The sequence below is a fragment of the Sulfitobacter sp. F26204 genome (assembly GCF_026410305.1).
Taxonomy (GTDB): Bacteria; Pseudomonadota; Alphaproteobacteria; order Rhodobacterales; family Rhodobacteraceae; genus Sulfitobacter.
In genome coordinates, this window is the sequence record NZ_JAPMLQ010000002.1 from 955,688 (window position 1) to 1,000,591 (window position 44,904).

Sequence of the window (44,904 nt, forward strand, 5' to 3'; positions counted from 1 at the left end):
TGCTTTGAGCGCGCAAACAGGTGAGCCAGATCATGGCAATCTTGTCAAGCGAACAGGCCGAAATCCGGGTTTTGCACCTTGGGTCTGATTTTGCCCATTGTGTTTCGTGCCTCAAAACCCTTATCTAGTCGGATGAAGGTTCTGTCGCACTATGGTGCCACACCCCTTTGATTAGAGTTTCGCTGCCTGTGATTGCCCCCAAATGAGCACACAGTCAGACCGATACGGCCAGCAACGGCCAGAGAACCGCCGACATTGAACGGGCAGATGCTTGATTCGACGTCGGTAAATAATGGATGTGACGTGCTGAACGGCGTGGATGCATCGGAGAAGAAACGCGATGACGCGCGCAGACGTTACGAGTAGGAACAGACAGGCCTTTTCAGGCCTGCTTCCCCGTGCGCCGTCACCCATCGCCCTGACAAGTCACACCGCAACGTCGCTCGCTCCTCCGGGGGTCGGTCTGGCGCATGTGCTGTGCATAGTGGAAACATGCCTAAGAAAATGCTTATCGATGCCACCCACGCGGAAGAAACCCGCGTTGTGGTGGTGGACGGAAACAAGGTTGAAGAATTCGACTTTGAGTCCGAAAACAAACGCCAGCTTGCTGGCAACATCTATCTAGCCAAAGTAACACGTGTAGAACCATCCCTGCAGGCCGCTTTTGTAGACTACGGTGGCAATCGCCACGGGTTCCTTGCCTTCTCGGAAATCCATCCCGACTATTATCAGATACCTGTTGCTGACCGGCAGGCGCTGCTGGAAGAGGAACGCGCCTATGCAGAAGCACAGGCGGCCAAGGATGAAGACGACTCCAAACCCAAGCGCCGCTCGCGCTCGCGCAGCCGTGCCAAGCCCAAGGCCGAAGATGCCGTTGGAACAGACGTCAAGACATCCACCGAGATCGAAGGAATGGAAACCGTTGATCTGACCGATGACGACGAAGTCGAAGTCAGTGATGATGAGGCCTCCTCGCCGATGGAGCGTGTGCCTGAGACACCGGTCGAAACGCCTGAAGTGAGCGAAGACGATGATGAATCGACGGCGGAAGATGCCGACGATGAATCATCCGAGGCAGAAGACGATGACACCCAGTCAGACGAAGACGGCGACGCAGAATCCAAGGGTGCCAATGCGACGTCCAAGGATGAGAACATCGAATCTGTTGCTGATGAAGATGACAGTGAAGACATTCGTCCTGTACGCAAACCACGTCCGCGACGCTACAAAATTCAGGAAGTCATCAAGGTACGCCAGATCCTGTTGGTGCAGGTCGTCAAGGAAGAACGCGGAAACAAAGGCGCGGCGCTGACCACCTATCTGTCGCTTGCGGGCCGTTATTGCGTACTCATGCCCAACACTGCGCGTGGTGGTGGCATCAGCCGCAAGATCACCAATGCTGTAGACCGTAAAAAATTGAAAGAAATCGCCAGTGAAATCACCGTGCCCTTGGGTGCTGGACTGATTGTGCGCACTGCGGGGGCCAAACGCACCCGTGCCGAGATCAAGCGCGATTATGAATATTTGCAACGGCTGTGGGAACAAATCCGCGAATTGACGCTGAAAAGCATCGCCCCCGCCAAGATCTACGAGGAAGGCGACCTGATCAAACGCTCGATCCGCGACCTCTATAACCGCGACATCGACGAAGTCTTTGTCGAAGGGGAGCGCGGGTATCGCATCGCCAAGGATTTCATGAAAATGATCATGCCATCCCACGCGAAAAACGTGAAACGTTACGAAGAAAACCTGCCGCTGTTTGCGCGATACCAGGTGGAAAGCTACCTGTCCGGCATGTTCAATCCGACGGTGCAGCTTCCTTCGGGCGGCTATATCGTTATTGGTGTGACCGAGGCACTCGTGGCTATTGACGTGAACTCTGGGCGGGCCACCAAGGAAGGCTCCATCGAGCAGACGGCGACCAAGACCAACCTTGAAGCCGCCGCCGAAGTGGCGCGCCAGTTGCGTTTGCGTGACCTTGCAGGCCTGATTGTCATCGATTTCATCGACATGGACGAACGGCGCAATAATGCTGCTGTCGAAAAGCTGATGAAAGACAAACTCAAGACGGACCGCGCCCGCATCCAGGTGGGGCGGATCTCGGGCTTTGGTCTGATGGAGATGTCGCGTCAGCGTCTGCGCCCAGGCATGATCGAGGCGACGACACAGCCTTGCGTGGCGTGTCACGGCACCGGGTTGATCCGATCGGACGATAACCTCGCCTTGTCGATTATCCGTCAAATCGAAGAAGAAGGCACACGTCGCCGCACCCGCGAGGTGCTGATCAAGGCACCAGTCGGAATTGCCAACTTCTTGATGAACTCGAAACGTGAACATGTCGCGCAGATTGAGGCACGCTATGGTATGGCAGTGCGGATCGAAGGGGACCCGCATCTGGTCAGCCCGGATTTCTCGATGGAGAAATTCAAGACAGCCACGCGTAATGTACCTGTGGCAGGCGCGCATATTGTATCGGTTGATACTTCATTGATGGATCAGATCGACGAAGACGAGGCCGTCGCCGCCGAAGCGGCCGAAACAGAAGACACGGATGAAGATTCTCGCGGGAGGGGTCAGCGCGACAATGGTGGCCGCGAAAACGGCAATGGTGAGCAACAGTTCGATGCCGACGGCAAACCCAAACGCAAGCGCCGTCGCCGTCGCAGCCGCGGGGGACGCGGCAAGAACGGTGGCGATAGTGGCAATGGTGAGTACAACTCAGAGTCCGATAACGGCGCAGAGGATGACAATGGCGATGCCGCCGATCAGCAGCAGTCCTCGCAGAAATCTGCGCAATCTTCTGAGGCGTCAAAGGATCTAGCAGACGATAAGGCTGACAGCAAACCCAAGAAGCCGACCTCGCGCAGCCGCACACGTACGCCCAAAGCGGAAGTTGAAGCCGAAACTGCAGCAGATGCAGATGCGACGGCCTCAGAAGCCGTGAGCCCAAAGGCCAAGGCAAAGGACAAGGACAAGCCGAAGTCCAAGTCCACGCGCAAGCCGGCTGCCAAGAAAACCAAACCGGTTGAAGAGCACGCGGACGAGGATAAATCAGACGAACAGGCTGCGGAAGAGTCCAAGGAGAACAAACCAAAGAAGACCACACGCAGCCGCGCAAAGCCAAAGCCAAAGCCGAAAGCCAAGTCTAAGCCCGAGGAGGCACCGGAACAAGCCGCGCCAGCGCCGGCATCCGAACCTACGCCTGCGCCGGAGCCGACCCAAGTGCCAGAGCCGGCGATGGCGACACCCGAACCTGCGGCGGAACCGGCACAGGAAGTTGCCAAAAAGCCCAAGAAAAAAGGATGGTGGTCATTGGGCCGCTAATCTGCACCAAAGCATCAAAAGGAAAGGGCAGGTCCAACAACCCGCCCTTTTCGCATTTCAGAGGCCTTTGCGTACCAGATAGACCTGGACTGCACCTTCATCCGAGGTTTCAATCAGTATATTGCCCGTTTCCGCGCAGAAATGCGGCACATCGACAATCGCTGCGGGATCATCCGCACGCATGATGACGTGTTCACCGGGCTGAAGGTTCTTTAGTCGCTTACGCAGTTTCAGTACCGGCAGGGGGCACAGCAGGCCTGTTGCATCAAGGTCATGAGTTGTCATATGCGCCAAATATGCGAGATGTTACGATAGGTCCACAGTCTTGTGACCAAAGGCAGCGTGACGCTGGTGCGCTTCCTCGCTATGGGTGGGATATGTTTGGAATTGAACTCATTGACGCGGGGATATTGCCCGCAATGCTTGTGGCGCTTGTGGCAGGGATCATCAGCTTTCTCAGTCCCTGCGTGCTGCCGATTGTGCCGCCTTATCTGGCCTATATGAGCGGCGTGACCCTTAGTGACATGTCAACGCAAGATGACGCACGGCGCAAGGCCGTCCTGGCAGCGCTTTGTTTTGTATTGGGATTGAGCACTGTCTTTCTGATCCTTGGCTTCACGGCGTCGATCTTTGGGGCGTTTTTCCTTCAGAACCAGGTGCTTTTCGCGCAGATCTCGGGCGTCGTGATCATTGTGTTTGGACTTCATTTTCTTGGTGTGTTCCGAATTCCTTTTCTGGACCAGGAAGCGCGACTGGATGCAGGTGACAAGGGCGGTTCCAGTTTCGGGGCCTATGTCCTGGGGCTTGCCTTTGCCTTTGGCTGGACGCCTTGCATCGGGCCGCAACTGGGCGCGATCCTGTCTCTGGCCGCTTCCGAAGCCTCGGTAACCAAGGGTACCTTGCTGCTGGGGGTATATGCCGCCGGACTCGGCATTCCGTTCTTGTTGGCCGCCATGTTCATTACCCGCGCGATGGGCGTGATGAACCGGCTCAAACGGCACATGAGAACGATCGAACGTGTGATGGGAGGGCTGTTGGTTCTGGTTGGTGTGATGATGGTGACGGGCGCGTTCACGTCGCTTGCCTTCTGGCTGCTTGAAACATTCCCATCCCTGGGACTTCTGGGATAATTCATCGCAACTGACGGCCTTACTCTTGCCCAAAATCCGGGTTATATTTCTTGGAAATGAGGGTGCTATGGGCAGTTCAGAAAATGACAAGGTGACGTCGCGGCGGGTGTTTTACATTCCCGGCTATGACCCGATTCATCCGCGTCGCTATCGCGAGTTGTATCGCAAGGAAAGTGCAGCACAAGCAGCGGTTTCCGGATATGAAATTGCCCTGAAGGCCAAACCCAAAGGTGAGAATTACGGCTGGTCAGTCCAGGCCAGGATCGACGGAACCGATGTGCATGCGGATGTCGAGGTGTTGGTCTGGTCCGATATCGTACGCGACAGCATGGCTACGTCGATCCCTGCAACATATCTTCAATTGCTGCGCACCGCATGGGTCTATATCGCCTCGGGTGCACTGTGGCGTTTGATGAAGCTGCGCAAAGGGCCGGTGATTGCAGCACTTTATCCCGTGGGGATGTTGGTGTTGCAACTGTTATTGGCCTGTCTGGCTGCGGCGCTGATGATTGAGGTTGGCACAGCCTTGTTGACGCCCAGACTGGGCATCGCTGCCGTGCTGGTTTCGATGCTTGCAGCGGCTGTTGTTTTTGTCGCCCTGTTGCGCTGGTTCAAAAAACAGGATGGCAAGTTCTACGCCTATTATCTGATGCATGACTATTCCTATTCGGCTTCTTCACTGGGCGAAAACCCGCCCGAGCTTGAGGCGCGCATTGCGACATTTGTGGATACGATCGCAGAGGCGCTTCAAAGTGATGCGGATGAGGTTCTGGTGGTCGGCCATTCATCGGGTGCACATCTGGGGGTGTCGATCATGGCGGATCTGATCCGTCAGGGCAAGGTTCCTGGGGGCGGGCCTGCCTTGTCCTTTCTCACCTTGGGGCAGGTGGTGCCCATGGTCTCCTTCCTGTCACAAGCACATCGTTTGCGGGCTGATCTGCATGATCTTGCCTCACGTGATGAACTGACCTGGGTAGATGTGACTGCCCCTGGTGACGGCTGTTCCTTTGCTCTGTGTGATCCTGTTTCGGTGTCCGGTGTCGCGCCAGAAAACAAGCGATGGCCGCTTGTGTTTTCCGCAGCCTTTACCCAGACACTCAGCCCTGCGCGGTGGAGGGAACTACGCTGGCGCTTTTTCCGTTTGCATTTTCAATACCTCTGCGCTTTTGACCGGCCCAAGGACTATGATTATTTCCAGATCACGGCAGGGCCTGAAACCCTGGCAGCCCGCTATGCCGACCGTCCTCCCAGCAAGTCGCGGATCGATCGTGCAGTCAGCAAATACAGGTCGATGGCTGCATGACGATCCCACCCAAGCCGCCCAGTCGATCGGATAAGGTATCACTGTGGCGTTATGCCAAGCTGTTTCGCACCGACATTCTGTCGGCCCAGCCTGCGCGGCTCTATCGCGCATGGATGGCGGAATTCAAGACACCGTTTTTCCGCAGCTATCTGGTAAATCAGCCCGAACTGGTCAAAACCGTGCTAAAGGACCGTCCGGAGGATTTTCCAAAATCGGAGCGGGTCAGTGAAGGTCTACGCCCGCTGCTGGGAAATTCTGTTTTCATCACCAATGGCGAATTATGGAAACGGCAGCGGCGTATCATCGATCCGGCATTCGAGGGTGGCCGCCTGCGCGAGACCTTTCCTGCCATGTGGGACGCTGCCGAAGCTGCGGTCAAACGGTTGGACGCCCAGGTTGGTGAAACGATCGAGATCGAGGCTGAAACCAGTCATGCCGCCGCCGACGTGATTTTTCGAACGTTGTTCTCCATCCCGATCGAACATCATTTGGCACAGGCGGTTTTCAGTGAATTCCGGAATTACCAACGCTCGCAACCATTGCTGAACATTGCGGCCTTGGTCCCGCTGCCGCGCTGGATGCCGCGGTTCTTTAACAAGGGAACCAAGGAAAGTGCGAAAAAAATACGCAGGTTGATCGCTGAACTGACGCGCGAACGCTTTGTCCAGATTGCGGCTGGGACAGCACCGGACGATCTGGCGACCAAGATCATGACAACAGCGGATCCTGTTACAGGTGATCAGTTTGACGAGATAGAAATGGCCGACCACGTCGCCATATTTTTCCTCGCAGGTCACGAAACCAGCGCCTCTGCCCTGGCCTGGGCTTTGTATCTCATGGCGACGCATCCTGAATGGCAGGAAAAATTGGCAACCGAAGCTCGGGTGCTCGGCACCTGCGATTTCGGTGTCATGTCAAAACTGCGCCTCAGCCGTGACGTGTTTCGCGAGGCACTGCGGCTCTATCCACCGGTCCCGATGTTGGTTCGTGAGGCCGCATGCCCAGAGAATTTTCGTGACCGTAATGTCAAAAAGGGATCGCAAGTGGTGATAAGTCCGTGGCATCTGCACCGTCAGGAGCGGCTGTGGGACAATCCTGACGGATTTGACCCAACACGCTGGCAGACAGAAAACGGACGGAAATGCGGACGCGAGGCCTATATCCCATTTTCTGCCGGCGCACGGGTCTGTACCGGGGCAGGGTTTGCGATGGTCGAGGGTCCGTTACTTTTGTCGCGCATCTTGAGAGATTTTCGTATAGAGGCACTGCCGGATCGTGTTCCGGTTCCTGTTGCCCATCTTACGGTCCGGTCTGACCAGGGTATCTGGTTGAAGCTGGAACGGCGGTAGGTTCTACCATCTTGGCATTGTTTGACTTAGAAGCAGGGAAACGGAATCAGATATGACGGAGAAAATCCAATGAACGCAGCACAGATGACGCAAATGAAAAGCGGCAAAGGCTTTATCGCGGCATTGGATCAATCCGGCGGGTCGACGCCCAAGGCGCTGAGCCTTTATGGTGTCATGCCAGAGGATTACGAGGGCGAAGCGGCCATGTTTCAGGCAATGCATGACATGCGCGCGCGGATCATTCTTGCGGATGCTTTCACTTCGGACAAAGTGATCGGTGCAATCCTGTTCGAACGCACCATGGATGGCCAGATCAAAGGCAAGCCGGTTGCACAATTGTTGTGGGAAGATCGTGGTGTCGTGCCTTTTCTCAAGATTGACAAAGGCTTGGAAGACGAAGCGCAGGGTGTCCAATTGTTGAAACCGATGCCGGATCTTGATGATCTTTTGACGCGTGCAGGGCGGGCCGGTATTTTCGGCACCAAGGAACGCTCGGTCATTCATACAGCCGATGAAGCGGGAATAGAGGCGGTCGTAGCGCAACAGCTGGAGGTCGCAAGACAGGTTTGTGCGGCAGGCCTTGTGCCGATTATCGAACCGGAAGTGAACATCAATTCCAAGTCAAAGGCGCAGGCAGAAGGAATGTTGGCCGCCGCCTTGATGCGCCATGTCGAGACACTGGCACCCGACCAGATTGTCATGTTGAAACTGACCCTGCCAGAACAGCCCGGTCTCTATGATGCGCTTGCGGATCATGCCAATGTCTTGCGCGTTGTGGCCTTGTCTGGCGGTTATTCGACTGACGATGCCTGTGCGCGGCTTGCCCAGAACACCAAGATGATTGCAAGCTTTTCACGGGCTTTGACTGAAGGGCTGAACGTCAAAATGACGGATGAAGGGTTCAACGCGGCGTTGGGCGCGAACATCGGCAAGATCTACGATGCTTCGGTTGCATGAGGTATCGGAAACTTTCAAAGTTTCCGACCGTTTTCTTTGAAAGAAAACGATTACAAAAATGACCGAACAGGTTCCTGATTGCAAAAGATCACGATCTGGCCGGCGTTCTCGATTGCATGAAATCCGCGTCGGCGCAGTTCGTCTTTGAATTCATCGATTCCAACGTAGCGTTCGACGTCGCGCCGCTTTCTGCGAACGACGCCACCCGTTGCAGCCGCGCGTGAACTGAACAAATCAACGATCCATTCGTGTGTGGTGAGTGGTGAAGCAGAGCCGGACATCCAAGAATGCTAACCCTCTTTCGGTAAACGATCTCTTAACGCGCGCAGCACATAAAGCCGGATCGCCGAAGCCAGCCCCATCTCCATCCCGCGGTCTGCATCAATTTCGGCGACCAAAGCATTGATTGGCATGGATTTTGCCTCGGCCAAGGCGCGAAACTCTGCCCAGAATTCATCCTCCAGCGACACGGATGTGCGGTGCCCCTTCAAGGTCACGGAATGTTTGACAGGCCGTCCGCTCATGTGTCGCGGCGATGGGCGTCCAGATTGCGGGCGATCTTTTCGGCACGCGCCTTCAACGCTTCTTTTTGCGCCTTTGTTTGGCCAAAACGCACGGCATTCTCATCTGCGCGGGCTTTGCGCGAGGCGCGGTTTCGTTCTTTCTTGACTTTGTTGAGGTTGATGGGGGCGCTCATTGCGTCATCCTATTTCGGACCAATCATATCTTCGGGCCGCACCACGCGGTCAAAGGTTTCTGCATCGACAAATCCCAGCGCAATCGCTTCTTCTTTCAAGGTTGTGCCGTTCTTATGTGCAGTTTTAGCGACTTTTGTTGCGTTGTCATAACCGATGGTCGGTGCAAGTGCTGTCACCAACATCAGGCTTTCTTTCATCAGCTTTTCAATGCGTGGTTTATTGGCCAATGTGCCGACCACCATATTGTCCGTGAAACTGCCAGCCGCATCGCCAAGCAATTGCATGGATTGGATCACATTATAGCTCATCATCGGGTTATAGACGTTCAACTCGAAATGTCCCTGCGACCCGGCAAAGCCCACAGCCGCGTCATTGCCCATCACATGGGCACAAACCATGGTCAGTGCTTCGGCCTGGGTCGGATTCACCTTGCCCGGCATGATCGAGGAACCGGGCTCGTTTTCCGGCAAGATCAATTCACCCAGTCCAGAGCGTGGACCAGAGCCCAAGAGGCGCATGTCATTGGCGATCTTGAACATTGAGGCGGCGACGGTCTTTAGCGCTCCGGAAAACATGACCATGGCATCATGAGCGGCCAAGGCTTCGAATTTGTTGGGGGCCGTGACAAAGGGCAGGTCGGTGATCGACGCAATCTCTGCGGCAACCTTTTCGGCAAAGCCCTTGCGGGTGTTCAATCCGGTGCCCACGGCTGTTCCGCCCTGCGCAAGTTCATAGATGTCGGGCAAACAGGCCTCGACCCGCGCAATGCCTTTGGCCATCTGATGTGCATAACCGCCGAATTCCTGCCCCAGTGTCAAAGGCGTCGCATCCTGCGTATGGGTGCGACCGATCTTGATGATGTCCTTGAATTCTTCCGATTTTGCGGCCAGTGCCTCATGCAATTTGCGCAGACCCGGCAACAGGGTATCGCGGGCAACCATGCCGATGGCCACATGCATTGCCGTCGGGAAGGTATCGTTGGATGATTGTCCCATATTGCAGTGATCATTGGGGTGAACTGGGGATTTTGATCCCATCACCCCGCCCAGAATTTCGATGGCACGGTTGGAAATCACTTCGTTGGAGTTCATGTTCGACTGTGTGCCGGATCCAGTTTGCCAAACCACCAGCGGAAAGTTGTCGTCAAACTTGCCTTCGATCACTTCCTGCGCGGCTTCCTGAATCGCGGCAGCCAGTTCCGGGTCCAAATCACCAAAGCCAAGGTTGACCGTGGCACATGCCTTTTTGATCACACCCAACGCTCGTATGATCGCAACTGGCTGGCGTTCCCAACCAATGGGAAAGTTGATGATTGAACGTTGGGTTTGGGCACCCCAATATTTGTCGGAAGGGACTTCCAATGGGCCAAAGCTGTCTGTTTCTGTACGTGTATTGGCCATGGTCCGGCTCCTGCTTTGTCTTGCTGTCAAAAGGGGTGTAGCGGTGCACGCAGCGCAGCGCAATTGGACGTTGCCGTAAATGGGCCTATTCCCGGCATCGACCGGAATATTTCCGTGCGATAGGATCGGTTTATTTGTGGCTCATCCTATTTGCGGAAGGAATCCAGCGAAACGATCTCGGCATCGTTGCCTTTGGGGTTATCATCCTCAGGTTCTGTTTTCTGTGCTGCAACCGGTTTTCTGTCCGCCGGGGCGGATTCAGTGTCGTCTGAGTCCTGTTGCTCAAACCGCAGGCCAAATTCTACGGAAGGGTCAACAAAGGTACGGATGGCATCATAGGGAATATACAGCGGTTCGGGTGCATCGCCAAAGTTGAGCGTGATGGAAAAGCCTTCTTCGGTTACTTCCAACCCGTCGTACCAATGTTGCATCACCACAGTCATCTCACCGGGATAGCGGTCAGAGAGCCAATCGGCGAGTTCTGCATCGGGATGGGCGGTGTCGAAGGTAATGAAGAAATGATGGTTGCCCGGCAATCCATTGTCGGCAACATCCTGCAACACTTTACGGATCAATCCCCGCATCGCGTCATGCATCAGGTTACCGTAATCAATTTCGCGGCTCATCGGATCCCTCAGGTTCATCCAGTCTGTATTTCCACCATACCCCTTTTGCAGCCAAGGGAAAGGGGGACCGGAGTCAAAGGATGTCAATCAGCAAAGAGGTTCCGGCGCAATGGACCGTGGTATCAGGAAAATCGTCGTGCAATCGATCTAGGTAAATGGCAGGTGGATTGAATCTGTTCCTTTTGGGTATCAATAGGGCAATGTACCAGGCCAGCGTTGCCAGAGCGCACAGGGGATAAAGCGCCGACCACGAAAGAGGAATGCGATCACTTCATCCGCCTTGGCGGGAATGGTCTTCGGCGTGCAGGGTATGGGTGCAAAGGCCGCAAGCCGTTCAAGTAGGGGCGGGAATGTAAAAGGCCTGGAATAAATGGCGTGAAGATAGCCCAAACCGCCAACCATCCTGTCGCTTTGGGTGGCGAAAAATCGGTCTTAGTGACGCCAGCCAGCAAGAGGACAAATTTCGTTTCAAATATCAACCGTTCCGCCGTGGTTTAGGTAGATCCCCTAACTGCAGTCGGCATTCAGACCTGGACCTTTCAAGGGGCAGACGGTCAAGCGACCAATTTGGCGGTGACAGTCTTTACCGGAACTGGCCTTGCTTCGGAAGGGAAACGAGGTACGCGAAGGGTGAACACACTGCCTTTGCCAAGTTCGCTGCTAACCGTGATTTCGCCGCCGTGTGCTAGGGCAATATCGCGCGATATTGCCAGACCGAGACCGGTGCCGTTGTGCATGCGTTCAGCGGTAGAATCGACCTGATGAAAGGCTTCGAATACTGTTTTCAGTTGAGCGTCAGGTATGCCGATTCCGGTGTCCGTCACACGGAACAGAATGCAATCATCCGTCTGGCTGGCATCCAGACTGATCGATCCTTCGTCAGTGAATTTGGCCGCATTGCCAATGAGGTTGATCAGAACCTGTTTGATCCGCTGGCTGTCTACCACCAGGTCATAAATGCCTCGTTCAACCTTCAGCGAAAGGCCCTTGTCTTCAACCATCAGGCGCACTTGCTCAACAGCGGCGTCGACGATCGCGGGGACAGTCGTGTGCTGCATCTCCATGGCAAGGGTGCCGGATTCGATCTTGGCGAAATCCAATATTTCACTGATCAAGGTGAACAGATGATTGCCAGACCGTTCAACCGACTCCAGCATCTTTGCCATTTGGTCCTTCAAGCTGTCCAACTTTGGCAGGATTTCCGCCGAGGCTTCCGGGTGGTTCTCGATTTCTTGCACCAGTTTCTTGTAAAATGGCATGCTGGCCATGTTCTTGGCCAGACGTGTATGCCCCAGGATCACAGTCAGCGGTGTACGCAGTTCGTGGCTCAACACACCCATGAAATCTGTCTTGGCCTTGTTGGCTCTTTCCGCTTCAAGCTGCGCTTTTCTCAGATCGGTGATGTCGGTCCGAAGCCCGACGAGGCTGCCGTCTTCCATGGTGCGGTCATAGGCGCGTATCATTCTGCCGTCTGCAAGGATCTGTTCCTTGTCTGTGACACCTACACCGACCTGTTCACCATCAAAGCGTTTCAACCACTCTTTGTACCACTCCTGTTCACGGCCAATCGCATCTGGGATCAGACCTTCGCGAATGTTCTCTTTGACAATGTCTTCATAGCGGGCACCGATATGCACCATGCCTGAACCGCCCGCCAGTTTCTTGTATTTTTGGTTAAATGCCACGATCCGGCGGTCTGGGCCGAACATGACAAAGCCGCTGTCGAGGGCCTCGATCCCGACGGCAAGCTGGCGTTCGGCCTGATGGCGAATTTCAAAGATACGTTGGGTCAGCAAAAAGAAGGCCAGAATAGCGAGGGTCAAGGAAAAGAACTTTAACTTGCGTACAACGTGACCGGGCGCATTATCAGGCCAGCCACCAACAGGCAAAGCGGCGAGAATCCAGGTGCCAAAAGGCAATTTTAGATGCAGCGATATCGGGTCCTGTTCCAGGATGCTGCGATCACCCAGAAATACATTGCCGACCTGTTCCAATTCCGTAATGGCTTCATAGGCCAGAATGTCAAAACGTTTGTTGATCTGGGGAACGCCGATATTGGCTATGTATTCATCATAGTCGAGCACGAAGGAAAGCGTGCCCCAAAACTTCTTTTGGGAGTTTTTGCCCTGCAAGAATATGGGTTTGCGCAGCACGAGTTCCTGACTGCCGTCCTTTAGCAGGATCGGGCCGACCATCTGGCCTTCACCGCTCCAGATGGCTTTGTCAGTTGTCGCGTCATGATTATAGAATTCTCTATAGTCGCGCCCGATGATCTGTTCGTTGCCTGTCTTGGGAAAGACCATTGAGACAACCTCATCAGGAGCGGCCGTGATCCGTTTCATGCCGTCAGTGGCCAACAGGATGTCGAGCGCTTTGATATTGAATTCGGGCTGACTCATTTGCGGGTCTTGACCGATCAATGTCGCAAAGTCGTTCAGATCGAATGCGAGTTTGACAAGACTTTCTTGAATATGTTCGCGGACTTCTACCATCTCAACGGTTGTGGTGAGTTTGATGTCTCTGAGATGGGTCTGATAGGTCAGCGATTCAATCTTGCTGGTCAGCAGGATCATCAGCGAAACGATCAACGTACAAACGGCAAAGCGCAGCAGCAATGGTTTGGGACTCGTCCAGTCGTTTCCCCAACCGCCAAGATGTTCTTGGGCAAGCGATCTTGTCGCGCTTTTTTCCATGATTCATACTCACTTGCTCATTGCTGAGAACAGAAATGGCATGTGATTGAGTGCATTTTACGGCAAAACTTGGATAATGCGCTACCACAGCGTGTGCTTTACTTGATGGGAACAACTCGGAGGGCCGGAAACTACCCTCGTATTACGTTTTCACGTTAATTTTTAATCATTTATGTTGGAAGTAAGGGGGGAAAGTGCAGGTTTCTGTTGCCAGGTACCTGCGAACCCCGCCTTAGGTCGCTAAACGTAAGGACTTAAGTTTTCAATAGTTCCGGTTGCTTACGCAGCCATCGCCATTGGAGCACGATTGTCATTTGCAATTGTACATTTTGGGCCGATACGGTGGCACCCAGCCGAAACAAAGCTAACCTCTTTAGGCGTTCGTCGATCCTATTTCGACCCCATGATCCCCAAATGAAGGATGTTTGGTGGAGTCGCCGGGTACCGCCCCCGGGTCCGATCCGATTATTACAGGCGCGTTTATGTCCATAGTCCCGAAGGACAGGAGTAATGTAGGGCCTGTGGATGCTTCTTGCAATGGACTGCGCGCAGATTGTCGAAAAATCCTCACTGCGCCGCCTTGTTGCTTGCAGTCGGTTGTTCCAGAGCACTGGGACCGATCGGATTTGTCATGGGGCTGGTCATTCTTTGATGATGGATTTTCCGGTGGGGTCAAGAGTCTGGCCTGGATGGGCTTTGTGACCCTTTTAAGGTGGTCGAAAACCTGGTGCAGATCTGGCAATATGTGACAATACCGATGGGCCTTGCCTTGATCTTCGGCCTGTTGGCCGTGGCTGGCAGGTCATTGATTGCAGGAGGAGAACAAATGCCACCCAACATAACACCCTGCGCGGACCGTTTGCCTGGTTCGCAGCGCATTGACGCATGCATTTCCAATCCCGGATGGCACGGCTGCACCCAGATGGATTCGCGCATAATGGGGGAGTTGGTATTGAATTGCCCCGGTGCTGAGTTCCGTCGTTGCCTCGCCAGCGCTGGCGCGTATGCCCGGACTGTAAGTCACAATTACCCCTCAATGGCGGAGGTGCGTGATGCAGATTTTCATGAAACCGAGACCCTGAGCGGGCTCAAGGTTCAGGGTGAAGGCAAAAATTCAACGGGTAAAACGCAGGGTATTTCCGACATTCACCCACATTCCAGATATTGGATGGGAACGGAAATCATCGCGGCCCGGGGGGTGAAAAGGAGAGGGCGAAACAACGGGCGCGTCTGGGGTTCTGGCGGCATGTCAGTCGAGATTGGTCTGATCGACGGGCAGGGGACGCGGCCATGATCAGCAAGGAATTTGTTTTAACAATGGCGCAGTATAACGCCTGGCAGAACAAGCAGATCATGGAGATTACCAAAGGTATGGATACCGCGGAGTTATATGTCGATCACAAGGCATTTTTCCGAACGATCATGGGTACGTTGAATCACTTGCTATTGGGGGATTCCCTGTGGATGAGCCGCATGTGCGATGATGTGGCCAGGCCTGCGCCCTGCGACGATGGTGGTGTCACGTTGACAGATACACTGGGAGAATGGCAGGCTCAGCGGTTTCGTCTGGATGGGCGTATGCGCATCTGGGCGCAAACATTGTCAAACATCGACCTTGCCGGTGAATTGTCATGGTGGTCCGGGGCTCTGGAGAGAGATCTTACCCAGCCCAAGGCACTTTGCATCTTGCATATGTTCAACCACCAGACCCATCATCGCGGGCAAGTCCATGCCATGCTGACGGCCGCAGGGCAGGTGGCCCCTGTTACCGACATCGTATTCATGCCAAAGGAGGACTGAGAGCGCGGCAGCGGTGAATGTCTTGCCCAGGCGTAGCCCCGGTTGGATGTGCGCAAGGCCAAGGCATGGATATGAGTCCCAGTCGGCTGATCTCCGCGTCGGGCAGAAAGGCAGAAAGACGGTGCAGTTGTTTGCGAAAATTCGTCGAGGTGACGCAGTTTTGCAGGTGCTGCGCAAACCGGGGCGCTGCCCCGGACCCCGCGGTATTTAAAGCCAAAAAGAGAAGGGGCGTTGGCCTTGCCTCATGTGAAAAGGAAAACGAAGATGTTTAATGCGCTATTGGTGACCAAAGATGATGACGGCAAGACCTCGGCTGCGGTGACGCAGATGAATCTGGACCAACTGCCTGGGGGCGATGTGACTGTTGCGGTTGAGTATTCAACAGTGAACTACAAGGATGGTCTGTGTATCGGTCCCGGTGGCGGATTGGTACGCAATTACCCGCATATACCTGGTATTGATTTTGCGGGTACTGTCGAAGCCTCTGACGACCCCCGTTACAAGGCAGGTGATAAGGTTGTGCTGACCGGTTGGCGCGTCGGCGAGGCGCATTGGGGTGGCTACGCCCAGAAGGCACGGGTCAAGGCCGATTGGCTGGTGCCGCTGCCGAGCGGTCTGGATACGCGACAGGCAATGGCCGTGGGGACCGCAGGGTTTACGGCGATGCTGTCGGTGATGGCCCTGGAGGATCACGGCATCAAGGGCGGGCCGATACTGGTGACCGGGGCTGCTGGTGGGGTCGGGTCAGTGGCGACGGCGATCCTGGCCAATCTTGGCCATGAGGTCGCCGGTGTGACAGGGCGACCGGAAACCGCGGATTATCTGACCTCTCTCGGGGCGACGCAGATCGTGGCACGCGAGGAGATCAACGAAACTGTCAAACGACCTCTGGAAGGCGAGACATGGGGTGGATGCGTTGATGCGGTGGGCGGTGAGATGCTTGCGCGGGTGCTGGGGCAAATGCAATATGGTGCTTCGGTTGCCGCGGTCGGTCTGGCCGGGGGGGCGGGATTGCCTGCCACGGTCATTCCGTTCCTGCTGCGCGGTGTGAACCTGTTGGGTATCGATTCCGTGATGCAGCCCTATGACAACCGTCTGCGCGCCTGGGAGCGGATCGCCCGCGACCTCCCGATGGACAAGCTCGAAGCCATGATACAGCCTGCAAAGCTGGATGACCTACCGCAGTTGGGCCGCGACATTTTGAATGGGCAGGTCAAAGGCCGCGTTGTCGTTGATGTCAACGCATGACGGTGCGGGCGATAGCGGTGCCGCAAGATGCGCTGTTGCAGAAATATGCAAAAGGCGATGAGGCCTATACCGACTGCTTTGCGGTGACATCTCGGGTGGAGGCGGATCTACCCGCCTTCATCGAAGCCTTTTATACAACGTGGTTGTTCCGCCTTGAGCGGTTTGTTTTGATGCTGGCATTGCGCCGACGCATCCGCGACCGCGATGTTGTGGCACTGGCGACAGGGGAGGCTGAACGCTTTGCGGTCTGGACCGTAGAAGCCGGTGATGCGGCGCAAATCCTGTTGCGCGAAAGTTCCGGTGCGACGCGATCCTATCTCGCGGTGCGCCTGGATGAGGCGGGGCGGACGCGACTGTTGTTCGGCTCTGCCGTGGTCACGCGACAGGGGGCAGAGATGTCCAGTCTGGTCCGGATATTGATGCCGCTGCATCTGCTTTATTCGCGGGCTCTTTTGTCTTTGGCCGAGCGCAGGCTGCGGCGCGGTTGAGTTTGATCGCGACGCTGGATAGAACAGGCGGGAGTTTTCAGGAGCATATCATGTCCGACCCCTATGACGACCAGAATATCTTTGCCAAGATCCTGCGTGCTGAGATCCCCAGCTTCAAGGTATATGAGGACGACGAAACCTATTGTTTCATGGACATCATGCCACGCACGCGGGGGCATTGTCTGGTGATCCCGAAAACGCCCTGCCGGAATTTGCTGGACGCAACACCGCAACAGCTCGCGGACTGTATGGCAACGGTGAACAGAGTGGCGAAAGCGGCCAAGACCGCTTTCAACGCGGATGGCATCACGCTGTGGCAATTCAGCGAGGCTGCGGGGGGGCAGGAAGTGTTCCATTTGCATTTCCATATCCATCCGCGTCATGCAGGCGTGCCGATCCGCCCGCCGGGTGTGATGGGGGATATGGACGAGATAAAAAACCACGCCGAAGCCATTATCGCCGCGCTTGAATGAACAACCTGATCGGGGTGACGGCCTGCGCATCCTGTGAAAATGCCGGGTTGGGATCGGTTTTGCTGCTGCGCGAACCGTTGCTGGAAATGTCGTTGTCGTGTCGGTCTTCGCCTCCAAAATGCCGAGGAAGACCTTTGCTTCTGGGTGCAGACGTGTTCTTTTGTTACGAAACGGGGCAAAAATTCTCGGCTTTTATAACGCAAGAGGGACATTCAAATGACAGATGCCACGACCGATCAAGGGATCCCGGCACCCGAAGGTGCCGCGGATGTGATTGATACCAACTATGAGATTGGCCAAGACAACGTAGATGGTTCGATCGGTAGTTTCGGATTTGATATTCATAACCCGGTTTTCGCGATTTCAGCGGTGGCGATTGTCGCTTTTGTGTTCTACACGCTGGCGCTGCCCGAACAGGCGGCGGCTGCATTTTCCTCCATGTTCTCCTTTACCACCAAGAATTTTGACTGGTTCCTGATCGGCGCTGCCGATCTGGTGGTGATTTTCACCTTGTTGCTGATCATATCGCCCTTTGGTCGTGTTCGATTGGGCGGGGTCGATGCCAAGCCGGATTATTCTTACACGGGCTGGTTTGCGATGTTGTTTGCTGCCGGAATGGGCATCGGACTGATGTTTTACGGCGTGTCCGAACCGCTGACACATTTTTCGACCTCTTTTGGGGAAACCAGCATTGGCGACAACGGATTGCGCTCTGATTGGGCACCGTTGGGGGCGGCCACAGGGGATGAACCTGGCTCTGTCCGTCTTGGTATGGCGGCAACCATCTATCATTGGGGGCTGCACCCTTGGGCGATCTATGCGACCGTTGCTTTGGCGCTGGCCCTGTTTACCTTTAACAAGGGACTGCCCCTGACGATCCGGTCGGCATTCTATCCCTTGCTGGGCGAACGCATCTGGGGATGGCCAGGGCACGCGATTGATATCATTGCAGTCTTTGCCACGCTCTTTGGTCTGGCAACCTCGCTTGGATTTGGGGCGACGCAGGCCAATGCAGGCCTGAACGAGCTGTTCGGCGTTCCGATCGGCAAGACCACAGAAGTTGTCCTGATCACCGTGATCACCCTGATCGCCCTGGTGTCGGTGGTGCGCGGTCTTGATGGCGGTGTCAAAATCCTGTCCGAACTCAACATGGGGCTTGCCGGGCTATTGGCGCTTTTCACCCTGATCGTCGGGCCAACGGCGTTTCTGTTTGCCTTTTTCTGGGACAGCCTGAAAGCCTATGTTGAGTATCTGCCAGCGCTTTCCAATCCCTTCGGACGTGAGGATGTCAATTATTCACAAGGTTGGACGGCCTTCTATTGGGCCTGGTGGATCAGCTGGTCACCCTTCGTGGGCATGTTTATTGCCCGCGTCAGCCGTGGCAGAACAGTGCGTGAATTCATCATTTGTGTTCTGTTGATCCCTTCCATGGTCTGTGTGATCTGGATGTCGATCTTTGGTGGTACAGCGATTCATCAGGTTCTGGCGGATGGCTTTACCGGTGCGCAGGATGCAGGCTTGCCATTGCAGTTGTTCAAGATGCTGGGCGAATTGCCCCTGGCCTCGATCACATCCTTCATCGGGATTGTGCTGGTCATTGTGTTCTTTGTCACCTCGTCGGATTCCGGCAGTCTTGTGATCGACACAATCACCGCAGGCGGAAAAATCGATGCGCCGATGCCTCAGCGGGTGTTCTGGTGTGTGTTTGAAGGCGCAGTTGCCATTGCATTGCTGATCGGTGGCGGCCTTGCCGCCTTGCAATCCATGGTGATTTCTACAGGGCTGTTGTTCACGGTCATCTTGCTGCTGATGTGCTATTGCATCTTCAGGGGGCTGCAAAGTGAACGTGAAAAAATGAAATAGGCTTTAAAAACCAGCCTGACGAAACACACAAAAGGCGCTCGCTTCAGGGCGCTTTTTTCATGACTTGACGCCGTCGTTGACACGGAGGAACCTTGGGACATGACATTAGACACAGACTGGGTGCGTGCCCAATTCCCCGCTTTCGCCGAACCTTCCTTGCTGGGGCAGGCATTCTTTGAAAACGCTGGTGGGTCCTATACCTGCAAGCAGGTGATTGACCGCCTCTTTCGGTTTTACAGGCAACGCAAGGTGCAACCCTATGCGCCCTATGAAGCAAGTACCCTGGGCGGCGCTGAAATGGACGAAGCGCGTCTGCGCATGGCTGCGATCCTTGGTGTTGCAGCGGATGAGTTAAGCTTTGGGCCCTCGACGACACAAAACACCTATGTTCTGGCGCAGGCCTTTGGGCAAATGTTGCAGCCGGGAGAGGCGATTATTGTCACCAATCAAGACCACGAGGCAAACACCGGCCCCTGGCGCAGGTTAACCGATCGCGGGATCGAAGTACGTGAGTGGCAGATTGACCCTGAATCGGGAAGCCTGAATACCGATGATCTGGAAAACCTGCTTGATGACAAGGTGCGGCTGGTTTGTTTTCCCCATTGTTCGAATGTGGTGGGGCAGGTCAATCCGGTGACTGAAATCACCGCCCTGTGCCATGCAGCCGGTGCATTTGTCTGTGTGGATGGCGTATCCTATGCGCCACATGGTTTTGCGGATGTGGGTGCATTGGGCCCGGATATCTATCTGTTCTCTGCCTACAAGACCTTTGGGCCGCATCAAGGGTTGATGGTGATCCGCCGCCCCCTGGGTGAAATGCTGCCTAATCAAGGTCATGTATTCAACGGTGATTGCCTTTATAAACGCTTTACACCTGCTGGTCCCGACCATGCTCAGGTTGCGGCCTGTGCCGGCATGGCAGATTATGTCGACGCGTTTTATGCGCATCATATCGGCGGAAAGGCAGAGGCTACCCAGCGCGGTGAGGCAGTCCATGATTTGATGCGTGCCCATGAAACCAATCTGTTGCAGCCGTTGCTGGATGCGGTCAAATCACGTAATTCCGTGCGCTTGATCGGCTCCTCCGATGCGGCAGGGCGTGCGCCTACTGTCGCTTTGGCCTTGAACCGTTCGGGCGAAGATGTTGCGGCAGATCTGGCAAAACAGGGCATAATGGCGGGGGGCGGTGATTTCTATGCGGGTCGTGCCTTGGCCGCGATGGGGGTGGACATGGACAAGGGTGTATTACGGCTCAGTTTCACGCATTACACCAGTCAATCCGAAATGGATCAGCTTTTGTCGGCACTGGATACCGTTTTATAAGCCCATGTCCTTGATCGCTTTTGGTTCGCCCTAACTCGTATTGAGTGAGCGTTAACGAGGCATCTGGATGAGTGAAAAAGCCCCGATCCTGATATGGTTTCGCCGTGATCTGCGGTTGAGCGACCATGCTGCATTGACCGCGGCTTGTGCGTCCGGGCACCCGGTGATTCCAGTATTCATTCATGATCCGCTGGTCGAAGGTTTGGGGGCAGCGCCAAAGTGGCGTCTGGGCCTTGGAATTGGTGCGTTGGCCGCATGCTTGAAAGCCAAAAACAGCCAACTGGTCCTGCGCAAGGGCGCTGATGCATTGGCGGTCCTGCAAGAGTTGATAGCGCAAACCGGTGCAGGCGCGGTTTATTGGACGCGACTGTATGATCCCGACAGCGCCGCACGGGACGCAAATATCAAGGATACGTTGAAAAAACAGGGGGTTGAGGCGCGTTCATTCGGCGGGCACCTGATGTTCGAGCCCTGGACCGTCGAGACAAAAACCGGCGGCTACTACAAGGTATTTACCCCTTTTTGGAATGCGGTGAAAAAGCGTGGTGTAGACGTGCCGAGACCTGTGCCCGAAACGATTAAATCGCCTGTTGAATGGCCCTATAGCGAGGATATTGAGTCCTGGAACATGGGGGCGGCAATGGGCCGTGGTGTGACTGTTGTGCGCCCCTTTGTACGGCTGGGGGAGCAGGCTGCCCAGGAACGGTTAGGTGATTTCATCGAAGGCATTGTGGCCGGTTATGCCGATACCCGCGATCAGCCGGGGATTGATGGCACCTCAAATCTTTCCGAAAACCTTGCGGTTGGGGAAATCAGCCCGCACCAATGCTGGCATGCGGGCCGTCGCGGCATGGAAGAGGGCAAGGCAGGGGCAGAGATCTTTTTGAAAGAACTGGTTTGGCGTGAATTCGCCTATCATCTGATGTACCACACACCACGCATTCTGGAGGGCAACTGGCGTCAGGAATGGGATGCCTTTCCTTGGAAGGATGACGCCCGCGCGGCAGAGGTCTGGGCCTGGAAAAAGGGGCGCACCGGAATACCCTTTGTTGATGCAGCCATGCGCGAATTATATGTCACCGGACGGATGCATAATCGCGGTCGGATGATCGTTGCCAGCTACCTGACGAAACACCTGATGACCCATTGGCGTATCGGGTTGGCATGGTTCGAGAACTGTCTGATCGACTGGGACCCCGCCAGCAACGCGATGGGCTGGCAGTGGTCTGCAGGGTCCGGCCCTGATGCGACGCCCTATTTCCGTGTGTTCAACCCAGAAACCCAATTGGAAAGGTTTGACAAGGACGGTGCCTATAGGACGCGATGGATAGCAGAAGGCAGATCGTCGCCGCACAGGGACGCGCTGCGCTATTTCGAAGCTGTGCCGAGACAGTGGGCAATGACCGCTGATGATCCCTATCCCGACCCTTTGGTCACGCCGGCAGAGGGCCGGGCCCGTGCCTTGGCGGCCTACAGCAATCGCGGGTTTTAAGGGTGTTGGCGTGGTTTTGTGAAAACAGTGGCTTGGACTCGGAGGCAGATGTATGTGGAAATTTTACCTCACTTCATTGACAGAGACATTTGACGGTGGAAATTGTGCCACAACGCAGATTAGCATAGGAAAAACCCGGCTGATAGCCAGCAATGGGGTTTGCGAAGGAGCAGGACAATGCCTACCGCTGCGCGATTGATGGCCGCTATTTGTCTGGCCGTGGTGGCCTATTTCATTTCAGGCATGGTAATGCCATTGATGCCCGAGGCGACAGATTTTGGCAATTTCGTACCAATTAATGTGATTTTAGGAGCGCTCATCGGCTGGATCGCCATGGGACCCAGAGCAGGGCGGGGTAGCACTGCCGCGATCAACAATGGCTTGATGGGTGTGTTCCTTTTGGTGCTCTGGGGTATTGGCATACATTCGAGTATTGAGATGTTCCGTCTTGCGATGCGCAATCGTTACGATGGCCCGTTCGAGGCGATTGTCGCAATCTTCCAGATCGGATCGGAATATGCCCTGATGATTGCAACTGTACCGATTGGCATCGCTTTGGTTGTTTCTGCGGTCGTGACCGGCTTTCTCACTGACTTTGCCTTTAAGAGATGGCCGTAAAACTTTGAAAAGTCTATTTTTCTACGGCACGCTTCGACATCTCCCCTTGTTGGAGATCGTGTTGGGCAGGGATGCCAGCATGATTGATGCAACCCCGGCTGTCCTGGGCGGATTCAAGGTGAATGCGGTCGCAGAGGGGCCTTTTCCGATGATCGCCGAACTATCAGGCGCCAAGGCCAGTGGTCTTCTGGTGAAAGGGCTTAGCGCTCAGGACGTCACCCGTCTGGATTACTATGAGGGTAGTTTCGCCTATGATTTGCAACGGGTTACCCTATCGGACGGACAGGAAGCTGAGGTCTATGTTCCGCAGGCCGGGCGCTGGACGCCGGATGGGCCGTGGTCGCTGGAAGATTGGGCTGCAAAATCAGGACAGATGAGCGTGATCGCTGCTGCCGAGGTCATGAGCTATCTTGGTCATCAGGACCGTGATGCTGTCGCAGCGATGTTTCCGGTGATCCGCGCGCGGGCGGATGCGCAGGTACGCGCAGCGCACTCCTTGCACAGTGCGGAATGTTTTCATGGGCATGTCGAGATTGAGAATCGTACCCGTGCCTATTCTAAATTCTATGCAATGGATGATCTGGTTTTACGCCATGAACGTTTTGATGGAACCATGTCTGAATCGTTGGAGCGGGCGGTTCTGATAGATGCGGATGCAGCGCTGGTGATGCCCTATGATCCCCTGCGGGATCGGGTATTGCTGGTTGAACAGATACGGCTTGGGCCTATCGGTCGTGGCGATCGGGCAATGTGGCAGTTGGAACCGGTTGCAGGGCGGATCGATCCGGGTGAACATCCCGAAGAAGCCGCCCGCCGTGAAGCCTTGGAAGAGGCCGGTTTGACGCTGGGCGGGCTGGAAAAGATCGCCGAGGTTTATCCGTCCCCCGGAACTTCAACCGGGTTTTATTATCTTTACCTCGGGCTTGCCGATTTACCTGACAGGTCGACAGGCATTGGTGGGCTGCCAGAAGAAAACGAAGACATCCGTTCGCACCTGATGTCCTATGATGATCTGATGGCCCGTGTTGAAAGGTTCGATGTGGCCGGTGCGCCGATGGTCATGGCGGCTTACTATCTGGCACGCCACCGTGATCGATTAAGGCAAGGGATTGCTTGAGGTCTGTCAGGGGCGCGGCTACACCTTAAGGACAAAGCGCGCGTAACACATTCGGGGACTTTCATGCACATTGCAACCGACCTGACCAAGGCTGTCGGCAAAACGCCACTGATCAAACTGCGAGGACCGTCCGAGGCCACCGGTTGCGAGATTCTGGGCAAAGCCGAATTCATGAATCCTGGCCAATCGGTAAAGGACCGTGCGGCACTATTCATCATTCAGGATGCCGTTGCAAAAGGCTTGTTGAAACCGGGCGGTACCATCGTCGAAGGCACCGCAGGCAACACCGGCATTGGTTTGGCTTTGGTAGGCTCCTCTATGGGTTTCAAAACAGTCATTGTGATCCCGGAAACCCAGTCGGAAGAAAAGAAGGACATGTTGCGCCTGGCCGGTGCGCAACTGGTGCAAGTGCCCGCCGCGCCCTATCGCAACCCGAACAACTTTGTGCGGTATTCCGAACGGCTGGCTCATGCATTGGCACGCGAGAGCAACGACGGCGTGATCTGGGCCAACCAATTTGACAATGTGGCAAACCGCCAGGCCCATATCGAAACCACTGGTCCCGAGATATGGGAACAGACGGGCGGCAAGGTTGACGGCTTTTGTTGCGCGGTTGGATCGGGGGGAACGCTGGCAGGGATTGCGCATGTCTTGCAACCCAAAGGCGTGAAGATTGCGCTGGCTGATCCTGATGGCGCTGCTCTGCACAGTTACTACACCACTGGCGAACTGGTCGCCGAAGGGGGGTCGATCGCCGAAGGCATCGGGCAGGTGCGTATCACCAAGAACCTTGAGGGCCTGAAGCCCGATTTCAGCTATAATATCCCAGATAGTGAAGCTCTGCCGCAAGTATTTGATCTGTTGCAGAACGAAGGTCTGTGTCTGGGGGCCTCCTCTGGTGTCAATGTTGCGGGTGCCATGCGCCTGGCGCGTGAACTGGGGCCAGGACATACAATTGTGACCATCCTGTGCGATTTCGGCACACGCTATCAATCCAAATTGTTCAACCCGGCATTCCTGCGTGAGAAAGGACTACCGGTTCCTGAATGGCTGGACCGAGAAGCGGCGCTTTTGCCTGAGGTTTTTGAAAACGTCTGATGGCAAGGGCAGGGGTGCGCATATGGTTGGCACTGGTTCTTGTCACGGCTTTGGTGACAGGTCTCTTTGCGCAAACGGATCTATCTGTTGACATTGACCGTTGGACTGCGCTGGCAGAACGGGTCGAGGCCGCTGTAGATGATGAAAACACCAGCGACGAAGTGCTCGAAGAAATGCGCACACAGATCGTCGAGTTTCGGTCGGAGTTTGATGCCGCCAGTGACCTGAATGCCAAGCGTATCGCGACGCTGCGTGAACAGCTTGCCGCGCTGGGAACCACATTGGACGGAGAAACCGCTGCTCCGGAAGCTCCCAATGTGGTTGCTGCACGTACGGAATTGAATGAACAACTGTCCATTTTGCTGGTACCGGTCCAGCGCGCCGAAGCCGAATTCGTTCGGGCAGATGCAATTGTTACCCAGATTGATCAGACACTGCGTGAGCGGGGCACCAAGGAATTGCTGGCTTCTTCGCCCTCACCAATGAATCCCTTGCATTGGGAAACCGCGCTGAGCGACCTGAAAGCGGCGCTGTACACGCTGTGGCAAGAAACGCCTGATGCCAATGATGGCCTGGAAGAGTTACGCAAGACGCTTCCCGTGACGGTCCTGCTGACGGCCCTGGGGGCGGTGCTGATCTTTCGGGGGCGTTTCTGGTCTCGAATGATTGTGAACAGCCTGCAAAGGTTCGGAGCACGCGGATTTGGCATATGGCGGTTTCTGGTATCCCTGCTGCGGATCGTGTTGCCATTTGGTGGCTTGTTCCTGCTGGCGCTGGCGGTGATCTCGGCCGGTTACTTCGGCCCGAGTGTCGATGAAATCGTGTTTCTGCTGGCATTCCTGAGCGGCGTAATGCTTGGCATGCGCTGGGTTGCGGAAAGGGTGTTCTCGCGGGACGACGATGAGGCGTTGATCCTGTTGCCTCCTGAGCGGCGCAAAAGACTGCGCTTCCATGTAGGCTGCATCACAGCATTGGTTGTTGTCGGCGAATTGATTGCCCAGGTTCTTGCTTCGGGCAATCCTGCACCTGCGTCACGTGCGGTGCTGATGTTTCCGATCATGGTGCTGGCTGCAATATCGCTATACTGGATTGGTATAATTCTTCGCGGCTATGTCGATCCGTCAAAAGATGAAAATGCTGTTGCCGAAATACGAAGCTCTACGCTGGTGCGCGTGCTGCATTTCATCGGCACGGGGGCGATTGTCGTTGCTGTTGTAGCGCCCCTGCTTGCTGCGGCCGGATACCACAGGGCAGCAGAGGCGATTTTCCCACCCTATATCATGACCATGGCCTTGCTTGGGCTGGTGATGTCGCTGCAGCGGTTTACGGCAGATGTCTACGGTGCAATCAGCGGGCAGGGTGATCAAGCCCGAGAGGCGCTGTTGCCTGTGTTGTTCGGACTGATACTTCTGATCTTGGCGGCACCATTGTTTGCCTTGATCTGGGGCGCGCGCGTCACCGACCTGACCGAGCTTTGGGGGCTTTTCCTGCGCGGGTTTGCCATCGGCGACAGCCGAATTTCACCCACCGACTTTATTGCCTTTGCTGCTATATTTGCTTTTGGCTATGTTCTGACCCGCCTGGTGCAATCCGCACTCAGAGGCAATGTCCTGCCAAAGACGCAAATGGATGTAGGCGCACAGAACGCCATAGTTTCTGGTCTGGGCTATGTTGGTATCTTTCTTGCGGCACTGGCAGCAATTACCGGTGCCGGGATAGATCTGAGTTCGCTTGCAATTGTGGCAGGTGCCCTGTCGGTCGGCATCGGTTTCGGTCTGCAAACCGTTGTGAGCAACTTTGTCTCAGGCATCATTCTTTTGATTGAACGCCCGATCTCCGAAGGCGACTGGATCGAGGTGGGTGGACAGATGGGATATGTCCGGGACATTTCGGTGCGTTCGACGCGGATCGAGACCTTTGACAAGACTGACGTGATTGTGCCCAACGCCGATCTGGTAAGCGGCACGGTCACCAATTATACCCGCGGTAACACAGTAGGGCGTGTGATCGTGCGGGTGGGCGTGGCCTATGGCAGCGACACCAAAAAGGTCGAAACCATCCTGCGTGAGATTGCAGAGGCGCAACCCATGGTGCTGGCAACACCGCCCCCCAATGTGCTGTTTGTCAATTTCGGGGCGGATTCACTTGATTTCGAGGTGCGCTGTTTCCTGCGTGATGTAAACTGGATGATGGCCGTGAAAAGCGACATGAATCATGCGATCGCCGCCCGTTTCACTGCCGAAGGGATTGAGATACCCTTTGCGCAGCGTGATATTTGGCTGCGCAATCCCGAAGCCTTGCGTAGCGATCAGAATAATGGCGATGGGTCACCCGGCCTTGAAGGACCAAGCGCACAAGGAGCAGGCTCATGACGCAAATGTTGTTTCGCACCAACCCATATCTGCGTGACTCAGCAGCCGTAGTGCATGATCTGACTCCGGAAGGCGGCATCATTCTGGATCAATGTCTGTTCTACCCGACCGGCGGCGGCCAACCCGGAGATTCAGGTTGGATCAGCTGGGATACTCAGCACCTGCCGATTGCGACCACTGTAAAGGGCGAGGGAGATGCGATTGTACTGGTTCCGGCCGAGGCATCGGCCTTGCCGCCGAAAGGGGCCCATGTCACCCATGAGGTAGATTGGGACCGTCGTCATAAACATATGCGGGTGCATACGGCCCTGCATCTTCTGTCGGTGGCCGTGCCCTTTGGTGTGACCGGGGGGCAGATTTCCGCCTCACATGGGCGATTGGATTTTGACATGCCCGATGCACCCCACAACCGCGAGGAAATCGAAGAGGTGCTCAACGGATTTGTAGACGCGGATCTGCGGATCAGTGAACAGTGGATCACAGGGGAAGAGCTTGAGGCAAACCCGCATATCGTCAAAACAATGGCCGTCAAACCGCCCAAAGGCGCAGGTAACATTCGTCTGATCCGCATCGGCGAGGATGAAGACTGGATCGATCTGCAACCCTGTGGCGGCACCCATGTGGCCCGCACCGGTGAAATCGGTGCGCTTCGTGTCGGGAAAATGGAAAAGAAAGGCCGTTTGAACCGTCGTATCTATCTGCATCTTGATAGCTAAATCTGTTTTGACGAATGCACCGTCCGGTGCAATTTCGCCCTTGCAACTGGGGGTGCGCTCATATTAAACCCCGCCCAACGGATCGGTGGCCGAGTGGTCGAAGGCGCACGCCTGGAAAGTGTGTAGGCGGGAGACCGTCTCCAGGGTTCGAATCCCTGTCGATCCGCCACTTGCCCTTGAGAAAGCGTTCTCCCGATCCGGCTCCGGCCGGATTTTTCCGTTGTTTTCGAGGGTTATGCGGGGAGGGCTGAACACCGGCCCTAGCGCTGGAAGGCCCCGAAGCGGTCTCTCGGGGCCTATATTCTCCGGACCTGTTGACTGCACCGTTTTGGTGATCAGGTTGTAAGTTCCTGATATGTATACCCTTTTTCCAAAGGGCACTAGGCGCTTCGACTTCGGTCTCTATCGCATTAACGCGACCCAGTTCGAAATCCGCCTGTTGTGGCGATGTCACAAATATAGCAGAATTCCACGTTATGGCTATATTGCTCTCCAGGTTCGCAAACGAGGTAGGACAAATGCGTCCTACCTGCCGTTTTGTTCAGTTTCTCCAGCCGCCGCCTGCATTCAGACTTGGGGACAACATACTGCACTCTGGGAGACTCTAACCATAAGCTGGCCCAAGGCAAATTTAGGATGCCAACAGCACGTCTTGAGGCGGTCAATTTCTTGGTTGATTTCGGATGCGACTTTAACCTTCCAAATCTCGAGGTCAACGATATTCTCGTGGAAATGCAGGAAGGTGCGTACAGTTGCTTGCCTCCGGTGTGCAATAAGAACGGCGCACCGAACTTCGACGCTTGTTGGGAGATAGAACGATTTGGATGAACTGGTCGAATTCAATAATTCATTGGTTAAGGAAGTCGCCGCTGAAGCATCAGCAAGTAGCATTTCACAGTCGGACGCCTTTTTCGAGCGGATGGCGGCACTATTGGAAGCAGAAGGTGAAATAGCGACCGCTGACCGGGTTACGTTTCTCGCCAGCAGCCAGGGCAAGACCTTGAGGCTCGACGGGATTGGCGGAGACCCGCGTGAGTCCGAGGGTATACTTAGCGTCATTGTCAGCGATTTTCATGATGGAGACGCGGCGGTTAAGATCAATGCAAGCGATGCCAAGAAGGCCTTCGGCCACCTAATCAACTTTGTCGCCGCCGCGCGTCGAGCAGCCTTCCGTGCAGACCTGATCGAAGGGAGTGCTGAAGCGGGTGCCGCCTCAATTATTACATCTGCGTGGTCATCTATCACGAAGATCAAACTCATTCTCATGACAAACGCGACCTATAGCGCCAGGACAGACGCGGTTCTTGCGGGCAAGATTGACGGCATTCCAGTCACCTACAACATCTGGGATCTTACACGCTTCCATCGTTACGAGACGTCGGGACACGCTCGGGAAAAGATCATCGTCAATTTTCGGGAAGATTTCGGCGCAAGCATCCCGGCACTGGCTGCTTCGAGCAGCGGCGAACACCTCGACAGTTATCTTGTTGTGATCAGCGGCCATCAATTGGCTGAAATTTATGACAAATGGGGGGCGCGGCTTTTGGAGTCGAACGTTCGGAGCTTCCTTCAGGCGCGCGGCGCTGTGAATCGGGGTATTCGGGACACCATCAAGGATGAACCGGCAATGTTCTTCAGCTATAACAACGGGCTGTCGGCAACGGCCGACAGCGTCGAGGTAGAGAAGACATCGAACGGTCTCAGGATCGTGTCCGCGACAAACCTGCAGGTAGTAAATGGTGGTCAAACCACAGCTTCTCTCCACGCGGCTCGGAAAATCTCGCCAGAAACGCTCGAACAGGTCCACGTGCAAATGAAGTTGACAGTTGTTCCGTCGGATGCTTCCGAAGAGGTCGTCCCGTCCATCTCGAAATACGCCAACAGTCAGAACAAGGTCAGCGCGGCGGATTTCTTCTCGAACCACCCGTTCCATATGAGGATGGAAGAATACTCGAGACGAGTTTTGGCTCCGGCCGCCGAAGGTACAAACCGGGAGACAAAATGGTTCTACGAGCGCGCAAGGGGTCAGTACCTTGTCGAACGCGCCAAGAAATCCCAAGCTGAACGTCGGCGTTTTGATCTTGAAAACCCGAAACCGCAATACTTCGTCAAAACCGACCTTGCGAAGGTCGAGATGAGTTTCCGCATGCGGCCTGATACGGTCAGCAAGGGCGCGCAGAAAAACTTCGGCGAGTTTGCCCAGATGATCGGGGCGGAATGGAACCGGAGTGACAAGAAGTTCGATGAGACATGGTATCGGCGCTTGGTCTCTAAACTGATAATCTTCCGGCATCTCGAAAAGACAATTCCGAAACAGCCGTGGTATCCCGGTGGATATCGCGCAAACATTGTCACTTATTCTATCTCCAAATTGGTCTCGGACGCAGATGAAAGGGATCATGTTATTGATCTTGATGCCGTATGGCGGCGCCAATCGGTATCTCGGGATCTAGGTGACGCATTATTGATCGCGGCCGAAGCGGCAGCGGAAGTAATCACCCACCCCGAAGCGGGCGTGAACAATATAACGGAATGGGGAAAGAAACAGGCGTGTTGGGCGACCTTGCAGCGGGCTCAAATCGACTATGGACCTGAGTTTATGAATTGCCTTGTTGAGCCAGAGCAGGCGCGCGCCGTTCAGAGAGATGGCCGTCGCGAAGAAGCTGTAATTTCTGGCATTGAGGCCCAGACTTCGGTGATTGAGGCCGGAGGTGAATTCTGGAACCGGCTTAGGGAATGGGGCGGAGGCAAGAGGATATTCAGTCCAAAGGAGGATGGCATTCTGAAGGCTTGCGGCCTGTTCCCGTCCAAGCTGCCGTCGGAAAAACAATCGGTCATCGCACTCGATCTTCTGGAGCGGGCCCGAGAGGAAGGCTACGTGGATGAGGATGAATCTCCGAGGATCCGGATATCCTCCTTGTCACGGCAGCACTAGGACACAACTGTCAGCATCAATGGACCCGCCGCCAAGCCGTTAAACGGATTCGAACGCCTTGATCGGGTTCAGGCTCTTCAGTGTCTTTCGGTCTGAGCCCGATCAAATACTGGTTGCCGAAGCTGGCTCGTGATATTTCGAACTCGTCACCTTCCCGAGCGCCAACGTCCCGAAACCAGCTCGTCATGTGTGTAATCCGGTATTCATTTCTGGTGCCACCCGGATCGTGAAGGCGGTTGTTGTAGTAGACGAAACGGAACTTCAACGTGTGTCCAGTTTCGTCGATGCACTCAATCCACGCGTCAGGGTTCTTTATGTCCTGGTCAAGAGCCGGCAGCATTGCGAGAAGTTCCTTCTCGCCTTTAGGGATCAAGACGCCGCCTTGGTGTCCACCGGTTGTTCCGACATCATTGGCACTCAGTCGCTTTCGGAATTTTTCACTGCTCATGACTTCACCGGCATTATTTCGAGGGCACGTTTGAGATCATCGGCGTCACGGGTCGAGACTGGCACGGTCTCGTTCGCAAGGTCGTTTTTCCATGCGGACCGATCGATCATTACTTCCTCGACGGTATCCAAATAGAATAGCCGATAGACAGTAACTGGTTCGGTCTGCCCTCTTCGGTGTGCCCGTGCACTTGCTTGGGCTTCAAGCGCGGGATTCCACACCGGAGTGAAATGGATAACAACTGTTGCCGCAGTAATATTCAAACCCGCCCCTGCTGCTTTCGGGTTTAGGACCAAACAGGCCGGACCTTCGTGAGCTGCGAATACATCGATGATGGATTGCCTGTCCTCCTGAGGGGTTGAGCCGTTAATAGCTCCCCAATGCGTATCAGGCATGTGGGCACATGCTTGCTTGAGCAGGTCACCGATCCGATTGAAAAGAGCGAAAACAATAACCTTTCGCCCATTGGCAAAGGCCTCTCGCAGAAGGGCGACCACTCGCTCCATCTTGGGTGTTACAAGTGGCATGTCTTCGGCTGTGACAATCGTCGCATCTTCTTCGTTCTCCCCCGCGTTGCGCAACCACGGATGAGCACAAACGAGTTGCAATTGGAGAGTGGCAACGAGGGCGCCCGCGACAGGGTATTTTTCCATAGTGGCGTCGCGTACCTCGCGATAGTGGTCGATCAGCCGGTCGTCGAGTTCGAGCGGGACATCCACGTCAATCCTTTCTGGCAGATCGCTCGCCACATCCGCCACCCGGCGTTTCAGGATGATTGGATCGGTGAGACGCTTCAACTGTTGGCCTGAGTCGAGACTATCAGGGAAATTGCCCTCGAACTCCGAGAGACTGCCCAACAGTCCGGGAATGGCGAAATCCGTCAAGGACCAAAGGTCGACCAAGCTATTCTCGATGGGTGTCCCGGTCATAGGAATGGCCCGTTTTCGGGGGATGGTTGCGATTGCCTGGCGGCGGTTCGAGTGCGGGTTCTTGATTGCCTGTGCCTCATCACAAATCACCCAAGACCACTCGAGGCTCGAAAAAATGGCGATGTCATTAACCATGGTATCATAGGTTGTGATCAGCACTTGGGACGTTTGCAGCCCTGTAACCACTCCAGCCCTGTGCGCGCCTCTATGAACCGCTACCCCCAAGGTCGGTGCGAACCTCGCGATCTCGCGGACCCAGTTAGCAATGAGGCTGGTGGGACAGATAATCAGTGCCGGTGCCCGAGGGTTGGGCGGATCGATCATGAGCAGCGCGATGATTTGGAGCGTCTTGCCGAGGCCCATCTCGTCGGCAAGTATCAGTCCGCCGGTACGGGAGACCGTGTCCCACATCCATTGGACGCCTCTCGCTTGGTAGGGAAAAAGCTCAGCTTCCAAGCCCGCGATACGAATAGTATCGCTGTTCAGTTCCGCAGCTTCCTTGCCCGGCTTCATGATCGTTTCTGATGGCAAAGCAGCGACGCCATCACCATCGGATCTCATGAGACGGATTGCTGTGCTGAATGGAACATCGGTTGGATCAGCATCGCCAATTTTTTTCTGCAGCACTTGCGCTGCATCACGCGGGAGCGGCCGAAATATCGTGCCGTCAACCACCCAGCAATGACGGTTGGTCGGAGCGAGGAACTCATGACGCTCTCCTCGTACCATCCTAACGCCACCCAGACGCACGACGATGCGGTTCTCCTCACGCTCGAGGCGGGCGATTGGTTCGAGAAGTCTCTCCGAGATAGAATGGTCGACAGGAGGAGCTTCTTTCAGCTCAGCGAACGACTCGGGAAGTGTAGTGTAGTCAACCACCGTGTTCCTCCAACATGCGCCTGATGTCCTCGACTTCCCAAGGTACTGGTCGGCGGGTATGGGCCGCACGATGACAAGATGGACAAAGAGGCAGAAGATCGGTTGCCGGGTCGTAGGGTCTGGGGTTCGAAATACTGGCTAATGGCTCCAGATGGTGCACTTCAATGATACCGCCAGCATTGTCGCCATAGCGTCGACGTGGTTCGAGACCACAAGCTGCGCAAGTCTCACCGTGCAAGCGGATGCAGAGGAGCCGGTTGCGGGGGTTGCGCTCACGGCGGTTGATTAGAGAAGGCTTTATCGCGCCTTCGAACGCCGGCTCATCGCAGTTCGCATCCTCTTCGACAACATCGTACCCAATAAGTTCGGCCATCGCCGCCATCATGGGTACGATCACTTCGCGGCAGGTTTCGGAAACTGCTTCATCCGCGTCGGGTCGAATGTTGTGCCTTTTAGTTGCTGTCATACGAAAAGAACCATTGTTGACGGTCCAATCTTCCAGTGTCTGTGCCTCTATGGAAAGGCCTACGTCTGGGTCAATTGATGCGACAAGAGCCATGGCCAACTGCCGATCTTCGGCCGATGCCTGACGAATCTGGCGAATTACCGCCCCGGAGAAGTTTCCGAATGCCAGATTAACGCGATGCGCTTTGAGTCCGTGAGGTCTAATCTCCGCAACGGGACCGTGCTGCTGGTCAAGGTCATCGAACCATATTTTCATGCCAGACCGCAGCCCAGCATTGTCCATGGTGACCGCGATGACAGCACCCGTGCCTTCCTCCAGTTCACGAACGATGAGTTCCTGTTTCGCTGCCAGCATCAGTCGTCATCATCTTCTGCCAGTTCGCCTGGTTCAGGATCCGGTAGGTTCCGTAGAAGTTTACGGAGGTTGTTTGATATCTCGGTGCGGATGTCTTCGAAAATGGGTTCTAATTCATCATTTGTATTGTTCTGTTCGGCCGCTGCGAATGCCCACAGCAAAAGGTCCATTCCTTCTACCGCATATCCGTTTGCGGCGGCACGCTGATAAATTTTCTGGTAAAAGTCGTGGTGTTTATTCAAAAGAACGGAAGGTACATGCCCGTCGTTTCCGGTACTCCGGAAAGCTGGCTGCCAGAGTTCCCCGCTATTAATCGACTCAACTGCTTCAACATGCACGTAATCGGGGCTGACATTGTTCTGGATCGGTGACTTGATACGGATCTTCGGTCCCATGTTGTTGGATATCTCGGCAGACTGACCTTCCGGATCCACCGATGTCACCTGTGCCTTCGCGGCGTTCGTCGTCGCTGCAATGTTCTTATTGGAACTACCGTGATCGACCTTGTTTTTCGCGTTGGCTTGCGCTCGGCTCTGCCGCCGATAGCGGTTCCCTGCCTCGCGGTATATCGGCTGCAGAAGAGTCCTCAGTCCGTCCTCCAGATCAGGGTGAAAAAGGATGCGGGATTTCTTCACATCGATCCTGAAAGCGTCGTCCAGCTCATGCCCGAAATCGAACTCGATCCTCAAAAGGGAAGTGTGAGGTTCGGGCGCGCCGAAGACATCCATCCAACCACCGTCTTGGATTAACCGCCCCTCGCGGAAGACGTAAAATCCTTGTGCCCGGTTCGAGATGCGCGCGTATTCACGTTCCTCATCCTTCGTCATGTCGCGACGGTGTGGAAGGATCCAAGCGCGGATCGTGGCACGTTCTTCCGATCCATCCGGCATCTCAACCAATAGCGTCTGCTTTTTTTCTGGAAGAACCTGTTCGGACCTTTTCGGGTAAAAAGGATTCCACGGGACGACCGGACTGCTGTTGATGAAAATTTCTATATCCCGCTCACGCTTGTCGGATTTGTCGGTAAAGCGGTGGTAGACCAGAGAAAGGTGTTTGCTGAGGGTGTCAGTCAGTCGCTTGATCGCGGCTTGTTCCTTGGTCCCCCCTGCTTCGTATTCCTTGGATAGGATCCGGTCGCATTTTTCCCAAATTACGAGGGTTCCAGTTTCTCCGCAGAGCTCTTCGAACATTTCTTCTTCATCGTTTGATACCGGCTCGCGCAACATTTCCCATTTGCCGCGCTCCTTCACATGGTCGAGATCCCATGCTAGTTTTGCCAAGGGCTGCTCTATGGCAGCCCGCGAAACGATGGTGAATTTTAGGCAGACTGAACTTGAAGCCGTCTTGAGCCCGAGCCCAAATTTCCCCAAGCTTTCAGGGTTTTCGCGGACAGGCGCGCCATAGCGCATGGCGCGATGGATGGTTGCATTATCCATGCCGATTCCGTTGTCGCCAAAATAGACCAGTTTTCTACCGTCCTCGTGGAGTACAATCTCGACATTGATGTGGTCGGCTTTGGCGGCAATTGAATTATCAATAATGTCTGCAGCGGCGGTCTTTACATTGTAACCAGTGTCGCGCAGCCCGAATATCAGGCGCGGGGCATCCGGTTCATTTATCAGATCATCCATCCCGCTCTTCCTCTCTTTAGCGTCGTTCCGGCAATCCGGATTTATCAATCAAACAATTTCTCGCCTATTTGGCATCTCGCCAGAAATCTCTTGTCCGCGCAACCATCCGGCGATCTCGCTTAAGAGATCTTCTACGGAAAAGCGCTTTGTCGCACATTCCCAAACTGTCAGTACTCGCCACTCTGATGCGATGAGCGACTGTGCAGTCTTCTGGTCGCGTTCGACGTTATTTGCCAACTTCTCCCGCCAGAATTCAGTCCGAGTTTTTGGCAATCTGAAATAGGAACAACCTTTGTGGGCGTGCCAGAAGCAACCGTTAACGAAAATTGCTGCCCGGTATTTCGGCAACACGAGATCGGGCTTGCCTACAAGATTGCCGCTGTGGAGACGGAACCTGAACCCGAGACTATGCAATCCCTTGCGGACAATCATCTCGGGTTTTGTATCTTTTGGTCCAATCCCAGCCATCATTTCCGATCGGGACATCGGGGCTCGTTTTTCAGGCACTCTGGTTTCTCCGCGGCCTTAGCGCGACAGTATTCTCAATCCACGGGGCCATGGCTTCGGCGATCGCTATCGCGACCGGCGCTGCAACTGCATTGCCGAATTGACGGTAAGCCTGTGCGTCGGAAACCGGGATGATCCATGGACGGTTGGAGCCGGGACGGTCGAAACCCATGAGACGGGCGCATTCGCGTGGCGTCAGTCGCCGAGGGTTCTTTCCTGGTTGCGCGATCAGAATTTCTGACCCGTCCTTGTAATACCTTGCGCTGAGTGTCCGTGCGACGCTCTCGGGAGTGCATAGGCCGAAGCCGAAACCGTTACCGGCTGCTTTATGTTTTGCGGCGTAATTCTGGAGGTAGGCCCAAAGCTTGTCAGAAAGTGTGTATTTGTCGGCAACCCGCGCTAGCTGACCTTCTGTATAGGGAGGCTCGGCGATCTCGGACCCGTCCTCGGGATGAAGGATGTCCGAAAGCCGCGGGTTCGGTCCTGAAGGGATTACCACATCGTCGAGGCAGAAACGCGTGGGAACATCGCGCCGGAAACCCGAGATGAAGATTCGTTCACGGTGCTGTGGCACCCAAGAGCGTGCGTCGATCACCTTGTGATCGACATCGTAACCGAGTTCGTCAAGCGCATGCAGGATGACCCTCATGGTGTTGCCCTTGTCGTGGGACAGGAGGTTCTTGACGTTTTCGAGGAGGAAGGCGCGCGGGCGATGGTGGGCGATGATTCTCACCACATCAAAAAACAGCGTTCCTTGGGTCTCATCCAGAAAGCCGTGTGCACGGCCCAGTGAGTTCTTCTTGCTCACCCCAGCGATGCTGAAAGGCTGACATGGGAAGCCAGCAAGCAGGACATCGTGAGCTGGGATATTTGATTCCCGAATCTCCGTGATGTCGCCAGTGAGTGGATGGTGGTCGCCGAAATTCGCGGAGTAGGTTTCTTGCGAGAAGCGGTTCCACTCGCTGGTGAACACACAGGTTCCACCAGCCGCTTCAAAACCAATGCGTAAACCTCCGATACCGGCGAAAAGATCGATGAAGCTGAAACCTCTTGGTGTTTTATGCATGTGTGAACCCCTTATTTTGGCACCATATCTAGCTTTCGATCTAGATGGAATAACAAGATTCGCGGAATAAAGCATGAACATCTGAGGTGAGCCAAGAGTCCGTTGCGCCACCGATAGGTTCGAAGGTCGTGCTGTCTTGGCAGCTGCCTTGCGGATGACGGTGAACGGGCGGGTTGTCTTGGAGTTATGCTGAAATGCAGCTGCACTTGCGCTTGAAACAACTCAGCGCGGCACGAACTCAACCGTGGCCGTCAGATTGGGCTGCTAGCCCAAGTGTTCCGACTGTTGTTGCCAGCCCACCGGAAATGGTTCGAGCAGCCGACTCAAAGCCAATTCGGGCACCTGCGCCCCATCCAGAATCGCCTCGACGACGTCCGGAGCCAGCAGGGTCAGGCGCAGAACACGTGTCATGTAGGATGGCGCGATCCCCTCCCGCTCGGCCAGTTCAGCGATGGTTGTGAACTCTCCCGACTCCAGCATGCGCTTCCACCGGAACGCACGCGCGAGCGCCTTGATTAGCGTGTTGTTGGTCCGGTGCGGTCGCTTGTCACCTTCTGGCAGCTGCATCTCCTTCCGCCCACCGCGCTTCACGACGCGGAATGGCACGTGCAGCGTAACGGTGTTCGGGATCGGCGTCCTGCTGGTCATGCAGCCGCCTCGATGCGGTCTGCAAGCATCTCGTGCGCAAGGCCACTGAGACCGTCGACGCGCAGTCGGACATTCAGGCCATCGGTGCCGACATCGACCCGCTGGACCAAAAGCGTCACGATGCGCGCTTGCTCGGCGGGGAAGAGTTCGTCCCACAGCGGATCAAGCTGCTGAAGGGCCCTGCGGGCGTCGGCTTCGGTGATGTCGTCGGCACTGGGGCGTGCCGCCTTCCATGTCCCTGCAACGATCTCGGGCTGGCGGAACACGACGCGCAGTTGGTCAACGACGGCGGCTTCTATCTCGCCCGCTGGCACGCGGCCGATCGGACAGGATCCGGCCCCATGCTTCAGCACCGTCTGGCTGACGTAGTACCGGTAGAGCCGGTCGCCCTTTCTGGTGTGCGTCGGCGAGAAGGCCGCGCCGTCGGGGCCGTAGAGCAGCCCTTTCAGCAGTGCGGGCGTATCGGCGCGGGTGCGGGCAGCGCGCTTGCGGGGGCTCTCCTTCAGGATCGCGTGGACTTTGTCCCAGATATCTCTGTCGATGATCGCGTCATGTTCGCCGGGATAGCTGTCGCCCTTGTGGACCGCCTCGCCGATGTAGGCGCGGTTGTTGAGCATCCGGTAGAGGTACTTCTTGTCGATCCGGTTGCCCCGCGGCGTGCGGATGCCGCGTTTCGCGACTTCCCGCGCCAGTTCCGTGCCCGAGCCGATCTCGATGAACCTGTCGAAGATCCAGCGGACTTGGTCCGCGCGCTCATCGTCGATCAACAGCTTCCGGTTCTCGACGCGGTAGCCGTAAGGTGGGACGCCGCCCATCCACATGCCCTTCTTCCGGCTTGCGGCGACCTTGTCGCGGATGCGCTCCGCTGTCACCTCACGCTCGAACTGGGCGAAGCTGAGCAGGATGTTCAGCGTCAGCCTGCCCATCGATGTGGTTGTGTTGAACGACTGCGTCACCGAGACGAAGGTCACGCCGTTGCGGTCGAACACCTCCACCAGCTTGGCGAAATCGGCCAGCGAACGGCTGAGGCGATCGATCTTGTAGACCACGACCACGTCGACAAGCCCGTCCTGAATGTCCGCCATCAGCTGCTGCAAGCCCGGGCGGTCCAGCGTGCCGCCAGAAATGCCACCATCGTCATACTGATCGCGGACGAGCACCCAGCCCTCGGAGCGCTGGCTTGCGATATAGGCCTCGCAGGCCTCCCGTTGCGCATGCAGGCTGTTGAATTCCTGCTCGAGCCCTTCCTCGGAGGATTTTCGCGTGTAGATCGCGCAGCGCAGTTTCCGGATAATCGGCTTGGTCATGCGCCCCTCCGGTGGTTTTTCAGTCCAAAGAAGACCCAGCCGTTCCAGCGTGTGCCAGTGATGGCGCGAGCAATCGCGGAGAGAGATTTGTAGGGGCGGCCCTGCCAGTCAAAACCGTCGGCGGTGACGGTGACAACATGCTCAACGTCTTTCCATTCACGGATCAGCCGCGTACCGACAATGGGCGTCAAGTCAGCGCGGATGCGGCTCTTCTTGCGGTCACCCCCATCGAGCTGCTCGCCAAGGGCTTCTAGCCGCTTTACCGTTTCCGGCTTCAGGCCGCCATAAGCCAGCTCCTGGATGCGGTACGCGAGGCGACTTTCGAGGTAACGGCGATTGAACGGCGGCGGTTCGCTGTCGAACAACTCCCGCCATTGCGCCTTTAGGTCAGGCGTCGATGTGGTCTTGAGCGCGGCCAGGCGCGCGGGGATCGGATCGTGGGTCGTCATACATTTCTCCGGTGAGTTGGAGTTGCATGACGCCATTCGTCGGCCTGATAGTGTAGTCCGCTTTCTCCAGTATCGTCAGATACTTCCGCCCGATCACGCATCCGAAACCGAACCAGCCCGAGAGCCAGCAGGCCGCATAGCTCGGCGCGGCGTTCTGCGGGCGTCATCTGGTCGGGTGGCAGAGGGTTGGGTCGTTTCATGTCTTGGGTGACCGTGCTTGCTGGTGTCGTTACCAACCAAAAGCCACCTGGTAGCCCCTTGTGGGACATGCAGCGCCCCTATCATACTTCCGCAGGTGAACAAGTGGAGAACATCATCTCTTGCGAACGAAAGAAGCGTCAGCGACTATCAGGAGTTGAGTCGGGCACATAACAAGCGTTTATTGAGGTGGTATCTTGGCGCGGATAGCAAATGCGATCGGATCCAGCATTACAATTCGGCGGTCCTGTTTCCTATTGCCCAATAGGACAACCAGTTTCGAATTAAAAATAGGGCGCCGCACTCATAGATTTGAGATCACATAATTCTTTTGGAGATTTAAATGGTTCGCACCCCAGCCAAGACCTGCCCAAACCTTTTTCGTCTGCTCAACGAGGCGGAGCCTTCGTTGCTATCGGCGTTTTTGCAGAGCAGGTCCTTCGGAAGGCTGGATTGGCTGGCGAATTATCAGTTCGAGCCTGACGATCATGAAGGTCCAGCATCAGCGGCCGGAATGTTGCATCAAGAAAACAAGGACCGCCTTAACCCGCTCGAGGCGGAGGCTTCGCGCATTGTCACCTTGGTATCCGACCGTGGTCAATTCGTTCTCGAAGGCTTGGCAAGGACAAAGCTCGAACCGGAGCGCTGCCGGGAACTTATGAACCAGCGGGATCAGCTTGCGCGCAGCCTTTGGGCCTACGCACGCGAACACAGCGTCTTCGAAGCGGCTGAAAACAGCTTGCACCTCCGCATGTACCGTCGGTACGACAAGCATTATCAAACGTTTATGGCAGACCCGTCCACAGATGGCGGTCCAGACTCAGGTAGCGAAATTCTCGACGCGCTGCTTTCTCAGCTAAACACCGAGTTGGATCGAGGCGACGGCTACAGCATCGACCGGTTCGATATTCCAGAGGATGGGGACGAACCGGCCGCAGAGATGTATCTGCTGTTTCATCCTGACCCTCCAACCAGCGTTCGGGAGATTGACGATTCCGGCAATCGGTCACGCATTTACTTTCGACCACCTGGAGAGGCGATGATCGTCTATACGCCGTCGACTGGCCGGGTTCATGTTCGGGCTGGCACCAGAACGCTGCGCCACACCATCGCCGAGCGATTCATAGAGACCGCATTGGATCAGACGTACTCGAACCAGCCGGTCGATTTTCAAGCCTACGACATTTCGCGATTCCTGTCGGGTTTTGATCTGGATCCGCCCGAATTGGACGATGCGGCAATCCTGCGTGCCCAGGTGATCCGCGCTGAGATCAGCGTTGGCAATTTGGCAAACCGCCTGTCGCTGTCGACGACCATCAATCAGGACATATCGGCAGTTATCGGTTCTCAGCCCGGTCTGGACCGCATTTTCTCTCGCGCCGTCGCGATCCGTTTCGTCGAGATTGCAGTCAGGTATCGTCGCGTAGACTCTGCCGCTGAGAAAACGCTCAACTTCACTTTGACCGACCGCAATACGAGCAGCCTTCTCAGCGTGGACGACCATTTCGAGCGCGTGCTCGGTCATAAGTTGCTTCGGCATTGGAACATCTTGCAAGAGGGGCGTGCCCCGGGTGCTGCTGAAGGCATGACCATTGTGCCTGCGCTGCTCTCCATCTGGGACATCGGTACAGACAGGATTGCAGGTGCATGGCTTCTCGATCGCGGAATCGATCCGGCTCTTCTGACAGAGTTGGGTTTCCTTGTGCCAGCGGGCTGGGAAGGCGACGACCTGATCGACGACGAAGACGGAATTGGCCCGGTAGCGGCCGAAGTCGTCGCGCAACCGGACAAAGTCGATCTCAAAGTCGCGGAGGGCCATGTTGCTCCCAGTGGTGGCAGTCCGGACCGCTATAGAATCTATCGTGTGCGCGATGGCTGGGTCGAGGAGCATCTTCGCGCCCGTTTGTCAGATGTGCTGGATGCACCTGCGATCGAGGAATTGAACAAACACCTGCTGTATCTCGGCACGCTCGAGATCAACGATCGGGATGTCCCGATCTATCTGGCTCGCAGTCTGGACCAGGAAAAAGCCAGGGCTTCGGTCGACAGTGAGCTGAGGGCGCGTAGCGACCTTGGGATTGGACTGGTGCTTCAGGCTGGAAACACGGCGGGCGCGTGTCTCGCTGCGAATGTCTTGACGCCTCTCGCTGATCACATCGAAACCGAAGAACCGGAAATTACCCTGGTTGCGGACAAGCTCAAGGCGATCTTCCGACGCGACCAATCTTTGGCGCGAGGCGGTCTCACCGTACAGCTTGAACGCACCGGCGAAAATTCCGGAAAGCTGTTTGTGCCAGGAAAGGGATCCATCGACATATCGGGAGAACAGAGGTTGCGCGTCGTGCAGCGGCTTGTGGACGCCCACAACAATGGCCCCGCACCGATCGTGACGGCGGACCTTATTGCAGGAATTGAGGATCAGTCACTCTCCAACATCTTTGGATCCGTGCTTTGGAAAAAGCTCAAGGCTGACTTCGTCCGATCTCCGAAACGTAAGTGGTGGGAGATCGCGATCTGAGGTCAACTCCGATCCGGCTCCGTTTCGGGGTCTGACGAACTCCGATTCTCGCGTCCAATAGGAGTGCTCACTCAGTCAGAGGAGCACTTCCATGCCGACTCCCATCTCTTCCCGCCAGCCAGCCAAGATCAGCTGGACCGGTGGCCAAAAATCAAAACCCAACCCTTTGAGCCCGGAATGGCGCTGCACGCGCTGTGACAAGCTGCTCGGCGCCTGTCGGGACGGCCGTATGCACCTGCGTTTCGCGCGGGGCCACGAATATTTCGTTGGCTTTCCGGTCGTGGCCACCTGTCGGGGCTGCGGAACGCTGAACCAGGCGCAATCACCTGCGCGCTAAGGCGCGCATCCACCCAATTTCCTGAAATCGCAGAGACGCACGACGTCCTGACCTGGCCACGAAAAGGCGCTGGACGCCTGGCCGCAAGGCAGGCGTCCAATGTCCATCGCGTGGCACGAGATCCGTGATCACCTCATGTTTTCTTCATCAACTCTCGGTTTTCAAAACACCTTCGATGCTCTGCGGCGCAGCAGCGAACTGCTCGCACATTTCGCTGATCCCGCCGCTTTGCTGGACACGCTGCACGTCGGTGGCCGTGCGCCGGACGAGAAAAACCAGCTGCTGGTCGCGCTGGTCAGGGTCGCGCAGTCTGGTGGCGAGGCCGCCGATTGTGCCCTGACGCTGATGCTGCTGGCGCTCTGGCCGGGGCTGGATGCCGTTCGGCGCAGATCGATCTGGCGCAGGATCGGCACCGGCGACGAGATTGCATCCGAAATCCTTGCACGAGCTTCCGAGGCCATTCGGGGTCTGGATCTGCAGCGCGTCAATTGGATTGCGGCAACCATCCTGCGGAACATCGAGCGGGACCTGATCAGAACGCGTCAACGCGAGGACAGGCACCAGAGCCTGCGCTGTGAGGCCGATCCCGACGAAATCCCAACTGACGATCAGGCGTCAGCCAACGCCAGCTCTGCACTGCTCCACCGCGATCTCGTCCGCATCGTCGGCAAGGATTCTGATCTGGTGATCCGCGTGGCCGTCGACGGGTTCTCGCAGGCTGAGGTCGCATCGGAGTTGGGGCTGTCTGAGGCGGCAACGCGCAAACGCTATCAGCGGGCGACCCGGCGTCTGCGCGACGTCCTGCGAGAATTTCGCTGATCGGATGTCCCGATCTCAGCGGTGCGGTGGCTTTTCCCATTCAGACGCCACCGCGCGCCCCACTCAAACCGAAAGTCGACCCGCATGATCCGCAAAGCCGACCTCTTGTCCGCAGACCTCAAGCGCATCCCCGGCCTCTACCGCCGCTGGGAGCTGCCGGAAATCCTGAAGAACCAGCGTGCATACCGCATCGAGAATGCCGGGGCCCACCAGGATGGGACGCCTCTCGTGGCGGTATACGCCGACGCCGACACGGGTCAGCCGGACGACCAGCACAACGCCTCAAACCAAGACACCGAAGCGGTCTCGGTCCCCGCTGGGACGATGTCGCGGCGGCCTGAGTAGAGGCGAAAGGAGGAGATCATGTTCATGGGAACCACACCCTTCATCACGGTTCGCGCCAGCCGACCGCTGTCCGAGATCGAATTCTGCGCCTGGGTGGCGCAGGCCGTTCCCGGCGACCGGCTGGAATACCATCGCGGCTTTCTGGTGCTCGACATCTTCCCTGTGTTTTCAGGGCTGTCGGATGCGGCACGCGCCGAGTTGAGCAGGCTTGGATCGCGGGCCTTCTGGGCCGCTGAGCAGGGTCTCGTACATCTCGTGCAGGAGCGCGTGGGGCCCGACCAGTTCGCCTACATCGCCGTTGCCCGCCCCAAACCCAAAGCTGCTGCCGTCTCGCTGTCCGAGCTGCTGCTCGCCGAGCCTGAGGCCGCGTGATGCCGGCCTTCCAATCCTTATTCACCGATCACGGAGACCATTTCATGCCATTCCCCGAGAACACCCCCACGCCCGACGATCTGCCGTCGCTCAGCGCGGCCGAGATCGCGGCACTGCCGGTTGAGTTGTTGGCAATCCTGCAGCGCGAGATCGAGGAGTGTCTGAAGCGCGATAAAGCCGCCAAGACCCGCTTCGATGCCGGACTGGCCGTCCGCTATGCTACCCGGGCCGCCGAAGAACGGCAGGTTTCGGGCAAAGACACCGGCACAGTCCGCTTTGATGATGGCGATTTCACCGTGGTCGCTGATCTGCCGAAACGGGTTGATTGGGACCAGGATCGACTTGCGGCCATGGTCGAGCGCATCCGCGCCGCCGGGGATGATCCCGCGCAGTATGTCGACGTCGCGTTCAAGGTGCCCGAGCGCAAATACGCGGCTTGGCCCGAGGCCATCCGGCAGGGTTTCGAGCCCGCGCGCACCGTCCGGCCCGGCACGCTGAAGGTCGAGATCCTCGCGCAGGGGGGCGACCAGTGAGCCTCCCCATCATCAGCGCCGACCAGCGGTTGGCCGAGCCGCGCGGCATCAAGGGGTGCATCTTCGGGAAATCCG

General features: G+C 56.0%; 42 protein-coding genes, 1 tRNA gene and 1 other RNA gene. 26 read left to right on the forward strand and 18 right to left on the reverse strand.

The features are described 5' to 3' along the window. The first annotated feature begins 492 nt into the window (after nucleotides 1–492). Nucleotides 493–3,324: an Rne/Rng family ribonuclease gene (locus OS190_RS08610; protein WP_267158246.1), complete on the forward strand. Its 2,832-nt coding sequence runs from the start codon at nucleotides 493–495 to the stop codon at nucleotides 3,322–3,324. A 57-nt stretch (nucleotides 3,325–3,381) separates the two neighbouring features. Here OS190_RS08610 and OS190_RS08615 read toward each other — a convergent pair whose 3' ends face one another. Then, complete coding sequence (locus OS190_RS08615) at nucleotides 3,382–3,609, reverse strand: sulfurtransferase TusA family protein (RefSeq protein ID WP_267158247.1); 228 nt, start codon at nucleotides 3,607–3,609, stop codon at nucleotides 3,382–3,384. A 92-nt stretch (nucleotides 3,610–3,701) separates the two neighbouring features. Between OS190_RS08615 and OS190_RS08620 the strand changes: the two genes are divergently transcribed. The 4 genes from OS190_RS08620 (at nucleotide 3,702) to OS190_RS08635 (ending at nucleotide 8,063) form a co-directional block, all read left to right on the forward strand. After that, a complete protein-coding gene (locus tag OS190_RS08620; protein WP_267158248.1) occupies nucleotides 3,702–4,454 on the forward strand; it encodes a cytochrome c biogenesis CcdA family protein in 753 nt (250 codons plus the stop codon). A gap of 67 nt (nucleotides 4,455–4,521) precedes the next feature. Continuing rightward, entirely contained in the window at nucleotides 4,522–5,757 is a 1,236-nt protein-coding gene (locus tag OS190_RS08625; protein ID WP_267158249.1) for a hypothetical protein, read from the forward strand. Beyond that, the gene (locus OS190_RS08630) at nucleotides 5,754–7,106 is read left to right on the forward strand and encodes a cytochrome P450 (protein ID WP_267158250.1); all 1,353 of its coding nucleotides are present in this window, start codon (nucleotides 5,754–5,756) and stop codon (nucleotides 7,104–7,106) included. Before OS190_RS08625 ends, OS190_RS08630 begins: the two co-directional genes overlap by 4 nt. 69 nt (nucleotides 7,107–7,175) lie before the next feature. Continuing rightward, nucleotides 7,176–8,063, forward strand: a complete 888-nt coding sequence (locus OS190_RS08635) for a fructose bisphosphate aldolase (protein ID WP_267158251.1) — start codon at nucleotides 7,176–7,178, stop codon at nucleotides 8,061–8,063. Nucleotides 8,064–8,113: 50 nt separating this feature from the next. Here the strand turns inward: OS190_RS08635 and OS190_RS08640 are convergent, their stop codons facing one another. The 7 genes from OS190_RS08640 to ssrA all read right to left on the reverse strand — a co-directional run bounded on the left by OS190_RS08640 (nucleotide 8,114) and on the right by ssrA (nucleotide 14,022). Then, entirely contained in the window at nucleotides 8,114–8,296 is a 183-nt protein-coding gene (locus OS190_RS08640) for a hypothetical protein (protein WP_323370643.1), read from the reverse strand. Nucleotides 8,297–8,353: 57 nt separating this feature from the next. Beyond that, nucleotides 8,354–8,587 (reverse strand): ribbon-helix-helix domain-containing protein, encoded by a 234-nt coding sequence (locus tag OS190_RS08645; RefSeq protein WP_267158253.1) that lies wholly within the window; start codon nucleotides 8,585–8,587, stop codon nucleotides 8,354–8,356. Next, the gene (locus OS190_RS08650; RefSeq protein ID WP_267158254.1) at nucleotides 8,584–8,760 is read right to left on the reverse strand and encodes a DUF4169 family protein; all 177 of its coding nucleotides are present in this window, start codon (nucleotides 8,758–8,760) and stop codon (nucleotides 8,584–8,586) included. Before OS190_RS08650 ends, OS190_RS08645 begins: the two co-directional genes overlap by 4 nt. Nucleotides 8,761–8,769: 9 nt before the next feature. Continuing rightward, nucleotides 8,770–10,161, reverse strand: coding sequence for a class II fumarate hydratase (gene fumC / locus OS190_RS08655; protein WP_267158255.1), 1,392 nt, complete (start codon nucleotides 10,159–10,161; stop codon nucleotides 8,770–8,772). A gap of 146 nt (nucleotides 10,162–10,307) precedes the next feature. Next, a complete protein-coding gene (locus OS190_RS08660; RefSeq protein ID WP_267158256.1) occupies nucleotides 10,308–10,787 on the reverse strand; it encodes an SspB family protein in 480 nt (159 codons plus the stop codon). 554 nt (nucleotides 10,788–11,341) lie between these two features. After that, nucleotides 11,342–13,480, reverse strand: coding sequence for an ATP-binding protein (locus tag OS190_RS08665; protein ID WP_267158257.1), 2,139 nt, complete (start codon nucleotides 13,478–13,480; stop codon nucleotides 11,342–11,344). A gap of 193 nt (nucleotides 13,481–13,673) precedes the next feature. Continuing rightward, nucleotides 13,674–14,022: a transfer-messenger RNA gene (gene ssrA / locus OS190_RS08670) on the reverse strand. 185 nt (nucleotides 14,023–14,207) lie between these two features. Between ssrA and OS190_RS08675 the strand changes: the two genes are divergently transcribed. The 15 genes from OS190_RS08675 (at nucleotide 14,208) to OS190_RS08745 (ending at nucleotide 31,023) form a co-directional block, all read left to right on the forward strand. Further along, nucleotides 14,208–14,774 carry a hypothetical protein gene (locus OS190_RS08675; RefSeq protein WP_267158258.1) on the forward strand — a complete coding sequence of 189 codons (567 nt, stop codon included), beginning with the start codon at nucleotides 14,208–14,210 and terminating at the stop codon, nucleotides 14,772–14,774. Next, nucleotides 14,771–15,280, forward strand: coding sequence for a DinB family protein (locus OS190_RS08680; protein WP_267158259.1), 510 nt, complete (start codon nucleotides 14,771–14,773; stop codon nucleotides 15,278–15,280). The genes OS190_RS08675 and OS190_RS08680 overlap by 4 nt, the downstream gene beginning before the upstream one ends. Before the next feature lie 264 nt (nucleotides 15,281–15,544). After that, a complete protein-coding gene (gene acuI, locus OS190_RS08685; protein ID WP_267158260.1) occupies nucleotides 15,545–16,528 on the forward strand; it encodes an acryloyl-CoA reductase in 984 nt (327 codons plus the stop codon). Beyond that, nucleotides 16,525–17,016 carry a hypothetical protein gene (locus OS190_RS08690; protein ID WP_267158261.1) on the forward strand — a complete coding sequence of 164 codons (492 nt, stop codon included), beginning with the start codon at nucleotides 16,525–16,527 and terminating at the stop codon, nucleotides 17,014–17,016. The genes acuI and OS190_RS08690 overlap by 4 nt, the downstream gene beginning before the upstream one ends. 50 nt (nucleotides 17,017–17,066) lie before the next feature. After that, nucleotides 17,067–17,489: an HIT family protein gene (locus tag OS190_RS08695; protein ID WP_267158262.1), complete on the forward strand. Its 423-nt coding sequence runs from the start codon at nucleotides 17,067–17,069 to the stop codon at nucleotides 17,487–17,489. Between the two features lie 216 nt (nucleotides 17,490–17,705). Further along, complete coding sequence (locus OS190_RS08700) at nucleotides 17,706–19,352, forward strand: BCCT family transporter (RefSeq protein ID WP_267158263.1); 1,647 nt, start codon at nucleotides 17,706–17,708, stop codon at nucleotides 19,350–19,352. Between the two features lie 99 nt (nucleotides 19,353–19,451). Beyond that, entirely contained in the window at nucleotides 19,452–20,675 is a 1,224-nt protein-coding gene (locus tag OS190_RS08705) for an aminotransferase class V-fold PLP-dependent enzyme (RefSeq protein ID WP_267158264.1), read from the forward strand. 67 nt (nucleotides 20,676–20,742) lie between these two features. After that, entirely contained in the window at nucleotides 20,743–22,167 is a 1,425-nt protein-coding gene (locus OS190_RS08710) for a cryptochrome/photolyase family protein (RefSeq protein WP_267158265.1), read from the forward strand. Nucleotides 22,168–22,344: 177 nt separating this feature from the next. Next, nucleotides 22,345–22,785: a TrgA family protein gene (locus OS190_RS08715; protein ID WP_267158266.1), complete on the forward strand. Its 441-nt coding sequence runs from the start codon at nucleotides 22,345–22,347 to the stop codon at nucleotides 22,783–22,785. A gap of 4 nt (nucleotides 22,786–22,789) precedes the next feature. Then, nucleotides 22,790–23,902 carry an NUDIX domain-containing protein gene (locus OS190_RS08720; protein WP_267158267.1) on the forward strand — a complete coding sequence of 371 codons (1,113 nt, stop codon included), beginning with the start codon at nucleotides 22,790–22,792 and terminating at the stop codon, nucleotides 23,900–23,902. A gap of 63 nt (nucleotides 23,903–23,965) precedes the next feature. Then, complete coding sequence (locus OS190_RS08725; protein WP_267158268.1) at nucleotides 23,966–25,000, forward strand: cysteine synthase A; 1,035 nt, start codon at nucleotides 23,966–23,968, stop codon at nucleotides 24,998–25,000. Between the two features lie 14 nt (nucleotides 25,001–25,014). After that, on the forward strand, nucleotides 25,015–27,372 hold the full coding sequence (locus OS190_RS08730) for a DUF3772 domain-containing protein (RefSeq protein ID WP_267158269.1): 2,358 nt from the start codon (nucleotides 25,015–25,017) through the stop codon (nucleotides 27,370–27,372). After that, a complete protein-coding gene (locus tag OS190_RS08735) occupies nucleotides 27,369–28,088 on the forward strand; it encodes an alanyl-tRNA editing protein (RefSeq protein WP_267158270.1) in 720 nt (239 codons plus the stop codon). Before OS190_RS08730 ends, OS190_RS08735 begins: the two co-directional genes overlap by 4 nt. 79 nt (nucleotides 28,089–28,167) lie before the next feature. Then, nucleotides 28,168–28,257 (forward strand) — tRNA-Ser (locus tag OS190_RS08740). A 651-nt stretch (nucleotides 28,258–28,908) separates the two neighbouring features. Beyond that, the gene (locus tag OS190_RS08745; protein WP_267158271.1) at nucleotides 28,909–31,023 is read left to right on the forward strand and encodes an AIPR family protein; all 2,115 of its coding nucleotides are present in this window, start codon (nucleotides 28,909–28,911) and stop codon (nucleotides 31,021–31,023) included. Nucleotides 31,024–31,039: 16 nt separating this feature from the next. On the opposite strand, the gene OS190_RS08750 is transcribed toward OS190_RS08745, so the two are convergent. The 10 genes from OS190_RS08750 to OS190_RS08795 form a co-directional block, all read right to left on the reverse strand. Next, on the reverse strand, nucleotides 31,040–31,471 hold the full coding sequence (locus tag OS190_RS08750; protein WP_267158272.1) for an EcoRII N-terminal effector-binding domain-containing protein: 432 nt from the start codon (nucleotides 31,469–31,471) through the stop codon (nucleotides 31,040–31,042). Then, nucleotides 31,468–33,279: a DEAD/DEAH box helicase gene (locus OS190_RS08755; RefSeq protein WP_267158273.1), complete on the reverse strand. Its 1,812-nt coding sequence runs from the start codon at nucleotides 33,277–33,279 to the stop codon at nucleotides 31,468–31,470. Before OS190_RS08755 ends, OS190_RS08750 begins: the two co-directional genes overlap by 4 nt. Continuing rightward, entirely contained in the window at nucleotides 33,272–34,099 is an 828-nt protein-coding gene (locus tag OS190_RS08760; RefSeq protein WP_267158274.1) for an HNH endonuclease, read from the reverse strand. The genes OS190_RS08755 and OS190_RS08760 overlap by 8 nt, the downstream gene beginning before the upstream one ends. Next, nucleotides 34,099–35,730 carry an ATP-binding protein gene (locus OS190_RS08765; protein WP_267158275.1) on the reverse strand — a complete coding sequence of 544 codons (1,632 nt, stop codon included), beginning with the start codon at nucleotides 35,728–35,730 and terminating at the stop codon, nucleotides 34,099–34,101. Before OS190_RS08765 ends, OS190_RS08760 begins: the two co-directional genes overlap by 1 nt. 48 nt (nucleotides 35,731–35,778) lie before the next feature. After that, the gene (locus OS190_RS08770; RefSeq protein WP_267158276.1) at nucleotides 35,779–36,237 is read right to left on the reverse strand and encodes a very short patch repair endonuclease; all 459 of its coding nucleotides are present in this window, start codon (nucleotides 36,235–36,237) and stop codon (nucleotides 35,779–35,781) included. Next, entirely contained in the window at nucleotides 36,230–37,303 is a 1,074-nt protein-coding gene (dcm, locus tag OS190_RS08775; RefSeq protein ID WP_323370647.1) for a DNA (cytosine-5-)-methyltransferase, read from the reverse strand. The genes OS190_RS08770 and dcm overlap by 8 nt, the downstream gene beginning before the upstream one ends. A 264-nt stretch (nucleotides 37,304–37,567) precedes the next feature. Next, nucleotides 37,568–37,951, reverse strand: coding sequence for a hypothetical protein (locus tag OS190_RS08780; protein ID WP_267158277.1), 384 nt, complete (start codon nucleotides 37,949–37,951; stop codon nucleotides 37,568–37,570). After that, a complete protein-coding gene (locus tag OS190_RS08785) occupies nucleotides 37,948–39,258 on the reverse strand; it encodes a recombinase family protein (RefSeq protein ID WP_267158278.1) in 1,311 nt (436 codons plus the stop codon). Before OS190_RS08785 ends, OS190_RS08780 begins: the two co-directional genes overlap by 4 nt. After that, nucleotides 39,255–39,707 carry a DUF2924 domain-containing protein gene (locus OS190_RS08790; RefSeq protein ID WP_267158279.1) on the reverse strand — a complete coding sequence of 151 codons (453 nt, stop codon included), beginning with the start codon at nucleotides 39,705–39,707 and terminating at the stop codon, nucleotides 39,255–39,257. Before OS190_RS08790 ends, OS190_RS08785 begins: the two co-directional genes overlap by 4 nt. Continuing rightward, on the reverse strand, nucleotides 39,704–39,907 hold the full coding sequence (locus OS190_RS08795; RefSeq protein ID WP_267158280.1) for a hypothetical protein: 204 nt from the start codon (nucleotides 39,905–39,907) through the stop codon (nucleotides 39,704–39,706). The genes OS190_RS08790 and OS190_RS08795 overlap by 4 nt, the downstream gene beginning before the upstream one ends. Nucleotides 39,908–40,248: 341 nt before the next feature. On the opposite strand from OS190_RS08795, the gene OS190_RS08800 reads away from it, so the two are divergent. From OS190_RS08800 to OS190_RS08825, 6 genes are all read left to right on the forward strand, one after another. Continuing rightward, nucleotides 40,249–42,423, forward strand: a complete 2,175-nt coding sequence (locus OS190_RS08800; protein WP_267158281.1) for a hypothetical protein — start codon at nucleotides 40,249–40,251, stop codon at nucleotides 42,421–42,423. Nucleotides 42,424–42,514: 91 nt separating this feature from the next. Then, nucleotides 42,515–42,760 carry a hypothetical protein gene (locus tag OS190_RS08805; protein ID WP_267158282.1) on the forward strand — a complete coding sequence of 82 codons (246 nt, stop codon included), beginning with the start codon at nucleotides 42,515–42,517 and terminating at the stop codon, nucleotides 42,758–42,760. Nucleotides 42,761–42,859: 99 nt separating this feature from the next. Beyond that, nucleotides 42,860–43,579: an RNA polymerase sigma factor gene (locus tag OS190_RS08810; protein ID WP_267158283.1), complete on the forward strand. Its 720-nt coding sequence runs from the start codon at nucleotides 42,860–42,862 to the stop codon at nucleotides 43,577–43,579. A gap of 84 nt (nucleotides 43,580–43,663) precedes the next feature. Further along, nucleotides 43,664–43,924: a hypothetical protein gene (locus tag OS190_RS08815; RefSeq protein ID WP_214647555.1), complete on the forward strand. Its 261-nt coding sequence runs from the start codon at nucleotides 43,664–43,666 to the stop codon at nucleotides 43,922–43,924. Nucleotides 43,925–43,942: 18 nt separating this feature from the next. Then, a complete protein-coding gene (locus OS190_RS08820; protein ID WP_267158284.1) occupies nucleotides 43,943–44,296 on the forward strand; it encodes a hypothetical protein in 354 nt (117 codons plus the stop codon). A 44-nt stretch (nucleotides 44,297–44,340) separates the two neighbouring features. After that, complete coding sequence (locus OS190_RS08825; protein ID WP_267158285.1) at nucleotides 44,341–44,829, forward strand: hypothetical protein; 489 nt, start codon at nucleotides 44,341–44,343, stop codon at nucleotides 44,827–44,829. Nucleotides 44,830–44,904 lie beyond the last annotated feature (75 nt).

What these genes read in the sequence shown, in the direction of transcription:
- OS190_RS08610 (WP_267158246.1), top strand. Translation starts at nt 493, where the DNA reads ATGCCTAAGAAAATGCTTATCGATGCCACCCACGCGGAAGAAACCCGC.
- OS190_RS08615 (WP_267158247.1), bottom strand. Translation starts at nt 3,609, where the DNA reads ATGACAACTCATGACCTTGATGCAACAGGCCTGCTGTGCCCCCTGCCG.
- OS190_RS08620 (WP_267158248.1), top strand. Translation starts at nt 3,702, where the DNA reads ATGTTTGGAATTGAACTCATTGACGCGGGGATATTGCCCGCAATGCTT.
- OS190_RS08625 (WP_267158249.1), top strand. Translation starts at nt 4,522, where the DNA reads ATGGGCAGTTCAGAAAATGACAAGGTGACGTCGCGGCGGGTGTTTTAC.
- OS190_RS08630 (WP_267158250.1), top strand. Translation starts at nt 5,754, where the DNA reads ATGACGATCCCACCCAAGCCGCCCAGTCGATCGGATAAGGTATCACTG.
- OS190_RS08635 (WP_267158251.1), top strand. Translation starts at nt 7,176, where the DNA reads ATGAACGCAGCACAGATGACGCAAATGAAAAGCGGCAAAGGCTTTATC.
- OS190_RS08645 (WP_267158253.1), bottom strand. Translation starts at nt 8,587, where the DNA reads ATGAGCGGACGGCCTGTCAAACATTCCGTGACCTTGAAGGGGCACCGC.
- OS190_RS08650 (WP_267158254.1), bottom strand. Translation starts at nt 8,760, where the DNA reads ATGAGCGCCCCCATCAACCTCAACAAAGTCAAGAAAGAACGAAACCGC.
- fumC (WP_267158255.1), bottom strand. Translation starts at nt 10,161, where the DNA reads ATGGCCAATACACGTACAGAAACAGACAGCTTTGGCCCATTGGAAGTC.
- OS190_RS08660 (WP_267158256.1), bottom strand. Translation starts at nt 10,787, where the DNA reads ATGAGCCGCGAAATTGATTACGGTAACCTGATGCATGACGCGATGCGG.
- OS190_RS08665 (WP_267158257.1), bottom strand. Translation starts at nt 13,480, where the DNA reads ATGGAAAAAAGCGCGACAAGATCGCTTGCCCAAGAACATCTTGGCGGT.
- OS190_RS08680 (WP_267158259.1), top strand. Translation starts at nt 14,771, where the DNA reads ATGATCAGCAAGGAATTTGTTTTAACAATGGCGCAGTATAACGCCTGG.
- acuI (WP_267158260.1), top strand. Translation starts at nt 15,545, where the DNA reads ATGTTTAATGCGCTATTGGTGACCAAAGATGATGACGGCAAGACCTCG.
- OS190_RS08690 (WP_267158261.1), top strand. Translation starts at nt 16,525, where the DNA reads ATGACGGTGCGGGCGATAGCGGTGCCGCAAGATGCGCTGTTGCAGAAA.
- OS190_RS08695 (WP_267158262.1), top strand. Translation starts at nt 17,067, where the DNA reads ATGTCCGACCCCTATGACGACCAGAATATCTTTGCCAAGATCCTGCGT.
- OS190_RS08700 (WP_267158263.1), top strand. Translation starts at nt 17,706, where the DNA reads ATGACAGATGCCACGACCGATCAAGGGATCCCGGCACCCGAAGGTGCC.
- OS190_RS08705 (WP_267158264.1), top strand. Translation starts at nt 19,452, where the DNA reads ATGACATTAGACACAGACTGGGTGCGTGCCCAATTCCCCGCTTTCGCC.
- OS190_RS08710 (WP_267158265.1), top strand. Translation starts at nt 20,743, where the DNA reads ATGAGTGAAAAAGCCCCGATCCTGATATGGTTTCGCCGTGATCTGCGG.
- OS190_RS08715 (WP_267158266.1), top strand. Translation starts at nt 22,345, where the DNA reads ATGCCTACCGCTGCGCGATTGATGGCCGCTATTTGTCTGGCCGTGGTG.
- OS190_RS08725 (WP_267158268.1), top strand. Translation starts at nt 23,966, where the DNA reads ATGCACATTGCAACCGACCTGACCAAGGCTGTCGGCAAAACGCCACTG.
- OS190_RS08735 (WP_267158270.1), top strand. Translation starts at nt 27,369, where the DNA reads ATGACGCAAATGTTGTTTCGCACCAACCCATATCTGCGTGACTCAGCA.
- OS190_RS08750 (WP_267158272.1), bottom strand. Translation starts at nt 31,471, where the DNA reads ATGAGCAGTGAAAAATTCCGAAAGCGACTGAGTGCCAATGATGTCGGA.
- OS190_RS08760 (WP_267158274.1), bottom strand. Translation starts at nt 34,099, where the DNA reads ATGCTGGCAGCGAAACAGGAACTCATCGTTCGTGAACTGGAGGAAGGC.
- OS190_RS08765 (WP_267158275.1), bottom strand. Translation starts at nt 35,730, where the DNA reads ATGGATGATCTGATAAATGAACCGGATGCCCCGCGCCTGATATTCGGG.
- dcm (WP_323370647.1), bottom strand. Translation starts at nt 37,303, where the DNA reads ATGCATAAAACACCAAGAGGTTTCAGCTTCATCGATCTTTTCGCCGGT.
- OS190_RS08780 (WP_267158277.1), bottom strand. Translation starts at nt 37,951, where the DNA reads ATGACCAGCAGGACGCCGATCCCGAACACCGTTACGCTGCACGTGCCA.
- OS190_RS08785 (WP_267158278.1), bottom strand. Translation starts at nt 39,258, where the DNA reads ATGACCAAGCCGATTATCCGGAAACTGCGCTGCGCGATCTACACGCGA.
- OS190_RS08790 (WP_267158279.1), bottom strand. Translation starts at nt 39,707, where the DNA reads ATGACGACCCACGATCCGATCCCCGCGCGCCTGGCCGCGCTCAAGACC.
- OS190_RS08795 (WP_267158280.1), bottom strand. Translation starts at nt 39,907, where the DNA reads ATGAAACGACCCAACCCTCTGCCACCCGACCAGATGACGCCCGCAGAA.
- OS190_RS08800 (WP_267158281.1), top strand. Translation starts at nt 40,249, where the DNA reads ATGGTTCGCACCCCAGCCAAGACCTGCCCAAACCTTTTTCGTCTGCTC.
- OS190_RS08805 (WP_267158282.1), top strand. Translation starts at nt 42,515, where the DNA reads ATGCCGACTCCCATCTCTTCCCGCCAGCCAGCCAAGATCAGCTGGACC.
- OS190_RS08810 (WP_267158283.1), top strand. Translation starts at nt 42,860, where the DNA reads ATGTCCATCGCGTGGCACGAGATCCGTGATCACCTCATGTTTTCTTCA.
- OS190_RS08815 (WP_214647555.1), top strand. Translation starts at nt 43,664, where the DNA reads ATGATCCGCAAAGCCGACCTCTTGTCCGCAGACCTCAAGCGCATCCCC.
- OS190_RS08820 (WP_267158284.1), top strand. Translation starts at nt 43,943, where the DNA reads ATGTTCATGGGAACCACACCCTTCATCACGGTTCGCGCCAGCCGACCG.
- OS190_RS08825 (WP_267158285.1), top strand. Translation starts at nt 44,341, where the DNA reads ATGCCATTCCCCGAGAACACCCCCACGCCCGACGATCTGCCGTCGCTC.